Genomic DNA, 56740 nt, shown 5'->3' on the forward strand with positions numbered 1-56740 from the left:
AAGGAGGCCCGGCCGTGACGATTGTCGACAACGCCGTCTACGTTGATGGCCGCCGGACAGCGGATCCGGAAGGACTCGACGAGACCTACTTCCTGCTGCGCCAGCGCGAAGGCATGGCGTGGATCGGCCTGTACCGGCCGGACGCCGAGGAGCTCCGTTCGGTGGCCGGCGAATTCGGCCTCAGCGCGCTCGCCGTCGAAGACGCCCTCACCGGCCATCAGCGGGCGAAACTGGACTATTACAGCGAGATCCTTTTCGTGGTGCTGCGTCCCGCCCGCTACCTCGACGCCGAAGAGAAGGTGGACTTCGGTGAGATCCATATCTGCATCGGCCCGGACTTCGTGATCACGGTGCGCCATGCGGAATCGCCGGACCTCCACAAAGTGCGCCAGCGCATGGAATCACAGCCGGAGTTCCTCGCGCTTGGCCCCGATGCCGTGCTGTACGCCATCCTGGACCAGGTGGTGGATGAGTACGAACCCGTGGCGGCGGGGCTGGAAAACGATATCGACGAAATCGAGGACGGCCTTTTCGGCGGCGACCCCGAAGTGTCCCGGCGGATCTACGAGCTGTCCCGCCAGGTCATCATGTTCCAACGCGCCACGGGGCCGCTCACGGGAATCCTGCAGACCCTCGCCGCGGGCACCCCGGACCATTCCCTCGCCCCGGAACTCGTGGATCCGCTCCGGGACGTCCTGGACCACGCCCTGCGCCTGGCCGAACGGATCAACTCCTTCCGCGCCCTGCTGCAGAACGCCCTCATGGTCAGCGCCACCGTGGTGGCCCAGCGCCAGAACGACGAGATGCGACGCCTCACCGAATCGAGCTTCGCCCAGAACGAGCAGGTCAAGCGCATCTCGTCCTGGGCGGCGATCCTCTTCGCACCGACCCTGGTTGGCACCATCTACGGCATGAACTTCCGCGTCATGCCCGAGCTCGACTGGCTTTGGGGCTACCCCATGGCGTTGGGCCTGATGGTCGGCATGGGCCTGGTGCTGTATTGGACGTTCAAGCACAACAAGTGGATCTAAGCCACCCCTACGCGCCGGGTGCCGTGCTCAAAGGGCAGGAGCGGGGCGGACTTCCGGCGGATCTACTCCTCTTGGTCGGCCGTGGCTCCGGAGCCCGTCATGCCACGTCCGCGGCGTAGCTCAGCCCGATCTGGCGCCGGATTTCATCCATGGCGGCCATGATCGCGACAGTTTCCTCCGGCGGCAGGATAGTGCCTGCCGTTTCGCCGGCTGTGACCAGCCGCTCCAGTTCGGCCGCCTGGAACTGCATGCCGCGGCTCTTCACAGGCTGCTCGAAGCGTTCCACCACGCTGCCGTCCACGGCAAACACCGTGAAGGGCACGGGGTTGTACCAGGTGTGCTCGACATCGATCCAGCCCTCGGTCCCGATCACGAGGGCCCGGTTGGCGCTCGCCGCATCCAGTTCGCAGTCCACCAAAGCCTGCGCACCGCCGTCGTACTCAAATATTGCGGCAGTCTGGCGGTCCACGCCTGTGGCAGTCATTGAGGCGCTCGCGTGGATCCGGGACGGGGTGCCAAGGATGTCGAACGCGAAGGACATGGGGTAGATGCCAAGGTCCAGAAGGGCGCCGCCGCCCAGCGCGGGGTCGTTCAGCCGGTGGGCCGGGTCCTTGGGCAGGCTCTGGTTGTGGCAGGCCACTACTTTCCGGACCTGGCCGATGGTGCCCGACTCGATGATTTCGCGGAGGCGGACCATGTGCGGCAGGAACCGGGTCCACATGGCCTCCAGCGCCACCAGCCCCTTGGACGCGGCCAGGTCGACAATCTCCTGCGCCTCGCGGGCATTCATCGTGAACGACTTCTCCACCAGCACGTGCTTTCCGGCGTTGAGGGCCAGCACGGCATTCGCGTGGTGCATGGGGTGCGGCGTGGCAACGTAAATGACATCAACGTCCGGGTCGGCGACGAGCTCCTCGTAGCTGCCGTGGGCGTTCGGCACACCGTGCTGTCCGGCGAAGGCCTTGCCCGAGTCCAGGGAACGCGACCCCACGGCCTGCACCGTGAAGCCGTTCTCAAGGAGGTCCTGGGTTTGCAGGCCTGCGATGAAACCCGTTCCAAGGATTCCCCAGCGGATTCTTCCATCAGAAAGCGACACGTGTTCAGTCCTCTGTTTGGGTAGCGATCGGGTAGGCCACGAACGCGAAGCGCTCCGAGCCGGGCGACCAGCTGTTGACGTTGAGCGTACCTTGGCCGCCGAACAGCGGCCATGTGTGCAGCGGGGTCTTCCAGTCATCCGTGGAGACAAGTACGACGGCGACCGGCAGGTCCGCGGGGTGGCCCTGGGTTCCGGCGGGGAACCGGATGTAGCTGGCCAGGCGGCCGTCGGGGGAGAGGTGCGGGAACCAGTCCACCGTGTCGCTTTCGAGGAGCCGTCCGAATCCGGTCCCGTCAACCCGGATCCGGGCCAGCTGGGCATGCCCCCGGTTCGTGCTGAACGATTCGGTGTTCAGGTAGAGCCACTCGCCGTCCGGCGAGTACTCCGGGCCGTCGCAGTGGCCGGATCCGACGTCGACGGTGGCGGCAGCCCCGCCGTCGGAGGCTATGGTCAGCAGGCGGCCGGGCCGGGCGAAGTCTCCGCCCGCGATCCCGACGTACGCAAGTTCCCTCCCGTCAGGGCTCACGCCGTGCAGGAAATGGAAGGAGCCGTCGTCCTTGGTGATGCGTTTGGCCGTCCCGCCGGACAACGGGGCCCGGTAGATGTGGCCGTCGTTGGCTGACAGGAAGATGGTTTCACCGTCGGGGGCCAGGACGTGGTCGTTGTTCAGCTCTGGGATGCCGCTGAGCGGGATCCGGGCGAGATCGCCGGAGGCAGTGTCCAAACGCCACAGCTTCCCGTCACCGTTGAGCACCAGCGCAGACCCGTCCAGGGTCCAGTTGGGTGCTTCAAGCAGGACGTGGCCGGTACTGTACAGCAGCGTCGATTCGCCGGTCACTGACGCGATCCACACCTCGCTGCGCTGGCCGGTTTGCAGGGTGCGGATCACGAGGGTCCTTCCTTAGTCTTTAGGTGCTGAACGCGGCGTCCCGGCCGACGGGCAATGACTGCTCGGCGGCCGGGACCGGCGGTTCCTAAAGGGTGGCGCTTTCCGGCGCCCGGTCCTCGGGGAGGGGAGCCGACGACGGCGCGTCAAGGGTGGCGCTTTCCGGTGCCCAGTCCTCGGGGAGGGGAGCCGACGACGGTGCGGAACTGGCGACGTCGACGAACATGCCTGAGTCGATGGACTCCGAGATAGCGATCATCGTGTCCAGGACGTGGAACGCAAGCTCTCCCGTGGCGCGGTGCGGCACCCCGGCACGGATCGAACGGGCCATGTCCAGCACGCCCATGCCCCGTCCGTTGGCCGGGCCGGTGGTCGGAACGACCGTCCAGTCCTCCTCGCCGGGGCGGATGATCTTGAGTTCGCCGTCGAAGTTGTTCGGGTCCGGCACCAGCAGGCTGCCTTCGGTGCCGGAGATCTCCACGTAGCCGAAATTCATGTAGGCCGACTGGAAACTGAAGGTGCTGTGTGAGGTGGCACCTTCCTCGAACTGGATCAGTGCACTCACATGCGTGGGCACCTCGACCTGGAATTCCTCGCCTTCCTTGGGGCCGGTGTGGACCTTGCGGACCTCCCAGGCCTTGGAGCCCATGGCGGCGACGCGGCGGGCACTGCCGAACGCCTGGACCAGGGCGGTGACGTAGTACGGGCCCATGTCGAAGAGCGGCCCTGCGCCCTCCTGGAACAGGAACGACGGGTTCGGGTGCCACAGGTCCGGTCCCGGGTACTGCATCACGGTCTGGGCGGACAGCGGGCGGCCGATATCGCCGCGCTGGATCGCCCGGATCGCAGTCTGCAGTCCCGCGCCCAGGAAGGTGTCCGGTGCGCAGCCGACGCGCAGCCCGGCGGCTTCGGCTTCGGCCAGCAGCTGCCGGCCGCTCCCGCGGTCCAGGGCCACGGGCTTTTCGCTCCACACGTGCTTGCCGGCGCGGATGGCCTGCCGGCCGACCTCCGCGTGGGCCGCCGGGATGGTCAGGTTGACGATGATCTCGACGTCGGGGTGCTCCAAGGCGAGTTCCGGCGTGCCGTGCAGCTCCACGCCGTACTCCTCCGCGCGGGCCTTGGCGGCCTCGGGGAACATGTCCGTAATGGCGATGACCTTGAGGTCCGGGAACTTCGTCAGGTTGTCCAGGTATTGGGTGCTGATGTTTCCGGCGCCGATAAGGGCGACGCCGACCTTGCCGGTGTTCATTTGGCGGCCGCCTCGGTGTCTGCGGCGTCGACGGCGGTGTCGCCGGCCGTCAGGTAGGCAAAGGACGCCGCGATGCCTTCGAAGATGTCGCCACCGTAGGCGTCGAATTCGATGACTCCGACTTCGAGCGCGGACGGTGCCTTGATGATGCTCCGGATGTCCAGTTCGCCCTCGCCGGCCGGACGCTGGGTGGCGGTGACCTTGCCCAGCTCCTCGACGTCGAAGCGGTCGCCCGGGAACTGGGTGATGGGGCCGTCCTTGACGTGGATGGCCACCACCCGGTCGCCGAACTTCTTCAGGTACTCGACCGGGTCCTTGCCGCCGGCAGCCACCCAGTAGGTGTCCACCTCGAGGACGACCCCGGGGTCGAGCAGCCCGGCGAAGAACTCCAACGCTGTCACGCCGTTGATGGTGGAGGCCACCTCCCAGTAATGGTTGTGGTAGCCCACGCGGAGGCCGTACTCAGCCCCCTTCTTCGCGGCGGCGTTAACCCGCTCGGCGATGGAACGGACGCTTTCTGCCGTCTGCCATTCCTCGGGCAGCGTGAAGGGATCGATCACAGTGCCGATGCCCAGCCGCTTGGCGGCGGTGAAGATCTCGTCCTGGTCCGAAGACAGGAGGGGGGCGTGGCCGGTAGGCGCGCTGAGGCCGGCCGCCTTGAGACCCTCCTCGAGGGCGTCGACCGTGGCGGCGAAGTTGTAGGGCTCCACCTGGGTGAGGCCGATCCCGGCGAGGCGCTCAAGGGTGCCGTTCAGGTCGGCTTCCACCGCATCGCGGACGGAGTAGAGCTGGACCGAAAGACTCATTTGTTTCTCTCTTCTTGTCTGTCCCGGCCAGGAGGCCAGGTGTGGTTTTCAGGTTGTTCGTCCAGGTCAGCGGCCGGCGAGGGAGCCGCCGATGCCGCCGACGCTGAAGTACTTGTTGAGGGCCGCGAAGACGAAGATCGGTGGAATCATCATGACCACGGCAAGGGCCATGACGGAACCCCAGTCGGTGGCGTTCTGCTGGAAGAAGGACTGAACGCCCACCGGCAGGGTGAAGATCTCGTTGGAGCGGAGGAAGACGATGGCCACCAGGTAGTCGTTCCAGGCGAGCAGGAAGGCGAAGATCGCCGTGGAGAGCACGCCCGGGAGGCTGTTGCGCAGCACTACCTTGAGGAACGAGCCGAACACGGAGCACCCGTCGATCCACGATGCTTCCTTGAGGCTGACCGGGATGGAGTCGAAGTAGGCGGCCATCATCCAGGTGGCCACGGACATGGTCGAGGCGACGTAGACGATCGTGATGCCCAGCAGGTTGTCCACCAGCCCGAGGTTCGCGAACAGGATGAAGAGCGGCACCACGGAGGTGATGATGGGCAGCGACTGCATGACGAACAGCAGCAGCGAATAACCGGAAACGGCCTTCGATTTGCCGCGCGAGAGGACGTACCCGGCGGGGGCCGCGACGGCGACGGAGACGGCCACCGTCGCCAGGGTCACCACGAGGCTGTTGCCGAGCCAGGCCGAAGCGAGTGTTTTCTCGAAGACGCCGCTGAAGTTCTCCAGGGTCAGGCCCGTCGTCGAGCTCGCGGAGGCGGGCAGGATCGAGAGGACCACGACGGCGCCGATCGGGACCAGCACGACGGCGGTGACCGCCAGGATGAGCGCGAACCGCCACCAGCGGCCGCGCATCCCTGCTTCGGAGACCGGACGGCGCTTGCGTCCGTTCGCGGGGAACTGGCCGGCACCGACCGGGGGTGCCGCGTGGGTGTGCAGGACGGTGCTCATTCGACGCTCGACTTTCGGATCTGGCGGTAGAGGAGGGCTGAGACGATCACGAGCGTGATGGTCATGAGGAACGCGACAGCGACGCCGGGCCCGGTCTGGAAGTCCTGGAAGACCTTGCGGTAGGCGTAGACCACCAGCGAGGTGGTGGCGTCGACGGGTCCGCCGCCGGTGAGCAGGTAGATGGTGGGGAAGTCGTTGACGCAGAAGATCGTCATGAGGATCCACGAGATGTAGGTGGAGCGGGCGGTCAGCGGCAGGGTGATGCCGGTGAACTGCTGCCAGCGGCTGGCGCCGTCCATGCTGGCTGCTTCGTAGACGGTGTTGTCCACGGAGGTCAGGGCGCCGGCGCTCATCATCATCATGAACGGGAAGCTGACCCAGACCTTGAACAGGCACACGGTGATGGCGGCCAGGGTCGGATCGGCCAGGAACAGCGGGGTTTCCAGGCCGAGGGCCGTGAACACCTTGTTCGTCGGGCTGTCCGGGGAGGCCACGAGCCAGTTCCAGGCGGTGGAGGAGACAACGATCGGCACCACCCAGGGGAGCAGGAGCAGCACCTTGAACAGTCCGCCGGCCGGGATGCGGGTCCTCAGCAGCAGGGCCAGGCCGAGGCCTACGGACCAGGAGCCGAAGACGCCCACGATCGTGAAGACGATGGTGAACTGGACGGCCTTCCAGAACGCTTCAGAGCCCAGGACCGAGGTGAAGTTGTCGACGCCGACGAAGTTGCCGGCGTCGATAAGGGACCCATCGTGGGTGGCCTGGACCCCGGCATAGATCAGCGGGTAGCCGTTGATCAGCAGGAGGAGCAGCACGGAGGGCAGGATCAGCCAGAAATAGGTCCGGCTGGTCTGGCCGTGCAGCTTGCTCGCGCGGTTCAGGCTTGGACGGCCTGGTGACGGGCGGCCCGAACCGCCGGGGGCCACCCCGCGGCGGGCCCGGGCAAGACCCGAATTTACGGTAGTCATCGCAGTGCCTTCCGCGTCAGGACTTCACGACCTGCTTGAGGCCGGATTCAAAGGCCTTCAGCGCGGTCTTGGCATCGCCCTTGCCGGTCAGGACAGTCTGGGCGAACTGCGTCAGGGCCTGGCCGCCGTCGAGCACGGCGGTGTTCGCGGTGAGCTTGGTGCTGCGGGACGCGAACGTCTTGGCAATGGGCTGCCAGTCCTTGACGATCTTGACGTTGTTGGCGTCCGCGGTGAACTCGGGGATCTCGGTGATGGACTTGAAGACGGGCAGGGCGTTCATGAGCTTCTGCTGCCAGAGGTCCTTGAGCTTGCCGAGGTAGTAGACAAGGAAGGCCTCGGAAGCCTCCTGGTTGGGAGTGTTTTTGTACATCATGATGTTGTTCGGGAACACCAGGGTGGCCTTGTCGCCGTGCGGACCGGCAATCGGGTCGGCCACAAGGAGGTCGCCGCTGGTGTCGCCGACGCGATTGGTGAGGCCGAAGACGTGGGGGCCGTACGCTGCCTTGCTCTTGTTTTTCCACTGGGCATCGTGGTTGTCCTGGTTGTAGCTGACCCCGGCCGGGTCGATGATTCCGTTGGAGTAGAGCTCGTACATGAACTCGATCGCCTCCACGTTGCGCTCGTTCATGACGTCGACCTGGCCGTTTTCGTCCCAGACGCCGCCGCCGTTGTTGACCATCATCTGGATGACGGCGTGGTTGCCGAGGAAGTTGCCGGCTCCGGCGCCGGTCATGAAGCCCACCGAGCCGATCTTCTTCAGTGCTTTGCCGGCCTCCAAGAGCCCGTTCCAATCCGTGGGGACCGCGACGCCGGCCTTGTCGAACAGGGACTTGCGGTACCAGTTGACGCGCATGTCCAGCTGCCACGGGACGGCGATGTAGCCCTTGTCCGACTTGAAGGGGTCAATGACGCCGGGCAGGAAATCGTCGAACTGGCCGTTCTTCCTGAGGGCGTCGATGACCTTGTCCGCGTAGGCGATGGCACCCTGCTGTTCGAACTGGAACGCCTGGAAACCGCCACCGGTGGAAACCGCGGGGCCGGTCTTGGACGCGATGGCCGAGGAGAAGGTCTGGTAGAAGTTGTTCCACTGGATGGTCTGGTAGCTGGCCTTCAGGCTCGATCCGCTGGGTGCATAGCCTTCGGTGATCTTCTTGGCGGCATCGTTGTAGGCCGGCGTGCCCCACGGCATGTCCCAGAACTTGATGGCGTCACCGCCTCCGGTCTTGGACGCCGAGCCGCCCCCGCAGGCGGCCAGCAGCGGCACCGAGGCGGCCGCGGCGGTCAGGCCGAGGAAACCGCGACGGGAAAAGGGACGGTTCCGTTCCGTCATTGCATTCATGTTCTTCTCCTTTCGGGACCGATTGCTACAGCGCAGGGTCGGTCCGGCCCGTTGAGGGCTGTTGGTTGAGGTGATGCGATTCGTGGGGATGGGAGCAGGAGCTCAGCCGAGCTGAGCGAGTTGCGCCGTCAGCCGGGCGAACCCGGCAAGATCGGAAGGCGCGGTACCGGCGTCGAGGTGTTCCTTGAGCCGGCGCCACGTGGCGCGGTGTGCAGATTCGTACAGTGTCGGCAAGAGGATCTCGCCCTGCGGGCCGGTGACCTTGACCGTTGCCGGCCACGCTGCCAAGGGTTCGGGAAGCGCGACGCTGACCCCGCCGTCGTCGGTCAACATGCTGATGCTGACGCCGGCGGGACGTGCCCTGCTCAGGACGCCCTGCAGCGCCACCGGCGCACCGTTGGCGAGCCGCCCGGACACCGTGTAGCCGTGCGTCCCGCTGGACACGACACGAAGGTTTTCCAGACTCCCGGTCAAGCGCACGACGGCGGCAAGGTGCTCGGCGAGCAACTCACCGGAGCCTGTGCCCGCCGGAGCCGTGGCGACTGAGTCGAGCAGGGCGGCACGTCCGGCCATGGTGCGGACTGCGTCCTCGGCGCCTGCGACGGCCGGGTGGGAGGCCCAGCGCTCGTCGAGGACGATGGCGCTGCCGCTGGCTTCCACAGCCTCCAGGAGGTTACCGACGCTTTCCGCTGCCGGGTTCACCACGACGATGCCGCGGGCGCCGCCGTCGATCGCCTTGACCGCCTCCTGCGGCCAGCCCGGCAGTCCCGCGATGACGCGGACGACGGCTGCGGACCCGGCCTCTGCTGGGCCGAACGACGCAGGAAGGGACGCGACGGCCAAGTCGACAGCCCCCGCTTCCCGGGCTTCCGGCGTCGCGTGGATGGTGTACTGCGGGCTCATGCGTGAGCTCCTTCGCGGGCGGCCTGCTGGAGGTTTTGATCCGCGTAACGGCAGGCCACGGTGGCTTCGGCGATGTCCAGTGCAAACGTGAGGTCGTCAATCAGGGTCTGCGCCGAGGGCGGCTGCTTGGTTCCTGTTGCGAGGGCGGCCACTTCCCGCCACTCGCCCTCGTAGCCGTTGTGGGCGAACGGGCCGTGCACAGTTGTTTCTCCGGCGCGGCTGAAAGTCGCGGTGGCCGAACCTGCCTGGACGTAGGAAGGTGTGAAGTCGATCCGGAGCGCGGCGTCGTCGGAGAAGGCTTCGAAGCTCCATTCCGGCTTCCACGTGTTGTTCATGGCCGCCCGCAACTCGATGGTCCGCGTTGGCGTGCGGAGCGAAATGACGTAGCCGAACGGGCGGACGATGCGGGCCTCAAGCACTTCCACCTCGGCGAAGTCCGGGGTGAAGCGGCGGACCAGGGGAAGGTCATGGATGGCCAGCCCCATGATGCCCCCGCGCAGCATGGCCATGATGACCTCGGCGTCCGAGTAGTCGGGAGTGCCGGCGGCCGGGCGGGTGATGATCTCCGTGGCGAAGTCCTCGAAGCGGGCATTGGGCGGCAGGACAATGGAGGAGCGGATGGTGTGTGCGGTTTCGGGGAGCTCGCCCCAGTTGGCAACGGCAGCCAACCAGCCCGGATCGAAGGTGTGCATGGCGCCGACGATGATCGGCACGCCCGTTTCCCGGCTGACCGCCGAGATCTGCGCGGCTTCATCCGCGTTCCAGGCGAACGGCTTTTCGCAGAGCACGGCCTTCTTGCCGGCCCGGCACGCGGCGATGACCTGTTCCGCGTGGAACTGGTGCGGGCTGCAGATGGCGACAACGTCAACCTCGGGGTCTCCCAGGAGTGCTTCGATGCTGGTGCTGTAGGTGGCGCCGACGCGAGCGGCGACGGACCCAGCCACGGCGGCGTCGACGTCCATGATGTGGCGGACGGTCAGGAGATCGCCGAGGCGGGCGAGTGATGGCAGGTGGATTGCCTGGGTAACGGGGCCGGCGCCGAGAATGCCGACTCCGAGGGTTCCTTCTGCAGCGTGGTTGGCGGTCAAGCTCCACCTCCTTGTGTGCAAAATCTATGCGCTTCAATCGCCGGGCAGTACTAATCAAAGCGTGTAGATGTGATCTTGGCAACACCTTTCGTCAAGAAAGTGGCAAAAGTTTGAACTTTGCTGTCATTAATCGCCGGGGCTACGGCTAGCCCTGGTGAAGGCCCGTGGTGGTCCCCGGGCCGTGGGAGAGCTGCGGGGTCGGTGGAGCGTTCCCGCGACCCCGCAGCTCTTCGGCGAGTTCAGCGGGAACTTCCGGCCACCGCAGGACGAGCCTTACTCTCGCGTGAGGCGGCGTGGGTGCTATGCGGCGCGGCAGCCGCAGCTCTCGCGGATCATCAGCTTGACGGGCAACTGCCGCTTGACCGGCTCCTTGCCCGGCACGGCCACCTGGTCGATCAGGATCGAGGCGCCGGTGCGGCCCAGCTCCACGAGCGGCTGGCGGACCGTGGTCAGGGCGGGGCGGTTCACAAGGCCGGCCACCAGTCCGTCGAAACCGGTGACGGCGATCTGCCCGGGCACGCTGATGCCCGCCGCTGCCAAGGCGTCCATGTAGGCCAGGGCTTCTTCGTCGGTGGAGCAGGCCAGTGCCTGGGGGAGCGTTCCCTCGGACACCATGCCGGCCACGGTGTCCCGGGCGAAGGCGGCGAGCTGGCCGGGAGGAGCGGTGTCCACGGTGCGGAGGGCGAGCCCGGCGGCCTTCATGGCGCGCGAATACCCGCTGAAGCGGTGCTCCTTGTCCGGGAAACCGAGGGGGCCCACAAAGGCGATGTCCGTCAGCCCATGCACGCCGATGAGGTGTTCGGTGAGCGATGCCAGGCCGCCCTCGTTGTCCACCGAGACGCCGTGCAGGCCGTTGTTGTTGATCGGGATGGACAGTTCCACCACGGGGATGCGCTTGGAGATCCGGAGGAGGATGTCGTCCGGCAGGGTGTTGGGGAAGACGGCGAGGCCGTCCACGCGCCCCGCGATCCCGGCAATGTCCGCCTCGCTGGACGTGGACTTGGTGTCGCCGACCATCAAGACGTAGCCGCGGCGCCAGCATTCCATCTCCACCCCGCGCTGGACCTCGTCGTGGTACAGCGGGAACATCCGGAAGTCCTCGTTGGCCTCGTCGCCGAAGGGCGTATCCGCGTCCGCCGTCACGCCACTGTTCCGGGCGTAGTAATCGAAAGAGAACAGGCCGATGGCGCCGGTCTTGCCACGGGCAAGTCCGCGGGCGCTCGCGCTGGGAAGATAGCCAAGCGCCCGTGCCGCGTCCTCCACGGCTTCCCGGGTGGACGGCCGGACCTTGTGCGGCTGGCTGAAGGTGAAGGACACCGTGGCAATGGAAACGCCTGCCCGTGCGGCAACGTCATAGACCGTGGGGCGCTTGGCCACGAATGTTCCTCCCGATGAAAACCCTAGGTTCCAAGCATTCCACGAATGGCGGAGGATGCGCCTAGCCGCAGCCGCAGCTTTCGCTCAGCACAAGTTCAACGGGCAACTCCCGGGAGACTGTTTCCCCGCCCCGGTTCGAGATCTGGTCGATGAGGATCTCGGCAGCGGCCCGGCCCAAGGCGATCATGGGCTGGCGGACCGTGGTCAGGGCGGGCCGGCTCATGCGGCCCGCCGCGAGGCCGTCGAAGCCCGTGACGGCCACATCCTCCGGAACCGACAGGCCGGCCCGTTTCAGTGCGTCGACTAACAAGAGGGCTTCGGCGTCATTCGAGCAGACAAAGGCGTCCGGCAGGCTTCCGGCGTCCTGGAGCCACCGGATTGCTTCGTCGCTTTCGCGGGCGGGGTCGGGAAGGGGGTCCTTCAGCCTGCCCTCGGGATCCCGGCCGGGTGCGGCGAGGGATTCCGCTTTCAGGCCGGCCTCCTGCATGGCCTCTGAGTACCCGGAGAAACGGTGCTCCCGGTCCGGCGAGCCGGCGGGGCCGACGAAAGTGATGGACGTGTGCCCGTGGTGGCGGATCAGATGGCGGGTGAGTTCCCGCGTGCCGAACGCGTTCTCGACAAAGACGCAGTGCTGTCCTGTTTCCATGGCGGGAACGGCGAGTTCCACGACGGGGATCCGCGACGCGATCCGCTTGAGGATTTCCGTGCTGAAGGTATTGGGAAAAACGGCGAGCCCATCCACCCGGCCGGCGATCTCGTTGATGTCGGCCTCGGATGCTTTGCCCCGCCCTTCGCCGATCATCAGCACATAACCGCGACGGCGGCACTCCATTTCCACGCCGCGCTGCACCTCGTCGTGGTAGAGCGGAAACAAGCGGAAGTCTTCGTTGGACTTGTCGGAAAAGACGCCTTCGGCCAGGAGGGCGCTGTCATCCTGGCGCAGGCTGGCGGCACCGGTTCCGGCACGTCCGAAGTAATCGTAGGAATAGAGCCCGATGGCACCGGTCCGTCCGCTGGCAAGGCCGCGGGCATTGGCGCTTGGCACGTAGCCAAGGTCGCGGGCCGCTGCCGTCACAAGCGTGCGCGTTGCCTCGCTCACCCGGTGCGGCTGGCGGAAGGTGAATGACACCGTAGCGATCGACACGGACGCGCGCCGTGCGACGTCGTAGATGGTCGGGCGCTTGGCCACGAATACGTCCTTCCCGATGACAACCCTGCGGCCCAAGCATCCCATGCACCCGGGACGGAGCTGCAAAATAATGGCAGGCGCGTCCCGGGCAGGTGCTACTGCTGGAACGCGGCGTCGAAGCTGGTCTGCGAGGCCGGGAAGTCGAACTTCTTCAAGGCGGCCAGGGCTTCGGGGGCACCGTGGAGGCGGTCCATGCCGGCGTCTTCCCACTCGATGGAGATGGGGCCGTTGTAGCCGATGGCGGTGAGGGCGCGGAAGGAGGCTTCCCAAGGCACGTCGCCGCGGCCCGCGGAGACGAAGTCCCAGCCCCGGCGCGGATCGCCCCAGGCAAGGTGCGAACCCATGACCGTGTTGCGGCCCGTGGGGCGCAGCTTCGTGTCCTTGCAGTCCACGTGGTAGATGCGGTCCTTGAAATCCCAGATGAAGGAGACGGGATCGACGCCCTGCCACATCATGTGCGAGGGGTCCCAGTTCAGGCCGAAAGCCTCGCGGTGGCCGATGGCTTCGAGGGTGCGCACGGTGGTCCAGTAGTCGTAGGCGATTTCGGACGGATGGACCTCATGGGCGAAGCGAACACCGCATTCATCGAAGACGTCCAGGATGGGGTTCCAGCGGTCGGCGAAGTCCTGGTATCCGGCGTCGATCACCTTTTCCGGGACGGGTGGGAACATGGCCACGTACTGCCAGATCGAGGAGCCGGTGAAGCCGACAACGGTGTCCACGCCGAGCGCCTTGGCGAGCCGGGCGGTGTGCTTCATTTCCTCCGCGGCGCGCTGGCGCACGCCTTCGGGATCGCCGTCGCCCCATACCTTGGGCCCGACGATCGCCTGGTGGCGGAAGTCGATGGGGTCATCGCAGACGGCCTGGCCCTTGAGATGGTTGGAGATGGCCCAGACCTTGAGGTTGTACTTCTCCAGCAGTTCCAGCTTGGACTCGACGTAGCCGGGTTCGTCCCAGCGCCAGGCGTCCAGGTGGTCCCCGGAGACGGCGATTTCCAGGCCGTCGTAGCCCCAGCCGGAGGCGAGCTTGACGACTTCTTCGAGGGGCAGGTCGGCCCACTGGCCGGTGAAGAGGGTGTACGGACGGGGCATGTCAGGCTCCTTCGGGAATGGTGTGCAGGGTGACCAGCGAACTCTTGGCGTTGGCGGATTCTTCGATGGCGGCGAGCACTTGCTGGACGGCCAGGCCCTCTTCGAACGAGGGCGAGGGCGCCTCGCCGGTGCTGATGGCGGTGAGGAAGTCGCGGATCTGGTGGGTGAAGGTGTGTTCCCAGCCGATGATGTGGCCCTGCGGCCACCAGGCGGCCAGGTAGGGGTGAACGGGTTCGTTGACGAGGATGCGGCGGAACCCTTGTTCGCGGATGGGCGCGGTGGCGTCCAGGAAGCCGAGTTCGTTCAGCGCCTCGAGGTCGAAGAGGATGGTGCCCTTGTCGCCGTAGATTTCGAGCTTGAGCGAGTTCTTCTGGCCGGTGGCGACGCGGGAGACTTCCACGGAGGCGATGGCCCCGGAGCCCAGGCCCAGGGTGGCCCAGGCGGCGTCGTCGACCGTGACGTCTTCGGGACCATTTGCGCCGGGGCGGGTGGTGACGAAGGTGTGCAGCCGGCCGGACACTTCGGTGACGGTGTCGCCGAGGAGGTAGAGGACCTGGTCGATGGCGTGGGAGGCGATGTCGCCCAGGGCCCCGGAGCCGGCGGTGTCCTTGCGTAGACGCCACGTCATGGGGCTGGTCTTATCGCTGAGCCAGTCCTGCAGGTAGGCCGCGCGGACGTGCCGGACGGTGCCGAGCCGGCCCTCGGCGATGAGTTCGCGGGCGAGGGCCAGGGCCGGGACCCGGCGGTAGTTGAAACCGATCATCGACTGCACCCCGCGGGCGCGGGCGGCGGACGCGGCCTCGGTCATGGCGCGGGCCTCGCCGAGGGTGTTGGCCAGGGGTTTTTCCACGAGGACGTGCTTGCCCGCGGCGAGGGCTGCGATGGCGATTTCGGCGTGCATCCAGCCCGGGGCGCAGATGTCCACGACGTCGATGTCGTCGCGTTCGATCACTGCCCGCCAGTCGGTGGCGGACTCGGCCCAGCCGTACTTCGCGGCGGCTACTGCCACCTGCGCCGCGTCCCGGCCGACGAGCACTTTCTGCTCGAAGGCAGGCACCTCGAAGAAACTGGCCACGTTGCGCCACGCATTGGAGTGGGCCTTGCCCATGAAGGCGTAGCCGATGGCCGCGATGCCGAGCGGCCGCTTCGAGGCCGGCGTTGTGGCAGGGGCGGACGGGTCCGGAGTAGTCATGTGGGAATCCCCTCGATGGATGGCGTTTTAGTCGAACTTACGGTCACTTTTGCCTTGAGTCAATCAAAAGTTTGGATATCAAGCATCCGAAGCCGCGCCTTCCTCTGCCCATTGTGCTATTCCTTAACCATGGTGACCACTACCCAACGCCAGGAGCGGCCCAGTGCCGAGGCCGGAGTCCTCGCGCGCGCAGGGGACCTTTTTCAACTGCTTCGGGACGGTAAGGCGCGCACCCGCGCCGAACTTGCTGAACAGACCGGGCTGGCGCGCACCACAGTCGCGGCGCGGATCGACGCGCTGACCGCCCTCGGGCTGGTGGGTCCGGCCGGCGAGGCGGCCTCGTCGGGCGGCAGGCCGCCGTCGAAATTTGCCTTCAATGCCGGCGTGCGGCTGGTGCTTGCCGCCGACGTCGGAGCGAGCCATGCCGCGGTAGCCGTCACCGACCTGAACGCCGAGGTTCTTGCCCGGCATTCCGAAGCGCTCGACGTCGCCGAAGGACCGGAGAAGGTCCTCGGCTGGATCCTCGAGAACGGCCGCAAGCTGCTCGAGGGCATCGGCCGCAGCGAGGCGGACATCGCAGGCGTCGGCATCGGGGTTCCCGGCCCGGTGGAACACGGCAGCGGCAGGCCCGTGAAGCCGCCCATCATGCCGGGCTGGGACGGCTTCGACGTCGTGGGCTACATCCGCAAGGAAATTGACGCCGAAGTGCTCGTGGACAACGACGTCAACATCATGGCGCTTGGCGAGCGGTACGCGCACTGGGGTGGCTACGACGACCTGCTCTTCGTCAAGCTCGCCACCGGTGTGGGCGCCGGAATCATCAGCAGCGGCCAGCTGCAGCGTGGCGCCGACGGCACGTCGGGCGACCTCGGCCACGTGCGGGTCCCCGGTGGCGAAGGTGTCCTTTGCCGCTGCGGCAACACGGGCTGCCTTGAAGCCCTCGCGGCGGGACCTGCCCTGGTGGCAAAGCTCGCGGCCCAGGGCGTCCAGGTTTCCTCCGGTTCGGAGATCGTGGACCTTGCCGCGCAGGGAAACGTCCAGGCCATCCACGCGCTGCGGCAGGCCGGACGCGACGTGGGGGAGGTGCTGGCGATCTGCGTCAACATGCTCAATCCCTCCGTGATCGTGGTGGGCGGCAGCCTCTCCCGCGCCGGGGACCAGCTCCTGGCCGGGATCCGTGAGACGGTCTACGGCCGCTCCCTGCCCCTGGCGACGTCCCGCCTGCGCATCGAGCAGTCCAAGGCCGGTCCGGAAGCCGCCATCCTCGGCGCGAGCCGCATGGTGATCGACCATGTCCTCTCTCCGGCCGTAGTGGAGTCCGCTGTGGCGGCGGCCGCCAGGTCATAGCGCCAGGCGGCAAAGACCGGCTCTGAAAAGCGCCTGCGGCACTCTGCCGCGGGTGCTTTTTTGTGCCCTGGGGGCAGCGCGGAAAAGGTGATGGAACTGTGAAGCGCTTTAGTCATTGACAGCCGTTTCATGGCCGGGGAATCTGTCTTATGACTCATCGCGCCCAATCTTTTGCATAAAATGTGGCAGAAGTTGCCGCGACGACCTTCGGTTTGAAAGGACTTCCATGAAGGTATTCATCAGCGCCGGACGCCGCCGTCTGGCCCTCAACGCAGCGGCAGCCGTGATGGCCGGCTCCATGCTGGCCGCGTGCGGCGGCGGAGCATCATCGCAGAACAACGGGGTGGCCGCAGCGGATCCGGCTGCAGGCAAGGACGCCACCGGCAGCATCAACATCTGCGGCGGCAAGGACGCCTCCGGTATCTACAAGGGCACGGCGGAAGCATTCACCAAGGCGCACGGGAAGGTCATGGCCAAGTACACCGAGATCGGCGCCACCACGGATGAAGCCCGCACGCAGGCCGTGCAGCGGCTCGAGGGCAAGTCCGACGAATGCGACATCTTCCTGACCGACGTCATCTGGACCTCCGAATTCGCCTCCCAGGGCTGGCTGGTGGACCAGAGCAAGCTCGTCGAAGCGAACAAGGACCACCTCATCCCCTCCACGGTGGAAACCACCAAGTACGAGGACAAGTACTGGGCCTCGCCGTTCTTCACCAACGCCGGACTCATCTACTACCAGAAGGACAAGGTGGCGAAGCCGGAAACCTGGCAGCAGCTCTACGCCGAGGCGGCAAAGGCTCCCGGCAACAGCTTTGTCTACCAGGGCAAGCAGTATGAGGGCCTCACCGTGAACTTCCTGGAGATGCTCTACAGCGCCGGCGGCGAGGTCCTGGACAGCAACGGCGAGGTGAAGATCGATTCGCCGCAGACCCGCGAAGTCCTCGACTTCATGGTCAAGGGCCTGAAGGACGGCTCGGCCGACCGCGCCGTCCTGACGTACAACGAGGACCCTGCCCGCCTGGCCTACGAATCCGGCAACGACGGCTACCAGCGCAACTGGCCGCATGTGTACCGGCTGCTCAACGAAACGAAGCTGAAGGGTACCTTCGGCGTCGCCCCGCTTCCCACGTGGGAAGGCGGCAAGGCGTCCGGCGTCCTGGGCGGCTGGAACCTGGCCATCTCCGCTCACTCCAAGAACCAGGCCGGCGCCGTGGCCTTCATCGACTTCGCCACCACCCCCGAGTGGCAGAAGCACGTGGCCATGGACTTCTCCCAGGCCCCGGTGAACGAGGCCGCCTACTCGGATGCCGCGGTCGTGGCGAAGATGCCGTTCGCCAAGGAGCTCCTGGCTTCGGTCAAGGGGGCTAAGCCGCGTCCCATCTCTCCCGTTTATCCGCAGATCTCCCAAGCGATTTACAAGAACGTCTATGCGGTCCTCTCGGGCACTGCCTCCACTGAGGACGCAGTGAAGAGCATGGCCGAGGAAATCACGGCAGCGAAGAAGAGCTTCTGACCATGTCCATCAAGTCCCTTTCACCCGGTCGCGGCGTGAGCACGCGCGACCGGGCGGAGCGGCGGCTCGCCGTCCGGATGACCGCGCCGTCCCTGATCCTGATGGCACTGGTGGCGGCGGTTCCCATCGGCTACGCCGTGTGGCTGTCGCTCAACCAATACAGTGTCCGCACCGCGGGCCTGTCCCGCTTTGTCGGCCTGGAGAACTACACCACCGCCCTGGCCAGCCCGGACTGGTGGGCCGCATTCGGCCAGACATTTCTCTTCGCCGGGCTCTCGGTCTCCCTGGAACTTGTCCTGGGAACGGCGATGGCCCTCCTGCTCAACCTTGCCTTCAAGGGCCGGGCCCTCCTGCGGACCGTGGTGCTCCTGCCCTACGCGATTATCACGGTGGTCTCCGCGATTACCTGGCAGACGATGTTCCAGCCCAATCTTGGCCTGGTCACGAATGTCCTTTCCGCCCTCGGCCTGCCGGGCGGGGACGTCGTCTGGCTCGGCGAGCACGGCTATGCGATGGCTGTCATCGTCCTGGCCGATGTCTGGAAGACCACTCCCTTCGCGGCCCTCATCATCCTGGCCGGGCTGCAGGTCATCCCTGCCGAGACCTATGAGGCAGCGGAGCTCGACGGCGCCGGCAAGTGGCAGACTTTCCTGCACATCACCCTGCCCCTCCTGCGCCCGGCAATCGTCCTCGCCGCGATCTTCCGCACCATGGACGCACTGCGCGTCTTCGACCTGCCGTTCGTCCTCACCCGTGGAGCGAACGGCACCGAATCCATGTCCATGCTCGCCTACACCCAGCTGCGCGAGAACCGCCTGGTGGGTGAAGGATCCGCACTTTCCATCCTGACCTTCCTCACCGTGATGGTCGTGTCGGTCATCTATATCCGCTTCGCCGGCGGCAACATCCGCGACGTTGCCAAGGAGGAACAATGAGCACGCTGACCACACAGCGGCCGACGACGGCGGACCCCGCCACCCGCCGTCGGGCACCGAAGCGCCGCCTCCGCGGCGAAGCGAAACTGCACCCGCTGGCGTGGGTGTTCGTCGTAGCGGTCATGGGCTTCTCGCTCATACCGTTCTACTGGCTGGTCAACACGTCCTTGAAAAAGGGCGCCAGCCTCTCCAAGGGCGAGCTGTTCCCCGGCGAGCCGAGCTTCGGGAACTACCTTGCGGTCTTTCAGAACGCCGAATTCCTCGTGGCACTGCGGAACTCGGTGATCATCGCCGTCGTGACCACCACCGTGGCGCTCGTATTCGCCTCATGTGCGGCGTATGCCCTGGCCCGGCTCAAGATGCGGCGCAAGGCCATGATCCTGACCCTCATCCTTTCGGTGACCACGTTCCCCGCCATCGCCATCGCGGCTCCGATGTTTTCCATCTGGCGCGAGATCGGCCTCTACGACACGCTCCTGGGCCTGATCATCCCGAAGCTGACCTTTGCGCTGCCGCTGGCGATCTACATGCTGACCTCCTTCTTCAAGGAGATTCCGCGCGAACTGGAGGAATCGGCATACATGGACGGGGCCTCGCCCTTCACCGCCTTCCGCAAGGTCATCCTTCCGCTGGCGGTACCGGGGCTGGCCACCGCAGCCATCCTTGTGTTCATCTCGGTATGGAACGAATTCCTGCTTGCAGTCACACTGACCACCTCGCCCGAGGCCCGGCCGGTGCCCGTGGCGATTGCCTTCTTCAGCGGCACCAGCGAATTCGACCAGCCGCTGGGGACCATCAGTGCGGCCTCCGTGATCATCACGGTCCCGCTGGTGATCCTTGTGCTCCTCTGCCAGAAGAGGATCGTGTCAGGAATGACCGCAGGCGCCGTCAAGGGCTGACCTTCTCCGAAATACCAACGCAACAAGCCAAACAACAGGAAAGAACAGGAAACCCGTGAGCACTGAGCACGCTACGCCCGCAAACCTCAAGGTAGGGGTCGTCGGCATTGGTTGGGCCGGCCAGCAGCACCTCGAGGCCTACAGCAGGATCGGCGGCGTCGAGATCGTGGCCGCCGCCGGCATGGAAACCGAACTCCTCGCCGAGGTGGAGGAAAAGTACAGCATTCCGCACGTTTTTGCCCGGTGGGAAGACATGCTTGGGCTCGACGGGCTCGACGCCATCAGCGTGGCCGTCCCCACCTTCCTGCACGCGCCCATCGCGGTCGCCGCCCTGGAGAAGGGCATTCACGTCCTGAGCGAGAAGCCGATCGCGCGCAACGGCGTTGAGGGCCAGGCGATGGTGGACGCGGCCCGCAAGGCAGGGCGCGTGCTGGACGTCGCCTTCAACCACCGCCGCCGGGGCGACATCCAGGCGCTCAAGTCCGTGATCGACCAGGGCGAGCTCGGCCGGCCGTACTACGCCAAGGCCGCGTGGCTGCGCCGCCAGGGCATCCCCACGCTGGGCAGCTGGTTCACCAACCCGGAACTCGCCGGCGGCGGTCCCCTCGCGGACATTGGCGTGCATGTCCTGGACTACGCCCTGCACCTGCTGGGCGAACCGAAGGTGCTGGCCGTGTCCGCGTCCACGCACTCCGAACTGGGTCCGCGCGGCCTGGGTGGCAACGCCCGGTACACCGCAATGGCCTCCTCCAACAAGTTCGAGGTAGAGGACTTCTCCTCGGCATTCCTGCGCCTGGAAGGCGGCGCCACCCTGGTCATCGAGGCGGGCTGGGCCAGCTACAGGAAACCGGATGACGAGATCAACTTCCTCGTCTACGGCACCGACGGCGGTGCGGAACTCACGGTTGCCGGCAACCCGTCTCCGGAACGCGGCGAACTGCACGTCTTCAAGGACAGCGGCGAAGAAAACGCCGACTACGCTCCAGAAGTGGGCAGCAACGGCATGCACCAACAGGTGGTGGAGGACTTCGTGGCAGCGGTCCGCGCCGGGGAAGCGGAGTGGGGCCGGCACGACGGCTCGCTGGCCCTGAACCGTGCGCTGATCATCGACACCTGCTACCAGTCCGCACTCGAAGGCCGGGAGGTACGTCTCTGATGGCCGACCGCAAACTGAACATCGTCGTCTGGAACGAAGGCGTCCACGAGGCCAACAACCACCCGGCAACGATGGCCGAAATGTATCCGGAAGGCATGCACGGGGCCATCGCGGGCGGCCTGCGCACCTTCTACCCGGATGCGGACATCACGACGGCGACCCTCGCCGACCCGGAGCACGGACTGTCCGAGGAGGTGCTCGCCCGGACCGACGTGCTCCTGTGGTGGGGCCACATCGCCCACGGCGACGTCAGCGACGAGGCGGTGGAGCGGGTGCAGCGCCACGTGCTGGGCGGCATGGGCCTGGTGGTGCTGCACTCCGGGCACTTCGCGAAGATCTTCACCCGGCTGCTGGGCACCACCTGTTCCCTGAAATGGCGCAACGACGGCGAACGCGAGCTCGTCTGGACGGTCAAGCCTTCGCACCCGATCGCCGCCGGCGTCGAAAGCCCCATCGTCATCCCCCAACAGGAGATGTACGGCGAACTCTTCGACATTCCGGAGCCCGACGACCTGATCTTTATCAGTTCCTTCGAAGGCGGCGAGGTGTTCCGCTCCGGGGTGACCTTTTCGCGCGGCAAGGGCCGGATCTTCTACTTCAGCCCCGGTGACCAGGAATACCCGGTGTACCACCAGCCGCAGATCCAGAAGGTCATCGCCAACGGCGTGGGCTGGGTGGCGCAGCCCGAACAGTTCCGGGAGGCCCCGGAGGTGTCCAACCCGCAGCGCGGCTGGTACCTCGGCCCGGATCACTGAATCATCCGAGTGATCCTGGACAGCGTGATTTTCGACAACGGCGCCCCGGTTTTCGCAAGCGGGGCGCCGTTGCCGTGATAGCAAGAAGGGTGATCAAAAAATGACCGGCCTGTTGTCACGCCTTCCGCGCAGCTGGGTGGTCCTGGCCTGCATCGCCTTGATCTCCCTGTGCATGCGCGGACCGATCGTTTCCGTCGCCCCGGTGCTGGACACCATGCAGGCAGAACTCGGCTTCCCGCCGGTGGTGCTCGGCCTGCTGACCAGCATCCCGGTGCTGTGCTTCTCCCTTGCCTCGCCGGCCGCCGCCGTGGCCGGCCGGCGGTTCGGCGCCGAGTTCGCCGTCACCCTCACCCTTCTCGGTGTGCTGGCAGGGGTGGTGTTGCGCTCGGCCGGGCCGCCCGCCGTCGTGCTCCTGGGAACGGTGCTGATCGGCCTGGCGATCACGGTGGGAAACATCTGCGTCCCGCTGATCATCCGGCGCGACGTCTCGCCCCGGCGCCAGGGCACCGCAATGGGTCTGTACTCGGCGTTCCTGAACGTGGGCGCCTTCCTGACCTCGGTGGTCACGGCGCCGCTCGCGGAGCTGATGGGGTGGCGGCTGGCGCTGGCCGCCGTCGGGATCTTCGCCTTGGCGGCGACGGCGGCCTGGGCCCTGGCGTTCGGACCGCGGCGCGCGTTTGTCCCGGTTCCGCTGCCGGCGGCTCCCGTGGCAGCGGCCGCCCCGGTGACCGGCGCCTTCTGGATTACAGCCGGGCTCACCGCCGGCTTCGCCGGCCAGGCCTTCTCCTACTATGGCGTCACCACCTGGCTGCCGAGTTTCCTGGGCGACGCCCTCGGCATGACCGCTACCCAAGCGGGCGCCGGCGCCTCGATCTTCCAGGTCCTGGCGATTGTCGGCTCGCTGGGGGTGCCGCTGCTCGCCAAGCACTGGAGCCCGACGGCGGTGGCGGTCACCGTGAGTGCGCTGTGGGCGACGATTCCCGTGGGCCTGTTGCTGGCGCCGTCGCTGTGGTGGCTGTGGTGTGCCGGGGCCGGGATCGCGCAGGGCGGTGGCTTCACGATCATCTTCTCCGCCCTGATCAGGGTGGCCAAGGACATGGCGACCGCGGGCAGGATGTCGGCCTTGGTGCAGGGCGTGGGCTACCTCTTCGCGGCCGTGGCACCCAGCGCGGTGGGCTTCGTGCACGAACGGGCCGGCAACTGGACCCCGCCCCTGCTGGTGATCCTGGGCTCGGTGCTGACCTTCGCCGTTTGCACCACGCTCTCGGTGCGCCATGCGGGCAAGCACCGCTGAGCCTCTTCATCCTTAACAACGGGGAGCGCTTAACAATGGGGAGCGCGAACTGGCAGCAGATGCCCTTTGAATCGAGTTCAGGGGTCATCTGCTGCCAGTTCGCGCTGGAGGAAAGGGGCGGTCCGCCGCCGGGCTGCTTCCCCGGCCTTCGGGGTCACTTGTTGCGAAGAGTGCAGGCAGCCCGGCTGGCGGAAATTTTCTAGGCGGCGATCAGTTCTTCCTGGCTGGCTTCTTCTTTGGCTTCGGTGAGGAAGCGGGCGTAGGCCGGGATGGTCAGGAAGGTGGGGAAGTCCTCGGCGAGGGTGACTTCTTCGAAGATGCTGCGGGCGTCGGTGAAGCGGTCGCCGTCGAAGCGTTCCAGCCGGGCGAACTCCTCATCCAGCATGTCCTCCACCCATTCGCGGGTGATGATGTCGCCGTGTTCGGTGATGGCGTGGGAGTGGATCCATTGCCAGAGCTGGGAGCGGGAGATTTCCGCGGTGGCGGCGTCTTCCATGAGGTTGTGGATGGCCACGGCACCGTTGCCGCGCAGCCACGATTCGATGTAGCGGATCCCCACCTCGATGTTGATGCGGACACCCTGCTCGGTGATGTTTCCCTCGGTGGTGGAAATGTCGATCAGCGCGCGGTCGTCGGGTGTCACGTCCTCGCGGGAGCGGTCCAGCTGGTTCTGACGCTCGCCGAGGACGGCGTCGAACACTTCGCGGCAGACCGGCACCAGGTCCGGGTGGGCGACCCAGGAGCCGTCGAAACCGTCGTTGGCTTCGCGGGTCTTGTCCGCGCGGACCTTCTCGAAGGAGGCCGTGTTGGCGGCCTTGTCCTTGCGGTTGGGCACGGCGGCGGCCATGCCGCCGATCGCCATGGCGCCGCGGCGGTGGCAGGCGCGCACCAGTTGTTCGGTGTAGGAGCGCATGAAGGGCTGGGTCATGCTGACCTGGCCGCGGTCCGGGAGGACGAAGCGCGGGCCGCGGGTCCGGAAGTTCTTGATCAGCGAGAAGATGTAGTCCCAGCGGCCGGCGTTCAGGCCTGCGGCGTGGTCGCGCAGTTCGTAGAGGATTTCCTCCATCTCGAACGCGGCCGTGATGGTCTCGATCAGCACGGTGGCGCGGATGGTGCCCTGCGGGATGCCGAGCAGGTCCTGGGCCAGGACGAAGATGTCGTTCCACAGCCGGGCTTCGAGGTGGTTCTCGATCTTCGGCAGGTAGAAGTATGGTCCGCGGCCTTGGGCGAGCAGGCGCCGGGCGTTGTGGAAGAAGAACAGGCCGAAGTCCACGATGCCGCCGGCGATCGGCTTGCCGTCGATCAGCATGTGCTTCTCCGGCAGGTGCCAGCCACGCGGACGGACCACGATGGTGGGCAGCTCCTGGTTATCCCGCAGCCGGTATTCCTTGCCTTCCGGGGAGGTGAAGTCGATGCGGCGCTCCAGCGCGTCGGTCAGGTTGAGCTGGCCCTGGATGACGTTGCGCCACGTGGGGGTGGAGGAGTCCTCCATGTCCGCCAGCCACACCTTGGCGCCAGAGTTCAGCGCGTTGATGGTCATCTTCCGGTCCACGGGCCCGGTGATTTCCACCCGGCGGTCCTCCAGGCCCGGGGCCGGGGGAGCGACCCGCCAGTTCGGGTCGTTGCGGACGCTCTCGGTTTCGGGCAGGAACCGCGGATCCTGGCCCGAAGCGATCTGGGCCCGGCGCGTGTGGCGGGCCTGCATCAGCTCCTGGCGCCGTTCCGACGTCGCCCGGTGCAGCTTCGCGACGAAATCCAGGGCGTCCGGAGTAAGCACCTCGGTCTGCCGGCAGATCGGCTGCGCGGTCAGGGTGATGCCGTTGATGGTGAAGCTGTCGGTGAAGCTGTTCATGTCGATCTCTCCTCTGAGAAGCAAATGTTCGACGGCGGCCTGCTTGGCTTGGGTGCCGGAACTCCGGTCACTTTGCGTGCCGGATCTCTGCTCACCTTCGGCCTGCGGACCGGCATTGCTCTGCCTGCTATTCCCCACGCCCCGGTATCGACCTCGCTGAGCGAGGACGATACCGGGACGCAGGGCCCCTTTTACGCAGGCTGCCGCAATACCGGCCTCTCCGGCCTAGTGCGTCAGGCAACTTCCGTACGCCGGGCAAAAGTGATCCGGAAGCGTGCGTAAAAGGGGCCCTGTCTCCGTCCTCGGCCGAGCTTTGCGAGGCCACAGGACGGGGATGGGGATTAGCACGCGGAGGATCGCTTTTCCCGGCACCCAAGGTGAGGGGAACCGGTCCGCAGGCCGGCGGTGAGCAGGTGCCCAACCGGCCGTCGTCGAGCGGTAAGTGTTAGTGGAACTGGCCTTCTTCGGTGGATCCCACCAGGGCCAGGGTGGACGCGTTCGGGTTGAGCGCGGTGGCGATGTCGTCGAAGTAGCCGGTGCCGACTTCGCGCTGGTGCTTGGTTGCGGTGTAGCCGCGGGATTCGGAGGCGAATTCCTTTTCCTGGAGTTCGACGTAGGCGCTCATGCCTTCACGGGCGTAGCCGTGGGCGAGGTCGAACATCGAGTAGTTCAGGGCGTGGAATCCGGCCAGGGTGATGAACTGGAAGGTGAAGCCCATGGCGCCGAGTTCGCGCTGGAACTTCGCGATGGTGGCGTCGTCGAGGTGCTTGCGCCAGTTGAAGGACGGCGAGCAGTTGTAGGAGAGCATCTGGTCCGGGAACTCGGACTTGACGGCTTCGGCGAACTTACGGGCCAGTTCCAGGTCCGGGGTGCCGGTCTCCATCCAGATGAGGTCGGAGTACGGGGCGTAGGCCTTGGCGCGGGCGATGCAGGGTTCGATGCCGTTGCGGACCTTGTAGAAGCCTTCGGCCGTACGAACCGGCTGTCCTCCCTCACGGAGGATGAACTCGCGGTCGCGTTCGTCGACGTCGGAGGTGATCAGGGTGGCCGCCTCGGCGTCGGTGCGGGCGATGACGACGGTGGGGGTGCCGGCGACGTCGGCAGCCAGGCGGGCCGCGTTCAGCGTGCGGATGTGCTGCTGGGTGGGGATGAGGACCTTGCCGCCCAGGTGGCCGCACTTCTTTTCGGAGGCCAACTGGTCTTCCCAGTGAACGCCCGCGGCGCCGGCGGCGATCATGGACTTCATGAGTTCGTAGGCGTTGAGCGGACCGCCGAAGCCGGCCTCGGCGTCGGCGACGATCGGGACCAGCCAGTCCTCGACGGTCTTGATGCCCTCGGCGAATTCGATCTGGTCGGCACGCAGCAAGGCGTTGTTGATGCGGCGGACCACCTGGGGGACCGAGTTCGCCGGGTACAGCGACTGGTCCGGGTAGGTGTGGCCGGAGAGGTTGGCATCTGCGGCAACCTGCCAGCCCGACAGGTAGATGGCGCGCAGTCCGGCCTTGACCTGCTGCACCGCCTGGTTGCCGGTGAGGGCGCCGAGGGCGTTGGTGTAGCCGCCGTGGGGGGCCTCTTCGGTGAGCTGCTTCCACAGCTTCTCGGAACCGCGGCGGGCCAGGGTGTGCTCTTCGGAGACCCGGCCTCGGAGGCGCACGACGTCGGCGGCCGGGTAATCACGGGTGACGCCTTCCCAGCGCGGGTTGGCAGCCCATTCAAGTTCCAGCGCTGCAGCCTGCTCGCCTGCTGTTTCCTGAGCGGAACGTTCTGCTGGTTCAAACGATGCGGTCATTGCATGTCTCCTTGGTGGTGCCGGGGCCGGCCCCCGCTGCGTCGTTGCTGCGTCAGCCGGCTGACCCGGGAGCTGTATTCCTCTTCGTGAGAACTACTTTTCTGCACTTTCAAGTGGGTCGCTAGGGGAAAACTATGGAAAGAAATACAGTTCTTCGCGTATTCTCAAGAAATGTCGCCTGTGAGCTGGAACCGCGAAGTCGCATCGCCGCCCTCGTCCGCTGCGTCCCCCGAACTGGACGTCATCAGCCTCGGCCGCCGTGTGCGGCATCTGCGCAAGCAGGCCGGCCTGACGCTCGATGACTTGAGTGCCGCCGTCGGGACCGCCCCCAGCCAGCTGAGCCTGATCGAGAACGGCAAGCGCGAACCCAAACTCGGCCTCCTCCAGGGCCTGGCCGGGGCGCTCAACGTGAGCATCGACCAACTCCTCGGAGCCGAGCCGCCCAGCCGCCGCGCAGCCCTGGAAATCGAACTGGAGCGCTACCAGCGCGGACCCCTCTACGAGTCGCTCAAGCTGCCGAAGATCCGCGTCAGCTCGCGGCTTCCGCTTGACGTGCTCGAGGCGCAGGTGGGACTGCTGCAGGAGCTCGAACGCAAGATGAACGAGCAGGTGGCGACGCCGGAGGAAGCCCGCCGCGCGAACGGTGAGTTGCGTGCCATGATGCGTGAGCGCGGGAACTACTTCCCGGAGTACGAGGCCGAGGCACAGAAGGTGCTGCGGCAGGTCGGTTACAGCGGCGGGCCGTTGAGCCAGCACGTTATTGCCGACATCGCGGAGAAGCTCGGATTCACCTTGCACCATGTGGGCGATCTGCCGCATTCCACCCGTTCCGTGACGGATTTGAAGAACCGCAGAATTTACCTGACGCAGAACCAGCGGCAGGATCACGACCCGCGTTCGGTGCTCCTGCAGGCCCTGGGACACTACGTGCTAGGCCACGAGACCCCGCGCAACTACGGTGATTTCCTGGCCCAGCGCGTGGCCACCAACTATTTCGCCGCGGCCCTGCTGCTGCCGGAACAGGCCACCGTTGAATTCCTGCAAAAGGCCAAGGCGGCCAAGGAAATCGCGGTGGAGGACATCCGGGACGCGTTTGCGGTGTCGTACGAGACGGCCGCGCACCGGTTCACGAACCTTGCCACGAAGCACCTGGGCATCACCACGCACTTCCAGAAGACCCACCAGAGCGGGATCATCTACAAGGCCTACGAGAACGACGGGGTGAACTTCCCGCAGGACCACACCGGCGCCATCGAGGGCCAGCCTTCGTGCAAAGCCTGGACCTCGCGTGCCGTGTTCGACGTGCCGGACAAGTTCAGCGCCTACTCCCAGTACACCGACACGCCGTCGGGCACCTACTGGTGCACCGCGCGCACGGAGCGGTCGGCGTCGGGCCAGTTCTCGCTGTCCATCGGCGTGCCGTACCAGCATGTGAAATGGTTCCGCGGGAGGGAGACGACGGCGCGCGCCACGTCGACCTGCCCGGATCCGGCCTGTTGCAAACGGCCGCCGGCCGCGCTTGCGTCCGAATGGGCGGGCAACGCCTGGCCCTCGGCCCGCGCCCACTCGCACCTGCTCGCCGCGATGCCGCCCGGGGCGTTCCCGGGCGTGGATGAGACCGAGGTGTACGCCTTCCTGCAGGCCCACTCGGGGTAGCTTTCTCCGCGCCCGAAGATTCGTGCGAACTGGCAGTTGTCGCCCTTAAATCCGCGAAAACAGGGCATTATCTGCCAGTTCGCGCAAGTCAAGCAAGGCCAAGCCCTCTTTTGTACGGCGGCCTCTTCTTTCACATAGGATGCCGTGTGCCCTCCGGGCGCTGCACTCCCTGAAGAAAGAAGTACCCATGCCAGCCGAGACCCAAGGCGCAAAAACCCACGGACCCAAGAAGCTCCGTTCCAGGCACGTCACCATGATCACCCTCGGTGGCATCATCGGTTCCAGCCTCTTCGTGGGCTCCGCCAACGTGATCCACGCGGTGGGCCCTGCAGCCGTGATCTCCTACCTGATCGGCGGCCTGCTGGTCTTCCTCGCCATGCGCATGCTGGGCGAAATGGCAGCGGCACGTCCCGCCGTCGGCTCCTTCATGGAGTACGCCCGCGTCGGCCTGGGCGACTGGGCCGGCTACTTCGTGGGCTGGCTGTACTGGTACTTCTGGGTGGGCGTGATCGCCTACGAGGCCGTGGTGGGCGGGTCCATCCTGCACGGCTGGGTCCCCTCGATTCCGCAGTGGATCTTCTCGGTGCTGCTGCTCCTGGTCTTCACCGGCGCCAACCTGGTGTCCCTGCGCTCCTTCGGTGAAACCGAGTTCTGGCTGGCCAGCATCAAGGTGGCCGCGATCGTGGTCTTCCTGGGGGTGGGCGTGCTCTTCGCCCTCGGCCTGTGGCCCAACGCCCGGTTTGCCGTCCCGAACCTGTGGGAGCACGGCGGCTTCATGCCCGAGGGCTTCGGCGCCGTGATCGGCGGCGTGGCGATCGTGATCTTCTCCTACTTCGGCACCGAAATCGCCGTCATGGCCGCTTCCGAATCCGAGGACCCGGCCAAGGGCGTCCGGCAGGCCACCAGCACCGTGATCTGGCGGATCCTGATCTTCTTCGTGGGCGCGGTCCTGCTTATTGTCACCATCGTCCCGTGGAACCAGCTGCCCGATCCCAAGGAGAAGGCACCCTTCGCCTACCTCTTCAGCCTCTACGGCCTGCCCGGTGCCGACGTCGTGATGAGCGCCGTGATCCTTACCGCCGTGTGCTCGGTGCTGAACTCCGGCCTGTACTCGGCGGCCCGCATGTTCTCCTCCATCGCCGGGCAGGGCTACGCGCCGAAGATCATCGCCCGCAAGTCTTCCACCGGTATTCCGGTAGTGGCCGTTATCGCCTCCACGCTGGGCGGATACGCCGCCGTCGTCATCAACTTCACGGCGCCGGATTCGGGCATCTTCGACTTCATCATGAACTCCGCCGGACTGGTGGCGCTGTTCGTCTACGCGTTCATCGCCCTGACCCAGCTGCGCACCCGGGCACGCATGACCCCGGAGGAAACCGCGTCCCTGAAGCTGCGCATGTGGCTGCACCCCTGGCTGGGGATCCTGGTGATCGCCGCCGTCGCCGGCATCGTGGTGGTCATGCTGTTCTCCAGCGACTCCGGCCGCACCCAGGTGTGGACCTCGCTGGTCTCCGTGGCGGTGCTCGCCGCGTTCTGGCCGCTGGTGAACAACAAGCTCAAGGCCCGCCGCGCGGCGGCCGAAGACGACCAGGAAGCGGTAGTCGCCTCGAAGTAACGGCGCCTGGGTGACGTATGCGGAATCGAAAGCGAAGCGAGCCGCAAACGTGACCGGCTCTCCATGGCCTCGTCGCGTGGTGGCTGCTTGACTGAAAGCAGTCACCACCGCGGGAGGGCAGCCATGAAGACCAGGAATCTTGCCCGGATAGTCGCATGGGGGACCGCCATTGTGTTGACCGCCTGCGCGCCGCAGCCTGCACCCCACGCGGCCCCGGCTCTCCTGAAGGCCGACGTCGAACGGGTTGCGGCCAGCATTTCGGCGTACCCGAAGCAGCTGGCGGCCTACCGCACCTCGGCCCTCAAGCTCGGAACGACGCTGCTCGCCGACGGCGGCGAGGAAGCCAACGGGAACGTCATCTCCTCGCCCGGGAGCCTGCTCATCGCCCTGTCGATGCTGCGCGCCGGCGCGTCCGGGGCGAGCGCCGCCGAAATGGACAAAGTGCTCAGCCTCCCCGCCGCTGCGCGCGACGAATCCATGAACGCGCTGCTCGCCACGCTCGAAAAGTACGACGGCGACCCCGCCTCGGTGGACGAGGACAACCCGCCGCGCAAACCGGTCATGCACGTTGCCAACGGCCTCTTCATCCACAAGGACACGCCCACCGGCCAGGCCTACCTGGACACCCTGGCCAGGCACTATGGCACCGGCGTATACCCCGTGGACTTCCGGAACGCCGCGGTGACCGAGCCAGCCATCGACGCCTGGGTGGATAAGAACACCGGCGGCCGGATCAAGAAGGCCCCGGTGAAATTCGACCCGAAGGACACCTTCAGCCTGCTGAACGCCGTGTACCTCGCCGCGGCCTGGAACGTGCCGTTCGACCCCGGGAACACCCGGGACCGGGCCTTCACCACGGCAGCCGGCGAAGTGCTCAACGTGCCCACCATGGACGGCACCGTGAGCGTGGCCTACGCGCAGGGCAAGGGCTGGCAGGCCGTCGAGCTGCCCTACGCGGAAGGTTTCACCATGCGGCTCGTGCTCCCGGACAGGCTTTCGACGGGGCAGGCTGCGGTCCCTTCAGACACCCTCGACGCCGGGACACTCGCCCGGGTGGCAGAGGCACTCGGGCGGGCGTCGCCGTCGCCCGTTGAGATCAAGCTGCCCAAGTGGGACCACAAGAGCAAGTTCGACCTCAAGAAGATGCTCATCCGGATGGGCTTGAAAGAGACCTTCAGCACCACCACCGACTTCAACGCCATCCAGCCGGGGATGTTCCTCACCGCGGCGGCGCAGGCCGCCAACATCACGGTGGCCGAGAAGGGCACCGTTGCCGCTGCCGTCACGCAGATCAACGCCCGGGACAGTGCTGCCATGCCGCCCCCGCAGAGCATCTCCTTTGACCGCCCGTTCCACTACGAGATCGTGCACGTGGAGACGGGCCTGCCCCTGTTCATGGGCCAGGTGGCAGACCCGCGGTAAGCAGGCCGGTCGGGTGCCGGCGGGGATTAGAGGGCGCCGCCCTGCCAGAGGGCATCGAACGGTGCGTTCGAGGACACCCGGGCCTCGATGCCCGCGGTCACGAAAGCCTTCGCAGTCTTCGCCGCCTCCAGCGGCGTGGCGGTTGCCTAGGTCCAGTAGCTCGGGGCGATCGTCCAGATGTACGCAAGCATCGCCAAGTATCCGATTCCACACGTCCAGGCGTAAGGCCACCTTGTTCGTTCTTGATCGGCCAACGGCTTAGCGTGGTGCCCACCCGCATTCGCGAATCTGGCTCGGAGGCCCGCTGGTTGGAGCCGGAACAGCAAGAGGGACCCGACGATCAGAACCGCGGCCAAGTAGGCAAAGACCGGTGTCCCTGCAAAATGCGTCAGGGGAGGCAATATGAGGGCTGTGAGGAGAGCCAGGCCATTGAACGCCACGTTGATTCGTTCCAGAACCTTGATCACTTGCGGCAGCTCCGTACGCAGTTGAATGCATCTTAGGCCGGGTTGGCGAAGCTGGGGACCCCTCCGACCTGCGGGTTCGCGACCCAGCCACCTACCCGTGCAGCGTCCGGTACGCCCGTTCCGCCGCGGGGTGCAGGGGGATGCCCGCCGTGTTGATCAGGGTGTCCGGGCTGAGGAACTGCACCCCGGCACTGGTCTGGGGAACAAGGTCGCCGGCTCGCGTGACCAGCAGTTCCACGGTCCGCTCCACGGTGCGGTCGTCCAGGTCCCGCCGGCAGAGCAGCAGGTTGGCTACGCCCACGGTCCACACCGCGGGGGCGCCGTCGTAGCTGTTCTCCGGGATGAGGACGCGGTCGTAGAAGGGGCCGAACCGTGCGCGCATCGGGCGGATCATCCCCGACAGCTCGAGGAACGAGAGCCCGAGGTCCTTGTTCAGCGCCGCGATCGCGGCCGTGGGCACGCCACCGGACCAGAACAGCGCATCCACCGTCCCCGCCCGCAGAGCGGCCAGGCCCGTGTTCAACCCCAGGCTCTGTTCCCGGGGCGGATGCTTCGAGAACGCTTCCCGCCCGGCGCCTGCCCCGAACGTTTCCAGGATCCGGCGCGCCGTCAGGGACGTCCCGGAGCGGGACTCGCCTGTGCCGACCGTCCTCCCGGCGAGTTCGCCGAGACTGCGGATCCCGCTGTCCTCGCGGACGATGCAGTGCACATAGTTTTCGTAGACCTTCCCGACGGCGGCCATCGCCGCTGATGTGTCGGTTGCCGGAACCGCCTCGGCCGCGGCGTCGGCCAGCGCAATCGCGAACGTCGCCTTGCCTGCCCTGAGCAGTTCCAGGTTTTCCAGGCTGCCTCCGGTGGTCAGCGGTTCGGCCTTCCCGGCCACGCCTTCCCGCTGCAGGGCGCCGGCCAGCAGGGTGGCGAACTCGAGGTAGAAGCCGCCGCTTTCGCCGCCGGCAACCGTGATGCTTTGTGGTCCGCCCGCCGGGGTGCACGACGCAATTACGGGCAGCGCCACGCCCGCGAGCCCGGCGGTGAGGCCCGCCCGCAGCGCAGAAGCCAGTACGGTCCGGCGGGACACGTCCGTTCTTGGCTCAGTCATCGCCGGCTCCCGGGAACTCCAGCCGTGCCCGCAGCCCGCCGCCGGGGTTCTCCTCCAGCACCAGGCGCCCGCCGTTGGCTTTCGCCAACCGGTCGACGATCGTCATGCCGAGCCCGGTGCCGCGGATCGCCCGGTGCTCCGGCGACCGCCAGAAACGCGAGGTGGCAGCGGCCCGGTCTTCGGCGCGCAGGCCGGGGCCGCCGTCGGACACTTCGATGGAAACGGAACCGTCCCGCCCGCGGAGGGCCACCATCACGGTGGTGCCGGGGGCGTACTTGATGGCGTTGGCGAGGAGCTCGTCCACCATGTGCGCCAACTCGGCAGGCTTGCAGCGCAGGCGCGGTGCCGGCCTGCTGTTCAATTCGGGGCTGGTTTCCAAGACGAGGACGACGCCGGCCGCTTCCGCCGCGGGCCGCGCCCGGTCCGTCTCCTCCTGGAGCACCGTGAAGGGATCGGTGTCCGGGACCTCCGCGTCCGGCGCCGCCGGCCCGCCGCTCTGCTGCTCCGACGCCCGGTGTTCGGCGGACGCGAGCCGCAGCACGCCGTCGAGGATTTCCTCCACCCGTTCCAGCTCGGCGGTGACGTCCGCCGCGGCGGCTTGCTCCTCTGCTGAGCGGAGCCTGAGCTGGAGGAGGTCCAGCCGCAGCCGCAGGGCACCCACGGGATTCCGGAGCTGGTGGGAGGTGTCGGCGATGAGCAGGCGCTGCGACTCCATGCTTTCGCTCACGGCCTGCGCCATCCGGCTGAAGCTGCGGCTCAGCTCCCTTAGCTCCGGCGGGCCGGCCTCGGGCAGCCGCGCGGTCCTGCCGCGGGCGGCAAGTTCCTGCGCGGCCGAGTTCAGCCGGTGCACCGGGCGCAACACCCACGCCGTCACGCGCGCGGCGCCGAGCAGGAGCAGCAGCCAGAGCACCACAGCGCCGAGGCCCACCAGCAGGTACCGTTCGCGCAGTTGCTGCCGGGCGGCGTCGAGCTTCACCTCCAGCACCGCTTCGCCGAGCACCTGGCTGGCCGGCCCGAAGGACCGGGAAATATACGCTGCCCCGGAGCCGAACGCCTGCACGGGCGGCAGGGTGGTGTTGCTGAGGTTCAGGCTGGCCTGCCCGACGGCGCTGCGCACTTCCGGCCGCTCGTCGTCGAGGCTGCCGGACCGCAGCGTCCCGGATGGCAGGCGGATGAGGACACCTTCGCCGTACAGGGCGGAGTACCGGTCCATGTCGCCCTGAAGCTGGCCGGAATCGCCGTCGAGGGCGGCGTCGTAGGCGAGCTGGGCGAAGCGGTTGAGTGCCGACACCCGGTTGATCTGCACCTCCTGGGCCAGTTCCCGGCTGGCGGAGCTCAGGATCGCCGCGGCCACCACCACCACCAGCAGCGCGGCCAGCACCCCCAGGGTGCCTAAAACCCGTAGCCTCACGCCGGTTCCGCTTCGATGCGGTAACCCACGCCCCGGACGTTGATGATGAAACCGGGCAGGCCCAGCTTCGAACGCAGCCCCGTGAGGTGGACGTCCAGTGCGCGGGACGAGGCGAGGAACGCGTCACCCCAGAGGGCGTCGAGGATCTGCTCGCGGGTCACCACCGAGCCGGCGTTCCGGGCGAGCAGCGCCAGCAGCTCGAACTCCGTGGCGGTCAGCTGCAGTTCGCGGGAGCCGACGACGGCGACGCGGCGGTCGAGGTCGACGTCGAGTTCGCCGATCACGAGGGAGTGTGGACGGTTGCCGGCCGCTTTGGCGACCCGCCGGGTGACGGCTTCGATGCGGGCGAGGAGTTCAACGAGCTTCACGGGTTTCACGAGGTAGTCGTCGGCGCCCGAGCGGAGACCCAGGACTACGCTGCGTTCGTCGTCGCGGGCCGTGAGGATCAGGATGGGGGAGTCCGTCACCTGGCGGAGTTTGCGCAGCAGCTCGAGGCCGTCGATGTCCGGAAGGCCCAGGTCCATGAGGATCACTTCGTAGTCCCGGTGGACCAGGAGGGCGTCGGCGCCGCGGGCCACCCGATGCGGTTTGTGCCCGGCGGAGACGACGGCCGCGACAAGTGCCGATGCCATCGCATCGTCGTCTTCGACGATCAGCACGCGCATTGCCTAGTCCTCCGCTGTTCGGTTCCTCGGCTGTCCGGTTCCCGCGGATTCGGCCGCAGGGTGGTCCGTTTGGACCTTACCGCCTTCGCGGTTCTTTTGCTGCCGGTCTTGCTTCCGGGCTGCTTTCGGGCTGCTTCGGGTCTTACTGAGGGACGACGCCTTTCCGGGCGGCGGCCGATTCCTAAGGAAGTGTTAGGAAATGCCTTCCGGCGTGGATGTGCCCGGAATCACGAACTAGTTTGGCGGGTGGACTTATGCAGTAAACGGTTGCCGATGGCGGCGCCACGCAAGGAAGGTTCATCGATGAGCACTCAGCACACAGCGCCCCCAAACGGATCGGCGCAGGACGGATCGGCGCAGGACGGATCGGCACAGACCGAGTCAGCCCAGACGCGCCGGGCCGTGGGCAACATCCTCAAGGGCTCCGCAGGCAACCTGGTGGAGTGGTACGACCTGTACGTCTACACGGTCTTCGCCGCCTACTTCCAGGCCCATTTCTTCAACTCCAAGGACGAACTGCAGGCCGGCCTCGAAGCGATGGCCGTCTTCTCGACGTCGTTCCTCATGCGCCCGCTCGGCAGCTGGTTCTTCGGCCGCTACGCCGACCGCAAGGGCCGCAAGGCCGCGTTGACCCTCAGCGTGACCATGATGTCGATCGGGTCCTTCGGCATCGCGATCCTGCCCACCACCCAGGAAATCGGCATCTGGGCTCTGGTCCTGCTGATCTTCATCCGGGTGCTGCAGGGCTTCTCGGTGGGCGGCGAATACGGCACGAGCGCCACGTACATGTCCGAAGCCGCGACCGCCAAGCGCCGTGGCTTCTTCTCCAGCTTCCAGTACGTCACCCTGGTGGGCGGCCAGATGCTGGCCCTGCTGGTGCTGGTCATCCTGCAGAACACCATGGGCAAGGAGGCCCTGACCGGCTGGGGCTGGCGCATTCCGTTCGCAATTGGCGGCGTGGCAGCCCTGGTGGTCCTTTGGCTCCGCCGCTCCATGGAGGAGACGGTTTCGGCTGACCAGATCCGTGCCGCCCACGTCCGCGTGGAAGGCGAACCCCAGCCGGGCACCATGAAGCTGCTGTTGACCAAGCACTGGAAGCCGTTGCTGGTCTGCGTCGGCCTCACCATGGGCGGCACGATGGCCTTCTACACCTACACCAACTTCATCCTGAAGTTCATGAACGATACTTCCGGGATCGCCAAGACGGACACTTCGGTGATCAACTTCTGGGCACTGTTCATTTTCATGCTGCTGCAGCCCGTGTACGGGCTGATCTCGGACAAGATCGGCCGCAAGCCGTTGCTCGTGTGGTTCGGCGTGACCGGCGTCCTCTTCACTTGGCCGCTGCTTTCCACCCTGGCCGGCACCAAGGATCCCTTCACGGCGTTCCTGCTGATGATGGGCGGGCTGCTGATCGTGGGCGGCTACACCTCCATCAACGCCCTGGTGAAGGCCGAACTCTTCCCGGCGTCCATCCGTGCCCTCGGCGTCGGCCTGGGATACGCGATTGCCAACTCCCTCTTCGGCGGCACGGTTCCGCTGATCGGGGCCGCGTTCCAGAAGGCCGGCCGCGAGGACCTCTTCTTCACCTACGTGACAGTGGCGATCTTCCTGTCCCTGCTGGTCTACGTCTTCGCCCTGAAGAACAAGAAGGCCACGCACCTGGATACCGAGCAGGGCGACGCCTTCGAAAAGAAGGAACTCGTCGACGCCGCGTAAGTCCCTTCCCAACGCTCGCAAGCTCGCGTCGGGGCCCTCGGGACGACGCCGCGTAAGTCCCTCCCCAACGCTCGCAAGCTCGCGTCGGGGCCCTCGGGACGACGCTTAGCGCGTGCTTGAGGACTCCCTGCTGTGAGGCGCGCTTTGCGTCCCTTGCTGCCGCGGAAGGACGTAAAGCGGGCCTCGCACGTTAGCCTGGGGGACGTCCAGTGCTAATACAGCGGGGCGCCGTGTAGCTGCCCGGTGCCTGCGCGAACCACGACGAAACGGATGCACCCTTGACCACGCCTTCCGGCAGCCCTGCCCTTAGCGACCGTGCCCTGAAAGCCGCTCCGCGGTTCGCCTCGACCGGTTCCCCCTACTTCGCGATCTTCCTGGCCGTCATGGCCGTGGTGCTGATCCTGTCCAACATCGGCGCCTCCAAGGGCGTGGTGCTCGGCCCGATCGTCACTGACGGCGGCTTCTTCCTGTTCCCGCTGGCCTACATCCTGGGCGACGTGGTGAGCGAGGTCTACGGCTTCAAGGCAGCGCGGAAAGCGATCGTCACCACGTTCGCGCTCTCCGCCTTCGCTTCGCTCTGCTACTGGGTCATCATCGCGCTTCCCGGCTTCGGCGACGAGTACGGCAACGCCAAGCAGGCTGCCATCGAGGGCGCACTCGGCCCGGTGCCGTTGATCGTGCTTGCGTCGCTCCTGGGCTTCTTCGCAGGCCAGACCATCAACTCCTGGATCCTCGTGAAGATGAAGGAACGCAGCGGCGAAAAGTCCCTGTGGGCACGGCTCATGGGGTCCTCGGGCGCCGGCGAATTCGTGGACACGCTGATCTTCTGCAGCATCGCGGCCTCCGTGATCGGCATCGCCGACTTCGGGACCTTCGTCAACTACGTGGTGGTGGGTTTTGTCTACAAGACCGCCGTCGAGTTCCTCTTCGTGCCCGTCACCTCGCTGGTGATCGGCTGGGTGAAGAAGCGCGAACCGAGCTACGGGGCATAGAGGCGATTCACGCCGGCCCTGGACTCCTTGGCCCTCCGGTACAGACGGCGGTGCCGCCTACTGGCATGGACCGGGCTCACCGGCGCCAAGTCTCTTTCATGCGTGGCTGCTTCAGAGGGCGAGTTGGCGCAGGTGGCATTGATGAGCCAGCTCCGCGGCTTCGTCAAGGTCGTCCGTGACCTTCAGCAGACGGATGTCATCGGGGGCGATGAACCCTTGGTCCTGGAGACGCTTCTGCATCCACGACATGAGCCCTGACCAGTGGCCGGTGCCGATCAGAACCACAGGGAACTCGTGGATTTTTCCGGTCTGGAGGAGCGTCAGGGCTTCAAAGAGCTCATCCAACGTGCCGAAGCCGCCGGGGAGGACGACGAAGGCCGAGGAGTATTTGACGAACATGATTTTCCGGGCGAAGAAATAGCGGAAAGTCATGGACAGGTTCAGGTAAGGGTTGAGCGGCTGTTCCAGCGGCAGCTCAATGCCAAGGCCGACAGAGAGGCCGCCTGCTTCTGTCGCGCCGCGGTTGGCAGCCTCCATCAGGCCGGGCCCTCCGCCGGTGATGACGGCGAAGCCGGTTTCGGCAAAGCGGGACCCCAACTGGCGGGCGGTCAAGTAGAGCGGGTCTACCGGCGTCGGCCGTGAAGATCCGAAGACGGCGACTGCCTTCCCCACCCGGCCCGAGAGCAAGCGGAATCCGGCGTCAATTTCGGTCCTGATCCGCTCCATCCGGGCGGCATCTTCGGCCGGGTCGGCCAGTACGGCGAGGAGCTCTTCATCGGTCATTTTCATGGGAACGCGGCTCCGGAGCGTGCATGCGGCAGTGCTGGTCGTGCTCACCGGGTTCTTCTGCAGTGAGTCTGCCGTCTTCAATGGTGACGACCCGCTTGGCTGCGACGCGCAGGCGCTGGTCGTGGCTGACGATGATGACAGCCCTGTTTTCGATGCAGGCCGTCTGGCACAGGAGGAGGGTGACGTCCCGGCCGGTCTTCCCGTCGAGGTTTGCGGTCGGTTCATCGGCGAGGATCAACCGGGGCTCGTTCGCGAGGGACCGTGCGATAGCTACCCGCTGTTTCTCGCCGCCGGAGAGGTCCCTCGGAAGACTGCGCAGACGATGTCCGAGCTGGAGTTGTTCCAGGGCCGCGCGTGCCTTCATCCGTGCCTGTTTCCTGCCCGCGCCCGCGGCGATCAGGGGCATCATGACGTTTTCCTCCGCAGTCAGGGCCGAGAGCAGATTGAAGGTCTGGAAAACGAATCCGAACTCGCGCAGGCGCATGGCCGACAACTGGGAAGGGCCGAGGTCCGCCGTGTCCCGTCCGGCGATGAGGATCCGTCCCCCGGTGGGACGCATGAGGGTTCCGATCATGGACAACAACGTTGTCTTTCCGGATCCGGACGGACCCATCACCAGCACAATGTCCCCCGCATCGACAGTGAGGGATACGTGCTCCACGGCGGCGACCGCCGTGTGGCCGGTTCCGAAGGTCTTGCTCACGTCCTGGACAGCGACAACGCTCATGATCGGAACACCTCGGCCGGGTCGATACGGGCCAGGCGCCGGACCGGCAGCAGCGAGGACACCACGGCCATGGCCACGGTGACGGCGAAAATCCAGCCGGCATCCCACCAGCGGATTTCCGTGATGAACTCCGGCACGTAGCTTCCGGCGGCCGCGCTGACGGCCAGGGCCAGGCCGGCACCGAGGAGATAGCCGAGAACCGCTGCGGTGATCGCCTGTTCCACGACGACGGCGTAGAGCTGCAGGTTTGTCACCCCGATGGCCTTCAGGACCCCGTATTCCCGGGCCTTTTCGATAGTCGAGGTGAAGATGGTCAGGCCGATGACGGTCATGCCCACGGCGATGCCGATCAGCAGCAGCACCAGGATGATGGGCAGGAACGTGTCCCTGACGATGTTCGTGTTGTTTTCCACGAACCTGTCCTTGGTGATGGCGTCCACCGCAGGGTCGGCCTCGATCCGTTCAGCGACGTCGCCCGCGTTGCTGCCGGCCTTGACGGTCACGAGGAAGAAATTGGTTGCACCGGGAAGCTGGAGAATGCTCTCTGCGTCCTCTTTGGTGGTGAACGCGAAGGAGAAGCTGAGGATGTATCCGCCTTCCGAATAGCCAGCCACCTTCAGGGTGCGGCCCGCAAGCGGGATGCTGTCGCCGATGCGCAGGTTTTCGCTGCGCGCCACCACCCGGTCGATGATGATCTCGCCCTTGCCGGGCACGGGCTTTCCTTCCACGACCCGGGCGGGTGCCCCGACGTTGTTTTCCGTGTCATCGGCGATGACATAGAGATTGATGTCCCTGCCGTTGTGTTCGAAAGCGACCCTGCGGCCGCTGAACGGCTTTGCGGCAGCGACGCCGTCTACGGTGGCGATGCGCTCGCCGACGGTCAGCGGAAGCACCGAGGGTGTATGGAACATATCGGTGGCGCCCGTCTGGGTGATCCAGTAATCGGCCGGAACGGTGCGGATATACTCGCCGATCTTATTGCTCCAGCCCTGATACAGGCCCTGGATGCTCATGATCAGCAGAACGCTGAAGGCGACCCCGCCAACGCTGATCAGGAGCCGGGTCTTCTCTTGGACCAGGTTCTTCAAGGCCAAGAACAGCATGCCCCTTTGCCTCCGCCCGCTCCGGATCCGCGGCCGTTCCCGCAGCCGCTAGGGCTGCCCGGTCCCGGCGTGCCGGCGTCGGCCCAGGCGCGGAAAGAACCCGGGCACCTGCCGGCAATAGGCTGCATAGCTTTCGCCGAATTCGGTAGCCATCATGCGTTCCTCGCTGCGGGCCAGGCGCAGATAGACGACGACGAGGACCGGGAACATCAGCAGCGTCAGCAGCGTGGGCCACTGCAGCAGGAACCCGGCCATGATGACCAGGAAGCCAAGGTACTGGGGATGCCTCACTATGGCGTACGGTCCGGCGACTGCTAACCGGTGGTCGCGCTGTGCTGCGAAGAGGACCTGCCAGGCACGGTACAGCAGGATGAAACCCGCTGCGATCAGCACACTGCTCAGCAGGTGCAGCGGGCTCAGATGCGGATCCCCCTGCCAGCCCGTCAGGTCCTGCCACAAATGTCCGGAATTATGAGTCAACAGGTCCACTCCCGGGATGACGCTGCCCAGCCACCCGGACAGGAGGTAGATCGTCAGCGGGAAGCCGTACATCTCGGTGAAAAGCGCCACGATGAACGCCGAAAACCCGCCCAGTGCCCGCCAGTCCAGCCGTGTCCTGGGCCGGACAAAGCTGAAGGCGAAAATGATGAACACCGCCGAATTGATGATTACCAGCCACCACAGGTTGTAGCCGTAGTCAGTGGACATGTCCGCTCCCTCCCGGGTGAGTTGGCGGCACGGAACCGCCCGAACGGCCCTGCCCGCCGTGTCCGGCGTGGCCTCCGTGACCGCGATGCATGAACACGTGCATGCCCATCATCAAAACGACCCAGAGGTAAGGCGAAGCGTCGAGGATGTGAACCCAGTGACTGCTGACAAGGTAGATGGCTGCGGCGCCAATGACGGCGACAAGCAGGGTTTGGGTCCAAGGCCAGCCGGACCCGGCCGGGCGCGGTTGCCGGTGCGTCGTGCGGTTTGGAATGCTGGCCACACCCAGAGTGTTGCTCAGCACCGTGCGGGCCGGTAGGGGCTAACGGCCTTGCTCAGAATGCAGTCCGGACCCACTGAAGCTGCGGTCCCGGCCGGCTAGGAGTAGTACCGGCCCAGGGTCTCGGCCTTGAACTCGAAGAAGTCGCCGGATTCGATGGCGCCGCGGGCGTCGTCCACCATTCTCACCACGAAGCGTTCGTTGTGGATGGAGATCAGGGTGGCCGAGAGCATCTCCTTGGCCTTGTACAGGTGGTGGATGTAGGCCCGGGAGTAGTTCAGGCAGGTGTAGCAGTCGCAGCCCTCCTGCAGTGGCCCGAAGTCGGCCTTGTACTTCGCACCCGAGAGGTTGAAGCGGCCGTCCGCGGTGTAGAACGCCGAGTTGCGGGCCACCCGGGTGGGGGAGACACAGTCGAAAGTGTCCGCGCCGTTTTCGATCGCCGTGAAGATGTCGTCCGGCTCCGAAATGCCCAGCAGGTGCCGCGGTTTGTTTTCGGGCAGTTCCTCGTTGCACCAGCGCACGATCGTTCCCAGGTTTTCCTTCTCCAGCGCCCCGCCGATCCCGTAGCCGTCGAACTCCATCGCCCCGAGGTCCCGGCAGGCCTTGCGGCGAAGGTCCTCGTACTGCGCCCCCTGGATGACTCCGAACAGGGCCTGGTACGGCTTCCCCTCCCGGGAAAGGGTAAGCCGCCGGTGCTCCGTGACGCAGCGTTCGGCCCAGCGGCGGGTGCGTTCGAGGGACTCCTCCTGGTAGGCACGGGAATTCTGCAGGGTGGTCAGCTCGTCGAAGGCGAACATGATGTCCGCGCCGATCTGGTGCTGCACCTGCATGGAGATCTCGGGCGAGAAACGGTGCCGGTCCCCGTTCAGGTGCGACTTGAACCAGACGCCCTCCTCGTCCACATGGGCCAGGCGTTCCTTGCCGGGCGCCACGGCATCGTCCGGTATGGCCGCGTCCGCGGCAGACACAGTCTTCATATCGATGACCTTCTTGAAGCCCGAGCCCAGGCTCATCACCTGGAATCCGCCCGAGTCCGTGAAAGTGGGCCCGTCCCAGTTCATGAACGCGCCGAGCCCGCCGGCGGCGTCGAGGATATCAGGGCCGGGCTGCAGGTACAGGTGGTAGGCGTTGGCCAGCACGGCCTGCGCGCCGAAGCCCCGGATGGACTCCGGCAGCACGGCCTTCACCGTGGCTTTGGTCCCGACGGCGATGAACGCGGGCGTCTGGATGGTCCCGTGCGGCGTGGTGATGGTTCCGGTGCGGCCGAGGAATTCGCCGCCGTTGCCCTCCCGCTGTTCCGGTGCCGGGGCACAGCTTTCGGAGAGGCGAGTCCCCACCGAAAACGAGAACTCAGCCTGGCGTCCCGCAAATGGAGCGACCAAGGATGTGGCAGGGGTATCAGGCAGGACGGAATCGGCTGGCACCGTTACAGTCTGCCAGCCGATCGCTGGGAAGTGTCAGTGCGCCGGCACCTCTGTGGGGTAGTTCTCAGCCTTCCAGTTGTCCCAATGGGAGCGGACCGCGTCCAGCTGGTGCGCACCGAGGTCGTAAGTGGACGCAATGACCATCGCGCCGCCGTCGGGCCTCTTCTCCGGGATCGCCTGCTGTTCGGCCACGATCAGCAGCCCCTCGCCGTGCTCGGCGTAGTTGTGCACGGTGACGCCTACTTGGTGCCGGGTACGGAACCAGACCTTGCCGAAGATCGCCTCGCCCGTGGGCAGGGTCAGTTCGTACTCTTCGCCCGGTGCCGGAAGATCGTTCAGGCCCAGCTTTTCAATGGCCGATCCGCCGCCAGGGAGGTTGACCACGTGGGTACGCCGGTGCCCGTGCGGGTGCCGCTCCAATGCGAAGCGCAGCTGGTGCAGGAATGTCAGCCAACCCTGGGTGATGTCCTCGTCGAAATCGGCCCATTCGGAATCGTGGTCCAGCGCGGCCCGGGTGACCCGTACCTCGGTGCCGCCGGTGACCGGGTGCAGCTCGAATTCGTCGCCGCCGTTCACCGTGAGGCTCGTGTGGTCCGGGCCCTCGACTACCTGGGAACTGAAGTAGATCTGGTTGATTTCATCGCTGAGTTCGTCGCTTTCCCAGCCGTGCCACTGGGCTACCCGCGACGGTTCGCGCAGCATGGTCCAAACTTGCTGCGCGTCGGCATTTACTACAACGCTCAGATTGTTCGTCATGGCCCCGAATCTACTCTCCATCCGGTGGCGGCAAAAGCCTTGACAACGCTAGGCGCGGACCGCCTCGAGCTCGTTGGCCAGGCGGTGGTCCAGTTCGCTGATCCGCAGGGTCTCCGAACCGCCGTGGGCGCGCAGGAAGAGCAGCGATTCGAAGCGCAGCAGCCGCCATTCGCGTTCGGCGTCGCGGTTGCCGTTGTCGATGGAGCGGAAGATTTCCTTGTCGTACAGGTTCGGTTCGTTGAGCGCCCGCTGGCGAACCCGCGCGGCGATCCGGGCCCGGAACGGGTCGGTCTCCAGGGAGTCCGGGGCCTGGAGCATCTGGGCGTAGGCCTCGGCACGCGCTTCCTGCCCGAGTTCCCGGCAGATGAAGCTGGACAGAGCCAAGGCACGCTCCACCGAGGCCCAGCGGTCCCTGTTGCCGTCGAAGGGCAGCACATTCAGCAGGTCGGCGACGGCAAGGGCATTGTCCGGGTCGCGGAGCTGGATGAAGAGGTCGTGTGCGAGGTCGCTGATGTCCCGCAGGCAGCTGCCCGACTTCGTGTTCACGCCCTTGACCAGGCGTTCGCTCAGCACGGCGACGCCGTTCCGCCCCGGATGCGCCTCCGCCGCGGCGGCGATCACGGCCTCCGGTGTGCCGGACGGTGCGGGGATGAGGGCGAGCTGGGCCGCCGTCGGGGCGTTCATCGACGGGGGAGCGGCAGGAAGCGGAGGGACGACGACGGCGGGTGCGGACTCCGCGGGAAGCTCACCGGCGGGCGCGTCGTCGCCGGAATCCCGGTCACCGGCGTCGGGCGAGTTACCGGCGGGCCCGTTGACAGCGCTACGGGGTTCGCCCACCGGGACGGCGGAGCCGAAGGCGATACGGACGCTACCGCCCTCGGACGTGGTCGCGATGACGAGGGCCGGCACGCCGAAGTCGTCGTGTTCGAGCTCGATGCCGGTGATCTCCTCCGCGGGGCCGTTGCCCGGGAGGTAGAGGTAGTCGCCGGTTTGCAGGGCCCCAGCCTGCTTTTCACGGTATTGCTGATCGGCCGGGCTGTGGGTCATCGCCAAAAATCCTTTGCTTGGGGTCCGCCCACCAGTCTATAGAACGGGCACCCCCGGGCGCGGGAGGCATTCCGGCCATGTGGAAAGCCGTGGAAGTCCCGGGCTTCGGCTACAGGCCGACCCCGGCGAAAGCGAGGGCCTGACGGACCAGGTTGCCGCGGCCGCCGTCGAACTCCTGCTGGACCTCTTCGCTGAGCACTTCCTCCGGGGTCATCCAGGTCAGTTCGAGCGCGTCCTGGCGCGGATCGCATTCGCCGGTCACCGGGATCACGTAGACCAAGGACACGGCGTGCTGGCGGTCGTCCGTGAACCCGGTCTGGGAAGGGGCCGGGAAGTACTCGGCCACGGTGAACGGCACGGGGCTGATGGGCAGCTGCGGGAAGGCCAGCGGGCCCAGGTCCTTTTCGATGTGGCGCAGCAGCGCGGCCCGGATGGTCTCCCGGTACAGTACGCGGCCGGAGACGAGGTAGCGCACCATGTTGCCGTCGGCATCGCCCTGCAGGAGCGTGCCCACCTCGTTGACGAAGCCCAAGGGATCCAGCCGGACCGGGACCGCCTCGACATACACCATGGGGAGGCGTCCGCGGGCCTCGAACAGGTCCTCGGGGGACAGCCAGCCGGGGTTGGGGTCGGGGGTGCGCAGGTTCATGGTTAATTTCTACCGTATCCGCCGCCCGGCGGGCCGTGTTTGTCCACGGGCCCTGCCCAAACGGCGGGGTTTACGACGGGCAGGATTCAGCGACAGGGTTCAGACCTGGGTGGACAGTTCGTGCCGGGTGAGGGTCAGGTACGCCTTTCCTTCTTCGACGCGGCTGATGCTGTCCGCGGCCGCGTACGTGTCGCCGGCCAGGAAACCGCGGGAATCGATCTTGATGTAGCCGGAATGGAACAGCCTCCGCGCCATCAGTTCGGGGACTTTCGGTTCCCGGCCGAAGACGGAGTTCAGCCCGAGAGTGAGCAAGTCCGGCTCGGAACTGACGACGGCTTCTTCGAATATCTCCGCCTTTTCGTTGGGCGGAACGACTTCCTCAACCCGGCCGATGATTTCCCCCGAGCCGTCAACCACCGGCATCCCCTTCGAAATGGAATCCAGTATGCCCACGATGTCCTCCTCTGCTGCCCGCATGGCATCCTTCGCCATGGCTGCCACGGGCGCCACAGGGATCCGGACGTGCCGCACCGTGGACATTTTCATTACGTCACCGTCGCGCCGGATGGTCAAGGGGTGGTTTCGGCGCCCGGCCCGACGCCGTACCATCAGTAGCGTCGCAGGTTTCCAGGAATGGAGGAACACATGCAGCTGGGCGCTTTCTCGATCAGCCTCAATGTCAGGGACATCCATGCCTCGGCCGGGTTCTACGAGAAACTTGGCTTCGTCCGTTTCGGTGGCGACATCACCCAGAACCGGCTGATCCTCAGGAACGGCCAGACCGTGATCGGCCTCTTCCAGGGCATGCTCGAGAAGAACTCCCTGACCTTCAATCCTGGGTGGAGCCAGGACGCGCAGGCGCTCGACAGTTTCACCGACGTGCGCGAGCTCCAGCGCACCCTCAAGGCCCGGGGCGTCGAGTTCGTCGCGGAAGCGGACGAGGGCACCACAGGTCCTGCGAGCTTCATCGTCCTGGACCCCGACGGCAACCCGATCCTCGTCGACCAGCACGTGTGAGCTGACTTCCGGGGCCGTGGGAAAAGTCCCTGCTGATCCTGCGCTGGGCAGGCGCTTCCTTACCGGCTGGATCTTCTGGGTCACCCTGGGGGAGTCAGTGGGCTTCCTCGCGCCCGCCGGAGTCCAGCTCCTGGCCGGCGCCGCTTGGCCGGAGGCTCTCACTCCACTTCTCATCCTGGCGGGTTTCTGTGAGGGCGCCGTCCTGGGCTGGTTCCAGGCGCGGGTTCTGCGCCCCCGTCTCCCGGGGTTGGTGACGGGGCGCTGGGCGCTCCTGACAGGGACGGCGGGAGCCCTCGCGTGGGCGCTCGGCCTGCTGCCCTCCTCTACCACCGCCTGGCAATCGTGGGCCCTGCCGTCGCAGCTCGCCGCCGGAGCCGTCCTTGGCCTCCTGCTGCTGTGCTCCCTTGGCCTCGCCCAGTGGATCGAACTCCGCCGCCACCTGCCGGCAGCCTGGGCATGGATCCCGGGAAGCGCCGCGGCTTGGTGCGCCGGACTGGCCGTCTTCTTCGCCGTATCCACCCCGCTCTGGGAGCCTGGCCAGGACCCGTGGCTTGTCGCCGCGATCGGAATCCTGGGCGGCGTCGGCATGGCAGTAACGATGGCAATCGTCAGCGGACTCGTGATGGCCCGGCTGCTCGCACGGACCACAAGGGGTGGAGGTCCTCCTGGCCGCTAGATGGCCTTGCCGGGGGCATGCGACATCGTGGCGGGCCTGGCAGCCGCGGCGGCATACGCAATCCGGTTCCAGCAAGCACGGCGCCGGGCCCCTGATCAGCGTATGCCTGCGCCGCAAGCCTTACCGTTGCTACCAAACCGGGACTACCGCGCCCGCATGGACTGGGCCACCCCGGAGCCAGGGTAGGGAGGGCGGTGGGGACTAGGCGCTCGGAGCCTCCCGGACGGCGAACTCGCCGCCGTCCGGCGTCGCGACCAGCAGCGCGCCGCCGTCATCCCGGACGACAACGCCCGCTGAGACGAGCCGCTCCCGTAAACCGTCCAAGCCGCCGTCGTACTCGAATTCGAGGCCGCCGCCCGCCGCTTGGCCACCGGAGCGCACGGCCAGGATCCCGCCGTTCTTCGTGCTGAAGTCCGCCCCGTCCGGGGTTTCCCGGCGGGGCCGGGCACCGATATTGCGCATTTCCTCGGCGGCCCGTTCGACGCCGGGCGTCAGCCAGACCCCGACGACGGCCAGCGCCGTATCGGCGTCCGCGCACACGGCGCCGTGGGCGGCTTTGTCCGCGACGAAGCTGAAGCCGTCCTCTGCCGTGACCTGCACGGCGGTGCCGTGCGGGGTGTCGATGACCTCGGCCCGGGTGCCGTCGGCCACGGTGCGCCGGGCGAACTCCGCCGGGTCGCCGATCTCGACGCTGAACACGGTGGTGCCGTCCTCCACCGACCCCGCCGCGACGCGCTGCAGGGCGAGGCGGCCGGAGCCGGCGTCGAACTCGCGCCGGCCGCTGTCGTCCACGGTCTTGATCATGCCGAGCGCCCCCAGCAGGGGCTCCCAGGCCTCGGGGCGGGATGTGAAGTGGAGGGGGCGGACACGCAGCATGGCCCCAGCCTACGCCGCCCGGATGTCGGCGGCCGGAGGCAGAATGGGCACATGGCCGTTGAACTCGAAGAACTGCTGGTCAAGGATGCCGCGGAATGGCGGGCCTGGCTGGAGGCAAACCACAGCACCAGCCCGGGCGTCTGGTTGGTGCTGCACAAGAAGGGCGGCAACGTCACCGAGCTCGACTACGACGCCGCCCTGGACGAGGCCCTCTGCTTCGGCTGGATCGACGGGCAGGCGAAGCGGCGCGACGCCGAAAGCATGCTCCAGCGCATGACCCGCCGCGGCCCGCGCAGCCCCTGGTCGGAACGGAACACCGGCCACATCGCCCGTCTGGAAGCCGCCGGGAAGATGCACGACGCCGGCAGGGCCGCCGTCGACGCCGCCAAGGCCGACGGCCGCTGGGACCAGGCCTACGCGGGGGCTGCGGGGGCGGAGCTGCCGGACGACCTCGCCGCCGCGATCGCCGCCGTCCCGGAAGCGCAGGCCATGTTCGAGGTCCTCACCTCGGGGAACCGCTTCGCCCTGATCTACCGGACCACCTCCGTCAAACGCGCCGAGACCCGGGCCCGCAAGATCGCCGGTTTCGTGGAGATGCTGGCCCGGCACGAGGCGCCGTACCCGCAGAAGAAGATGCCGGACACTCCGCCTCGGTCTTAGCCATGCCGTTCAGCGGGTCAGGCTGGCTGCCGCCTCGAGCGCCATCCAGGCCTGCAGTTGCGTGGAAAGTTCGACGGCGGAGCCTGGCGGGTACGTTTGGCCTGCCGGCCGCAGGGGGTTGCTGGAGAAGACATGGATTCCTGGCGCCGTTTCCGTGCGCCCGTTCCAGAAGGCTGCCGCAGTTTCCAGCACCATGGCCCGGGCGGCGTCCTTGGCGTGCTGCGGGAGCCGGGCGTCGGCCGCGGCAAGCGCCAGATAACGGAGCAGGATCCCGGTGAAGAGTCCGCCGTCGCCGTCGCCATGGCAGCTCAGGACCGTGGTTTGTTCAGGCGTGGTTCCGTTGAGGGTCAGTCGCCGGGCGACCGCTTCGATGAGTGCAACCGCCCTTCGCAGGTTCTCCTCGCCGCCGAGTTCCAGCATTGCGCCGAGCACCGGGCCCTGGTTATAGGTATAGATGTCGGTCACGAGCACGGTGTCCGCGCCGTGGATCCGCAGGCCGTCCTGGTACAGTCCCGCTTCCGGGTCGAGGAGCCTGGCGTTGAGCCAGTCCAGCAGGCCCTGCGCCTGCCCGCGCCCGCCGGTGCGGGCGTAGTACAGAGCGACGGGGGCCGTGGCCGGGGTGTTCTTGAAGTCCCGCGCGGTGTTCCAGAACGTGCCTCCGCCCAGGTCCCCGGTGGAGGCGGAATCGAACTGCCGGGTGAGGTTTTCGCGGACCTTCGCGTTGCGCCGGCGTCCCGGTTTCCCGGTGGCTGCGGCAAGGTGGTCCAAGCGCAGGGTGGCCAGGGCGAGCCAGGCCATGTCATCGAAATAGTCGTTCTCGAAACGGAGGCGATTCCGCAGCCAAATGGCGGTGAGCAGCCGCGATGCCAGACAGCCGGCGCTCGGGCGGGAGGCGCCGTCGAACCTCACACCCGTGGCGAGCTCGCGGCGGCCGGTGTCCACCAGGCAGTCCACATAATGCGCCTGCCACCAGTAGTTCCACGGCTGCAGGAAGGCCTGGAGGCCGTTGTGGGGCCGGAACGAGGCGCCGAGGTGCGTGCCCGGCAGGAAGAAGAGCCGCTTGCCGAAGGCCCGCGTGACCGAGCAGGCGGCGGCGTCCGCGCGGGCTGCCAGGTCCGGTGTTTCTGCGGTGGCCATGGTCCCAAGCGTAGCCAGTCATCCGCCCCGGGCTGCGCAATCGATGTGATTCAGTTAACATGCATTAACGCAATGGCTTGCATCGAGGAGGATGGATGGACATCAGGGGCGCTGTGGCGTTGGTCACCGGCGGCGCATCGGGACTGGGAGCGGCGACGGCCCGAAGGCTGTTCGACGCCGGAGCTTCCGTGGTGCTGCTCGACCTTCCGTCGTCGTCGGGCGAGGCTTTCGCCGCGGAACTCAACGCCTCCGGCCCGGCGTCCCACGCGGTGTTCGTCCCCGCGGACGTCACCGATGAAGTGCAGGTGCAGGCCGCCGTCGACGCCGCCACGGCGCTCGGCCCGCTGCGGATCGTCGTGAACTGCGCCGGCGTCGCCACCCCGGGCAAGGTGCTCGGCCGCGACGGCGTGCTGCCGCTGGAAAACTTCACCAAGGTCATCCAGATCAACCTCGTGGGCACCTTCAATGTCATCCGATTGGCCGCGGCAGCCATGGCCGCTACCGAGCCCGTGTCCACCGAGCTCGGCGGATTGGAGCGCGGCGTCATCATCAACACCGCCTCCGTGGCCGCATTCGACGGCCAGATCGGCCAGCCCGCCTACGCCGCATCCAAGGGCGCCGTGGCCGCGATGACCCTCCCGGTGGCGCGGGAACTGGCGCGCTCCCTGATCCGGGTCATGGCCATTGCCCCGGGCATCTTCGAGACACCCATGCTCGCCGGGCTGCCGCAGGACGCCCAGGACTCCCTGGGCCAGCAGGTACCGCACCCAGCACGGCTTGGCCGCCCCGCGGAATACGCCAACTTGGTGGCGCACATCGTGGAGAACGCCATGCTCAACGGCGAAACCATACGGTTGGATGGCGCGATCCGGATGGCGCCGAAATGAACCCGGACAGCCCGGACGCCGCGGCGTTGTCCGATTCCCCGCCCGCTTCCCTGCCTTCGGCGGACTTCTTCGACTTCGAGTCGCTGCTCAGCGTCCAGGAGCAGCGCAAACTCCAGGAAGTGCGCGAGTTCCTGGCCAGCGAGGTGGCTCCGTACGCCAAGGACTGGTGGGACAAGGCCGAGTTCCCCTCGCAGCTGCTGCCCAAGCTCGGCGGTCTCCGGCTCAGCACCCCCACCCACCGCGGCTACAGCAACCTCTTCGCCGGCCTGGTGATCGCCGAGATGACCCGGGTGGACACCTCGATCGCCACCTTCTTCATGGTCCACCACGACCTCTTCGTGGAGTCGCTTTTCGAATTCGGCTCCAAGGAGCAGCAGGACCGCTACCTCGACGACGCCTCCAACCTCCGCACCACCGGCGCCTTCGCGCTGACCGAACCGGAGCACGGATCGGATGTGGCCGGCGGCCTGCAGACCACCGCCCGCCGGGTTGCCGGCGATCCTTCCGGAACCACCGACGACGGCGGCGACCACTGGGTGCTGAACGGCGCCAAGCGCTGGATCGGGAACGGGACGTTCTGCGACCACATGCTGGTCTGGGCCCTCGACGAGGCCGAACTCGAGGCCGGCCGCAAGGTGATCCGCGCCTTCATCGTCGACGGCAATCTGCCCGGGGTGACGCGCAGCAGGATCGAAAACAAGATCGCGTTGCGGACCGTGCAGAACGCCAACATCACCTTCAAGGACGTGCGGGTCGCCGAGTCGGACCGCTTCGCAGGGATCAGCACCTTCGAGGACACCAATTACCTGCTGCGCGGTTCACGCCTCATGGTGGCCTGGCAGGCCGTGGGGCAGCAGCTTGCCGCGTTCGACGTCGCCCGGCAGTATGCGCTGGAACGCCTCCAGTTCGGCCGTCCGCTGGCGAAGTTCCAGCTGATCCAGCAGCAGCTGGTGGACATGCTCGGCAACGCGGTGGCCAGCATGGGCATGATGGCAAGGATCGCCCAACTCCAGGAAGACGCCTACGTTGACGCGAAGGGGGAACGGCACGGCGGAGCGAGCATGGCGCAGGTGGCGTTGGCGAAGTCCTACTGCAGCGCCCGGATGCGCGAGACTGTGGCGATGGGCCGGTCCATCCTGGGCGGCAACGGTATCGTCACCGACTACCGCATGGCCAAGATCTTCGCCGACGCCGAGGCCATCTACACGTACGAGGGTTCCTTCGAGATCAACTCGCTGATCGTGGGCCGCAACGTCACCGGGGTGTCGGCAATTGTGTGAGGCGCCGGGGCGCGTTAGGTGTGCCGGGGCGCGAAGGTCTCCACGACGGCCACCACGCCGAAGGTGCCCAGCACGGTTCCGGTGACGCGGTCGATCCAGCGCCGGAACTGTGCACCCTGCAGCCATTTCCGGAAGAACTGGGCCGCCGAGATGATCGCCGCGAACCACACCACGGCCTCAAGGTTGCTCACTACGGAGAGCAACAGGCCCATCCAGACAGCGGGCACTCCGGGGACCAGGAACTGCGGGATCACGGCGATGCAGAACATGCCGTACTTCGGGTTGAGCAGGTTGGACACGAAACCCTTCAGCCAGGTCCGGTGCAGCGGTTCCAGGCTCAGGTGCGGCAAGACACTCGCCGGGAGGTCCGCGTCGGACGTCTTCAGGGAGGCGCGCCAGAGCCCGACACCCAGCCACAACATGTACGCGGCGCCGCCCAGCCGCAGCACGTCATAGGCCACGGTGGAGACGGTGAGGAGCGCGGAGACACCCGTGGCCGCGGCAGCACCCCAGACGAACGCGCCGGAGATCATTCCGAACGCCGCCATGTACGCGTGACGGCGGCCATGGGCGATCGAATACCGCAGCACCAGCGCGGTGTCCGTTCCCGGAATGACGGTGATGAGCGCGGCGATCGCCGCGAAGCCGAGAAGGGATTCCTGAAGGGTCACCTTCCAAGGATAAAGGGGCTAGATGATGCGTCCCGCCGGGAGCTTTTCGCCCGCTTCCACAGCGACGTCGATCGAGTTTCCGGCCACCGGCATGGGGCAGGTTCCATAGGGCGTGAAGGCGCTGGGGTAGTTGATGGCGCGGTTGAAATCGAGCACCACTGAACCGTCCGGCCGCGGGCGCGGCACGAAGACCTTGCGCCATTCGTCCGTGGTGTTGCCGTTCGTTTCGTCGTGGAAGGTCACGTTGAGGGCACCCAGCTTTTCCTCCTCGGCGTGCAGGCGGACCTCGTGCGGCAGGCCCGGCACCCGGAACACGATCTCGCCCACCGAACGATGCATACCGTCCACCAGCGGATTCGCCGTGCCGATCGGCACATCCACCGGTTCCGGGTAGGCCTCGAAGCGGCCCGTGACCACCCAGTCCGGGTTGTAGTCGAAGGTGGGGACCGCGTCGAACTCCGTCAGCACGGGCGAGGAGTCATCCCGGGTGCGGATGGCGTACTTGTCCGCGCGCATGGCCAGTTCCACCACCACCTGGGTGCCGTCCGCCCCGCCGTACTGCACCCACATGAGGGATTCCTCGTCCTGCAGGACCGCCGTGATCGTCCCATCCACCGGCTCGCCGGTTTCGACGAGCGTGAGGCCGTCGGCAGCGCTTGCGGTGAGGGTCGCCGTCTTTCCGTCGGTTGACCAGAGTCCCGGGGCGAGTTCGACGGCGGACGGCTCGGACTCGAGCCACTGGAAGGAGGTGAGGGTCAGCCAGCCGTGCGGGCTTGCGAGGGCGGCGTTGCGGCTGCTGCGGAACCGCTGCCACCGTTCGAGCTGGGCGTTGGTGGCGGGTGCTGTGGCGGTCATGGTTCCTCCGGTTGCTGGGCTGGCTGCTGCCTACAACCCCGCACCGGGCGGCGGCATTCCCGCCAGGGGCGGAGGCTGTGGTGCCGCGGTTCGCCCCGGCGTACGCTCGCTTCATGGGGATTGATGCGGTGGTGACTGTGCTGGTCTGCGTGGGTGTGGTGTTCGCGGCGATCTGGGCCGGCACCGCGATGGTCTCGCGCGGCGGCATGGCGAAGGGCGCCACCGGCACGTTAGGGAGTGTGCTGGGCATGATCGATCCGGCCACCGGTGCGCCGACGAAAGTCGAGGCCGCGGCCGCACGGGAGGAAATGAAACAACAACGGCACGAGGTCTATTCGGAAGGTCCGGGCGGGCACGGTGTGGACCTCATCGGCGGAAAGGTGACGCTGCCGGAACCCGATAGCAAGCTGCCTTAGGGAGAAACATTGCGGCAGGCGCAGGCCCTGCGGGTAGGATTTTCTGGACCCAGTAATCCGGCTCACAGTATCCAGCGCAGTGTACGGGCCACCACCATGTCCAGAGGTTGTTTTTCTTATGGTTGACACTGCACATTCAAGCGCCGATCTCGCCGCGGAACTCCGGGCGGACGTCCGCCGGGTTTCCACGCTCCTCGGCGAATCGCTGGTCCGCCAACACGGGCCGGAGCTGCTGGCCCTCGTGGAGCAGGTCCGCCTGCTCACCAAGGAATCCAAGGAAGCCGCCCGCGGCGGTGCCGACGCCACCGGCCCTTGGAGTGCGCACGACGTCGTCGCCCAGGTCCGCGAACTGCTCGCCTCCCTGCCGCTGGACGAAGCCACCGAACTGGTCCGCGCCTTCGCCTTCTACTTCCACCTGGCCAACGCCGCCGAGCAGGTCCACCGTGTCCGCGGGCTGCGCACCCGGAAGGAAAAGGACGGCTGGCTGGCCCAGGCGGTGGCCGACATCGCCGGCGAGGCCGGGCCCGGTGTCCTCCAGGACGTGGTCAACGGCCTGGACGTGCGGCCCATCTTCACCGCCCACCCCACCGAAGCCTCGCGCCGCTCGGTGCTGGACAAGATCCGCAAGCTTTCGGACGTGCTGGCCGAGCCCACGGAGGAAGGCACCTCCGCCCGCCGCCGCCAGGACCGCCAGCTCGCCGAAATCATCGACCAGATGTGGCAGACCGACGAACTGCGCCAGGTCCGCCCCACCCCGGTGGATGAGGCACGCAACGCGATCTACTACCTCAACAGCATCCTCGGCGACGCCATGCCGGAAATGCTCACGGACCTCTCCGAACTGCTTGCTGAGCACGGCGTCACCCTGCCCGCGCAGGGCGCCCCGCTGCGTTTCGGTTCCTGGATCGGCGGCGACCGCGACGGCAACCCGAACGTCACGGCGGCCGTCACCCGCGAAATCCTGCAGTTGCAGAACCAGCACGCCGTCCGCCTCAGCATCTCCCTCGTGGACGAGCTCATCTCCGTGCTGTCCAACTCCACCGCGCTGGTGGGTGCTGAACAGGAGCTCCTGGACTCGATCGCCGTCGACCTCAAGAACCTTCCCGGCCTGGACAAGCGCGTCCTGGAACTCAACGCCCAGGAGCCGTACCGCCTCAAGCTGACCTGCATCAAGGCCAAGCTGATCAACACCGGCCGGCGGGTGGCCTCCGGCAGCTACCACGAGCCCGGCCGCGACTACGCCACCACCGCCGAGATGCTCAGCGAACTCGAGCTGCTGGAGACCTCCCTGCGGAAGCACTCGGCGTCGCTCGTGGCCGACGGCGCTCTGGCGCGCGCCCGCCGCACGCTCGCCTCCTTCGGCCTGCACCTGGCCACCCTCGACATCCGCGAGCACGCTGACCACCACCACGACGCCGTCGGGCAGCTCATCGACCGGCTCGGCACCGAAGGCCCCTACGCGGAGCTCAGCCGGGAGGAGCGCTTCAAGCGCCTGAGCATCGAACTGGCGTCCCGCCGCCCGCTCTCCGGCCACCCGATTAAGCTCGACGGCGCCGCGGACGGCACGTACGACGTCTTCCGCAGCATCCGCCATGCCTTGCAGACCTACGGCCCGGACGTCGTCGAGACCTACATCATCTCCATGACCCGCGGCGCGGACGACGTGCTTGCGGCCGCAGTGCTGGCCCGCGAAGCCGGCCTGGTTGACCTGTTCGGTGCCGCCCCGCACGCGAAAATCGGCTTCGCCCCGCTGCTGGAAACGGTGGAGGAGCTGCGGGCCTCGGCCGAAATCGTGGACCAGCTGCTCTCCGACCCCTCCTACCGCGAACTGGTGCGCCTGCGCGGGAACGTGCAGGAAATCATGCTGGGCTACTCGGACTCCAACAAGGAATCCGGCGTGATTACCAGCCAGTGGGAAATCCACAAGACCCAGCGCAAGCTGCGCGACGTCGCCGCCAAGCACGGTGTGAGCGTCAGGCTGTTCCACGGCCGCGGCGGTTCCGTGGGCCGTGGCGGCGGACCTACCTACGACGCCATCATGGCCCAGCCCAACGGCGTCCTCGAAGGCGCCATCAAGTTCACCGAACAGGGCGAAGTCATCTCGGACAAGTACTCGCTGCCGGAACTGGCGCGGGAGAACCTCGAACTGTCGCTGGCAGCCGTGATGCAGGGTTCCGCGCTGCACCGCACCCCGCGCACCTCAGAAGACCAGCGTGAACGCTACGGCGAGGTCATGGAGACCATCTCCGACGCCGCCTTCGAGCGCTACCGCTCCCTGATCGACGACCCCGATCTGCCGGCCTACTTCATGGCCTCGACGCCGGTGGAGCAGCTCGGCTCGCTGAACATCGGCTCCCGCCCGTCCAAGCGCCCTGACTCCGGCGCCGGGCTGGGCGGCCTGCGCGCCATCCCGTGGGTGTTCGGCTGGACCCAGTCCCGTCAGATCGTGCCGGGCTGGTTCGGCGTGGGCTCCGGCCTGAAGGCCGCACGCGACGCCGGCCGAAGCGCCGAGCTCGTCGAGATGATGGACCGCTGGCACTTCTTCCGCTCCGTGATCTCGAACGTTGAGATGACGCTGGCCAAGACGGACATGGACATCGCGGGCCACTACGTCTCCTCCCTGGTCCCGGCGGAGCTGCATCACCTGTTCAAGGCCATCCGGGCCGAGTACGAGCTCACCGTGGCCGAGGTGGAGCGCCTCACCGGCGAGTCCGAACTGCTCGAAGCCCAGCCGACGCTCAAGCGCTCCCTGGAAATCCGTGACCAGTACCTGGACCCCATCAGCTACCTGCAGGTGGAACTGCTGCGCCGCGTCCGCGAGGCCTCCATCTCCGGGGCCGAGATCGACGAACGGCTGCAGCGCGCCATGCTCATCACCGTCAACGGCGTCGCTGCGGGGCTGCGGAACACGGGGTAAGTTCGTGGGGCCGGACGCGGCCCTTCCCGGTCGCTTAGACACGGCCGAAAGGCATCACTGCGGTCGCTGAGCGACCTACGTGACGCGTTCGACCGCGA

The 56740-nt window shown here is 66.7% G+C and carries 52 protein-coding genes and 1 pseudogene; 20 read left to right on the forward strand and 33 right to left on the reverse strand.

Annotation, left to right across the window (positions count from 1 at the left end; genetic code table 11):
• Positions 1–14: 14 nt before the first annotated feature.
• A complete protein-coding gene (locus tag DWV11_RS13615) occupies positions 15–1031 on the forward strand; it encodes a magnesium and cobalt transport protein CorA (RefSeq protein WP_115789457.1) in 1017 nt (338 codons plus the stop codon).
• A gap of 97 nt (positions 1032–1128) precedes the next feature.
• On the opposite strand, the gene DWV11_RS13620 is transcribed toward DWV11_RS13615, so the two are convergent.
• From DWV11_RS13620 to DWV11_RS13680, 13 genes are all read right to left on the reverse strand, one after another.
• Positions 1129–2127 carry a Gfo/Idh/MocA family protein gene (locus DWV11_RS13620; RefSeq protein WP_115789458.1) on the reverse strand — a complete coding sequence of 333 codons (999 nt, stop codon included), beginning with the start codon at positions 2125–2127 and terminating at the stop codon, positions 1129–1131.
• Positions 2128–2131: 4 nt separating this feature from the next.
• A complete protein-coding gene (locus tag DWV11_RS13625) occupies positions 2132–3016 on the reverse strand; it encodes a TolB family protein (RefSeq protein WP_115789459.1) in 885 nt (294 codons plus the stop codon).
• An 85-nt stretch (positions 3017–3101) separates the two neighbouring features.
• Positions 3102–4262, reverse strand: coding sequence for a Gfo/Idh/MocA family protein (locus DWV11_RS13630; protein ID WP_115789460.1), 1161 nt, complete (start codon positions 4260–4262; stop codon positions 3102–3104).
• Positions 4259–5068, reverse strand: a complete 810-nt coding sequence (locus DWV11_RS13635) for a sugar phosphate isomerase/epimerase family protein (RefSeq protein WP_115789461.1) — start codon at positions 5066–5068, stop codon at positions 4259–4261. Before DWV11_RS13635 ends, DWV11_RS13630 begins: the two co-directional genes overlap by 4 nt.
• Before the next feature lie 66 nt (positions 5069–5134).
• Positions 5135–6031: a carbohydrate ABC transporter permease gene (locus DWV11_RS13640; RefSeq protein WP_115789462.1), complete on the reverse strand. Its 897-nt coding sequence runs from the start codon at positions 6029–6031 to the stop codon at positions 5135–5137.
• Positions 6028–6999, reverse strand: coding sequence for a carbohydrate ABC transporter permease (locus DWV11_RS13645; RefSeq protein ID WP_115789463.1), 972 nt, complete (start codon positions 6997–6999; stop codon positions 6028–6030). The genes DWV11_RS13640 and DWV11_RS13645 overlap by 4 nt, the downstream gene beginning before the upstream one ends.
• Positions 7000–7015: 16 nt before the next feature.
• Positions 7016–8338 (reverse strand): ABC transporter substrate-binding protein, encoded by a 1323-nt coding sequence (locus DWV11_RS13650; protein WP_115789464.1) that lies wholly within the window; start codon positions 8336–8338, stop codon positions 7016–7018.
• A gap of 102 nt (positions 8339–8440) precedes the next feature.
• The gene (locus DWV11_RS13655; RefSeq protein WP_115789465.1) at positions 8441–9241 is read right to left on the reverse strand and encodes a hypothetical protein; all 801 of its coding nucleotides are present in this window, start codon (positions 9239–9241) and stop codon (positions 8441–8443) included.
• On the reverse strand, positions 9238–10329 hold the full coding sequence (locus DWV11_RS13660) for a Gfo/Idh/MocA family protein (RefSeq protein WP_115789466.1): 1092 nt from the start codon (positions 10327–10329) through the stop codon (positions 9238–9240). Before DWV11_RS13660 ends, DWV11_RS13655 begins: the two co-directional genes overlap by 4 nt.
• A gap of 300 nt (positions 10330–10629) precedes the next feature.
• A complete protein-coding gene (locus DWV11_RS13665) occupies positions 10630–11706 on the reverse strand; it encodes a LacI family DNA-binding transcriptional regulator (protein ID WP_115789467.1) in 1077 nt (358 codons plus the stop codon).
• A 61-nt stretch (positions 11707–11767) separates the two neighbouring features.
• The gene (locus DWV11_RS13670; protein ID WP_115789594.1) at positions 11768–12895 is read right to left on the reverse strand and encodes a LacI family DNA-binding transcriptional regulator; all 1128 of its coding nucleotides are present in this window, start codon (positions 12893–12895) and stop codon (positions 11768–11770) included.
• A gap of 95 nt (positions 12896–12990) precedes the next feature.
• Positions 12991–13986, reverse strand: a complete 996-nt coding sequence (locus DWV11_RS13675; RefSeq protein ID WP_115789468.1) for a sugar phosphate isomerase/epimerase family protein — start codon at positions 13984–13986, stop codon at positions 12991–12993.
• Position 13987: 1 nt separating this feature from the next.
• Positions 13988–15178: a Gfo/Idh/MocA family protein gene (locus DWV11_RS13680; protein WP_115789469.1), complete on the reverse strand. Its 1191-nt coding sequence runs from the start codon at positions 15176–15178 to the stop codon at positions 13988–13990.
• Positions 15179–15307: 129 nt separating this feature from the next.
• On the opposite strand from DWV11_RS13680, the gene DWV11_RS13685 reads away from it, so the two are divergent.
• From DWV11_RS13685 to DWV11_RS13715, 7 genes are all read left to right on the forward strand, one after another.
• On the forward strand, positions 15308–16525 hold the full coding sequence (locus DWV11_RS13685; protein WP_115789595.1) for an ROK family transcriptional regulator: 1218 nt from the start codon (positions 15308–15310) through the stop codon (positions 16523–16525).
• A 226-nt stretch (positions 16526–16751) separates the two neighbouring features.
• Positions 16752–18041, forward strand: a complete 1290-nt coding sequence (locus DWV11_RS13690) for an ABC transporter substrate-binding protein (RefSeq protein ID WP_115789470.1) — start codon at positions 16752–16754, stop codon at positions 18039–18041.
• A gap of 2 nt (positions 18042–18043) precedes the next feature.
• Positions 18044–18976: a carbohydrate ABC transporter permease gene (locus DWV11_RS13695; RefSeq protein WP_115789471.1), complete on the forward strand. Its 933-nt coding sequence runs from the start codon at positions 18044–18046 to the stop codon at positions 18974–18976.
• Positions 18973–19875 carry a carbohydrate ABC transporter permease gene (locus DWV11_RS13700; protein ID WP_115789472.1) on the forward strand — a complete coding sequence of 301 codons (903 nt, stop codon included), beginning with the start codon at positions 18973–18975 and terminating at the stop codon, positions 19873–19875. The genes DWV11_RS13695 and DWV11_RS13700 overlap by 4 nt, the downstream gene beginning before the upstream one ends.
• Positions 19876–19930: 55 nt before the next feature.
• Entirely contained in the window at positions 19931–21031 is a 1101-nt protein-coding gene (locus DWV11_RS13705) for a Gfo/Idh/MocA family protein (protein WP_115789473.1), read from the forward strand.
• Positions 21031–21786 (forward strand): ThuA domain-containing protein, encoded by a 756-nt coding sequence (locus DWV11_RS13710; RefSeq protein ID WP_115789474.1) that lies wholly within the window; start codon positions 21031–21033, stop codon positions 21784–21786. Before DWV11_RS13705 ends, DWV11_RS13710 begins: the two co-directional genes overlap by 1 nt.
• Positions 21787–21886: 100 nt before the next feature.
• Positions 21887–23080, forward strand: coding sequence for an MFS transporter (locus DWV11_RS13715; protein ID WP_115789475.1), 1194 nt, complete (start codon positions 21887–21889; stop codon positions 23078–23080).
• 199 nt (positions 23081–23279) lie between these two features.
• Here DWV11_RS13715 and aceB read toward each other — a convergent pair whose 3' ends face one another.
• Both aceB and aceA read right to left on the reverse strand, forming a co-directional pair.
• Positions 23280–24932 (reverse strand): malate synthase A, encoded by a 1653-nt coding sequence (gene aceB, locus DWV11_RS13720; protein ID WP_115789476.1) that lies wholly within the window; start codon positions 24930–24932, stop codon positions 23280–23282.
• Between the two features lie 445 nt (positions 24933–25377).
• The gene (gene aceA / locus DWV11_RS13725) at positions 25378–26721 is read right to left on the reverse strand and encodes an isocitrate lyase (RefSeq protein ID WP_115789477.1); all 1344 of its coding nucleotides are present in this window, start codon (positions 26719–26721) and stop codon (positions 25378–25380) included.
• A gap of 144 nt (positions 26722–26865) precedes the next feature.
• Here aceA and DWV11_RS13730 point away from each other — a divergent pair, with 144 nt between their 5' ends.
• The 3 genes from DWV11_RS13730 (at position 26866) to DWV11_RS13740 (ending at position 31414) form a co-directional block, all read left to right on the forward strand.
• Entirely contained in the window at positions 26866–28377 is a 1512-nt protein-coding gene (locus DWV11_RS13730) for a helix-turn-helix transcriptional regulator (protein ID WP_115789478.1), read from the forward strand.
• A gap of 187 nt (positions 28378–28564) precedes the next feature.
• On the forward strand, positions 28565–29992 hold the full coding sequence (locus DWV11_RS13735; RefSeq protein ID WP_115789479.1) for an amino acid permease: 1428 nt from the start codon (positions 28565–28567) through the stop codon (positions 29990–29992).
• A 123-nt stretch (positions 29993–30115) separates the two neighbouring features.
• Positions 30116–31414 (forward strand): serpin family protein, encoded by a 1299-nt coding sequence (locus DWV11_RS13740; protein ID WP_115789480.1) that lies wholly within the window; start codon positions 30116–30118, stop codon positions 31412–31414.
• 26 nt (positions 31415–31440) lie between these two features.
• Here DWV11_RS13740 and DWV11_RS20415 read toward each other — a convergent pair.
• The 4 genes and pseudogenes from DWV11_RS20415 to DWV11_RS13765 form a co-directional block, all read right to left on the reverse strand.
• A pseudogene (locus DWV11_RS20415) lies at positions 31441–31554 on the reverse strand (bifunctional hydroxymethylpyrimidine kinase/phosphomethylpyrimidine kinase); the annotation flags it as partial.
• Positions 31555–31972: 418 nt separating this feature from the next.
• Positions 31973–32980 carry a TAXI family TRAP transporter solute-binding subunit gene (locus DWV11_RS13755; protein WP_115789482.1) on the reverse strand — a complete coding sequence of 336 codons (1008 nt, stop codon included), beginning with the start codon at positions 32978–32980 and terminating at the stop codon, positions 31973–31975.
• Positions 32973–34391 (reverse strand): sensor histidine kinase, encoded by a 1419-nt coding sequence (locus DWV11_RS13760; RefSeq protein WP_115789483.1) that lies wholly within the window; start codon positions 34389–34391, stop codon positions 32973–32975. Before DWV11_RS13760 ends, DWV11_RS13755 begins: the two co-directional genes overlap by 8 nt.
• Positions 34388–35056, reverse strand: coding sequence for a response regulator transcription factor (locus DWV11_RS13765; protein ID WP_115789484.1), 669 nt, complete (start codon positions 35054–35056; stop codon positions 34388–34390). The genes DWV11_RS13760 and DWV11_RS13765 overlap by 4 nt, the downstream gene beginning before the upstream one ends.
• 303 nt (positions 35057–35359) lie before the next feature.
• Between DWV11_RS13765 and DWV11_RS13770 the strand changes: the two genes are divergently transcribed.
• On the forward strand, positions 35360–36775 hold the full coding sequence (locus DWV11_RS13770; protein WP_115789485.1) for an MFS transporter: 1416 nt from the start codon (positions 35360–35362) through the stop codon (positions 36773–36775).
• Positions 36776–37053: 278 nt separating this feature from the next.
• Positions 37054–37767: a queuosine precursor transporter gene (locus DWV11_RS13775; RefSeq protein ID WP_115789486.1), complete on the forward strand. Its 714-nt coding sequence runs from the start codon at positions 37054–37056 to the stop codon at positions 37765–37767.
• A gap of 111 nt (positions 37768–37878) precedes the next feature.
• Here the strand turns inward: DWV11_RS13775 and DWV11_RS13780 are convergent, their stop codons facing one another.
• The 10 genes from DWV11_RS13780 to DWV11_RS13825 all read right to left on the reverse strand — a co-directional run bounded on the left by DWV11_RS13780 (position 37879) and on the right by DWV11_RS13825 (position 45796).
• Positions 37879–38556 (reverse strand): LOG family protein, encoded by a 678-nt coding sequence (locus DWV11_RS13780; protein WP_115789487.1) that lies wholly within the window; start codon positions 38554–38556, stop codon positions 37879–37881.
• Positions 38540–39283, reverse strand: coding sequence for an ABC transporter ATP-binding protein (locus tag DWV11_RS20250; protein ID WP_115789488.1), 744 nt, complete (start codon positions 39281–39283; stop codon positions 38540–38542). The genes DWV11_RS13780 and DWV11_RS20250 overlap by 17 nt, the downstream gene beginning before the upstream one ends.
• Entirely contained in the window at positions 39280–40386 is a 1107-nt protein-coding gene (locus tag DWV11_RS13790) for an ABC transporter permease (RefSeq protein WP_115789489.1), read from the reverse strand. The genes DWV11_RS20250 and DWV11_RS13790 overlap by 4 nt, the downstream gene beginning before the upstream one ends.
• Before the next feature lie 48 nt (positions 40387–40434).
• A complete protein-coding gene (locus DWV11_RS13795; protein ID WP_115789490.1) occupies positions 40435–41094 on the reverse strand; it encodes a methyltransferase family protein in 660 nt (219 codons plus the stop codon).
• Positions 41084–41398: a DUF2933 domain-containing protein gene (locus DWV11_RS20670; RefSeq protein ID WP_115789491.1), complete on the reverse strand. Its 315-nt coding sequence runs from the start codon at positions 41396–41398 to the stop codon at positions 41084–41086. Before DWV11_RS20670 ends, DWV11_RS13795 begins: the two co-directional genes overlap by 11 nt.
• A gap of 74 nt (positions 41399–41472) precedes the next feature.
• Positions 41473–42798 carry a tRNA guanosine(34) transglycosylase Tgt gene (gene tgt, locus DWV11_RS13805; protein ID WP_425452063.1) on the reverse strand — a complete coding sequence of 442 codons (1326 nt, stop codon included), beginning with the start codon at positions 42796–42798 and terminating at the stop codon, positions 41473–41475.
• Positions 42799–42831: 33 nt separating this feature from the next.
• The gene (locus DWV11_RS13810; protein ID WP_115789492.1) at positions 42832–43554 is read right to left on the reverse strand and encodes an SRPBCC family protein; all 723 of its coding nucleotides are present in this window, start codon (positions 43552–43554) and stop codon (positions 42832–42834) included.
• A gap of 48 nt (positions 43555–43602) precedes the next feature.
• Complete coding sequence (locus DWV11_RS13815; RefSeq protein ID WP_115789493.1) at positions 43603–44601, reverse strand: DUF6707 family protein; 999 nt, start codon at positions 44599–44601, stop codon at positions 43603–43605.
• Positions 44602–44710: 109 nt separating this feature from the next.
• Positions 44711–45250, reverse strand: a complete 540-nt coding sequence (locus DWV11_RS13820; protein WP_115789494.1) for an NUDIX hydrolase family protein — start codon at positions 45248–45250, stop codon at positions 44711–44713.
• A 99-nt stretch (positions 45251–45349) separates the two neighbouring features.
• A complete protein-coding gene (locus DWV11_RS13825; protein ID WP_136017906.1) occupies positions 45350–45796 on the reverse strand; it encodes a hypothetical protein in 447 nt (148 codons plus the stop codon).
• A gap of 87 nt (positions 45797–45883) precedes the next feature.
• Between DWV11_RS13825 and DWV11_RS13830 the strand changes: the two genes are divergently transcribed.
• Both DWV11_RS13830 and DWV11_RS13835 read left to right on the forward strand, forming a co-directional pair.
• The gene (locus tag DWV11_RS13830; protein ID WP_245953641.1) at positions 45884–46267 is read left to right on the forward strand and encodes a VOC family protein; all 384 of its coding nucleotides are present in this window, start codon (positions 45884–45886) and stop codon (positions 46265–46267) included.
• Between the two features lie 16 nt (positions 46268–46283).
• Positions 46284–46943 (forward strand): hypothetical protein, encoded by a 660-nt coding sequence (locus tag DWV11_RS13835; RefSeq protein ID WP_210725753.1) that lies wholly within the window; start codon positions 46284–46286, stop codon positions 46941–46943.
• A gap of 201 nt (positions 46944–47144) precedes the next feature.
• Here DWV11_RS13835 and DWV11_RS13840 read toward each other — a convergent pair whose 3' ends face one another.
• Positions 47145–47819: a VOC family protein gene (locus tag DWV11_RS13840; RefSeq protein ID WP_115789497.1), complete on the reverse strand. Its 675-nt coding sequence runs from the start codon at positions 47817–47819 to the stop codon at positions 47145–47147.
• A 51-nt stretch (positions 47820–47870) separates the two neighbouring features.
• On the opposite strand from DWV11_RS13840, the gene DWV11_RS13845 reads away from it, so the two are divergent.
• Positions 47871–48479: a YdeI/OmpD-associated family protein gene (locus DWV11_RS13845; RefSeq protein ID WP_115789498.1), complete on the forward strand. Its 609-nt coding sequence runs from the start codon at positions 47871–47873 to the stop codon at positions 48477–48479.
• 9 nt (positions 48480–48488) lie between these two features.
• Here DWV11_RS13845 and DWV11_RS13850 read toward each other — a convergent pair whose 3' ends face one another.
• Complete coding sequence (locus DWV11_RS13850; protein ID WP_115789499.1) at positions 48489–49616, reverse strand: glycoside hydrolase family 76 protein; 1128 nt, start codon at positions 49614–49616, stop codon at positions 48489–48491.
• Positions 49617–49711: 95 nt separating this feature from the next.
• On the opposite strand from DWV11_RS13850, the gene DWV11_RS13855 reads away from it, so the two are divergent.
• Complete coding sequence (locus tag DWV11_RS13855) at positions 49712–50503, forward strand: SDR family NAD(P)-dependent oxidoreductase (RefSeq protein ID WP_115789500.1); 792 nt, start codon at positions 49712–49714, stop codon at positions 50501–50503.
• Complete coding sequence (locus DWV11_RS13860; protein WP_115789501.1) at positions 50500–51783, forward strand: acyl-CoA dehydrogenase family protein; 1284 nt, start codon at positions 50500–50502, stop codon at positions 51781–51783. Before DWV11_RS13855 ends, DWV11_RS13860 begins: the two co-directional genes overlap by 4 nt.
• A gap of 14 nt (positions 51784–51797) precedes the next feature.
• Here the strand turns inward: DWV11_RS13860 and DWV11_RS13865 are convergent, their stop codons facing one another.
• Both DWV11_RS13865 and DWV11_RS13870 read right to left on the reverse strand, forming a co-directional pair.
• Positions 51798–52454 (reverse strand): LysE family translocator, encoded by a 657-nt coding sequence (locus tag DWV11_RS13865; protein WP_115789502.1) that lies wholly within the window; start codon positions 52452–52454, stop codon positions 51798–51800.
• 18 nt (positions 52455–52472) lie between these two features.
• A complete protein-coding gene (locus tag DWV11_RS13870) occupies positions 52473–53309 on the reverse strand; it encodes a DUF1684 domain-containing protein (protein ID WP_115789503.1) in 837 nt (278 codons plus the stop codon).
• 113 nt (positions 53310–53422) lie between these two features.
• On the opposite strand from DWV11_RS13870, the gene DWV11_RS13875 reads away from it, so the two are divergent.
• Together DWV11_RS13875 and ppc are read left to right on the forward strand one after the other, a co-directional pair.
• Positions 53423–53725 (forward strand): hypothetical protein, encoded by a 303-nt coding sequence (locus DWV11_RS13875; RefSeq protein ID WP_136017907.1) that lies wholly within the window; start codon positions 53423–53425, stop codon positions 53723–53725.
• Between the two features lie 118 nt (positions 53726–53843).
• A complete protein-coding gene (ppc, locus tag DWV11_RS13880; RefSeq protein ID WP_115789505.1) occupies positions 53844–56642 on the forward strand; it encodes a phosphoenolpyruvate carboxylase in 2799 nt (932 codons plus the stop codon).
• Positions 56643–56740: the final 98 nt, after the last annotated feature.

It is taken from the genome of Arthrobacter silvisoli (assembly GCF_003369445.1).
Taxonomy (GTDB): domain Bacteria; phylum Actinomycetota; class Actinomycetes; order Actinomycetales; family Micrococcaceae; genus Arthrobacter; species Arthrobacter silvisoli.

Bases quoted from the DNA above. Each gene is read 5' to 3' on its own strand.
- DWV11_RS13630 (WP_115789460.1), bottom strand. From the start codon at position 4,262: ATGAACACCGGCAAGGTCGGCGTCGCCCTTATCGGCGCCGGAAACATC.
- DWV11_RS13635 (WP_115789461.1), bottom strand. From the start codon at position 5,068: ATGAGTCTTTCGGTCCAGCTCTACTCCGTCCGCGATGCGGTGGAAGCC.
- DWV11_RS13640 (WP_115789462.1), bottom strand. From the start codon at position 6,031: ATGAGCACCGTCCTGCACACCCACGCGGCACCCCCGGTCGGTGCCGGC.
- DWV11_RS13645 (WP_115789463.1), bottom strand. From the start codon at position 6,999: ATGACTACCGTAAATTCGGGTCTTGCCCGGGCCCGCCGCGGGGTGGCC.
- DWV11_RS13650 (WP_115789464.1), bottom strand. From the start codon at position 8,338: ATGAATGCAATGACGGAACGGAACCGTCCCTTTTCCCGTCGCGGTTTC.
- DWV11_RS13655 (WP_115789465.1), bottom strand. From the start codon at position 9,241: ATGAGCCCGCAGTACACCATCCACGCGACGCCGGAAGCCCGGGAAGCG.
- DWV11_RS13675 (WP_115789468.1), bottom strand. From the start codon at position 13,986: ATGCCCCGTCCGTACACCCTCTTCACCGGCCAGTGGGCCGACCTGCCC.
- DWV11_RS13680 (WP_115789469.1), bottom strand. From the start codon at position 15,178: ATGACTACTCCGGACCCGTCCGCCCCTGCCACAACGCCGGCCTCGAAG.
- DWV11_RS13685 (WP_115789595.1), top strand. From the start codon at position 15,308: ATGGTGACCACTACCCAACGCCAGGAGCGGCCCAGTGCCGAGGCCGGA.
- DWV11_RS13690 (WP_115789470.1), top strand. From the start codon at position 16,752: ATGAAGGTATTCATCAGCGCCGGACGCCGCCGTCTGGCCCTCAACGCA.
- DWV11_RS13695 (WP_115789471.1), top strand. From the start codon at position 18,044: ATGTCCATCAAGTCCCTTTCACCCGGTCGCGGCGTGAGCACGCGCGAC.
- DWV11_RS13700 (WP_115789472.1), top strand. From the start codon at position 18,973: ATGAGCACGCTGACCACACAGCGGCCGACGACGGCGGACCCCGCCACC.
- DWV11_RS13710 (WP_115789474.1), top strand. From the start codon at position 21,031: ATGGCCGACCGCAAACTGAACATCGTCGTCTGGAACGAAGGCGTCCAC.
- DWV11_RS13715 (WP_115789475.1), top strand. From the start codon at position 21,887: ATGACCGGCCTGTTGTCACGCCTTCCGCGCAGCTGGGTGGTCCTGGCC.
- aceB (WP_115789476.1), bottom strand. From the start codon at position 24,932: ATGAACAGCTTCACCGACAGCTTCACCATCAACGGCATCACCCTGACC.
- aceA (WP_115789477.1), bottom strand. From the start codon at position 26,721: ATGACCGCATCGTTTGAACCAGCAGAACGTTCCGCTCAGGAAACAGCA.
- DWV11_RS13735 (WP_115789479.1), top strand. From the start codon at position 28,565: ATGCCAGCCGAGACCCAAGGCGCAAAAACCCACGGACCCAAGAAGCTC.
- DWV11_RS13740 (WP_115789480.1), top strand. From the start codon at position 30,116: ATGAAGACCAGGAATCTTGCCCGGATAGTCGCATGGGGGACCGCCATT.
- DWV11_RS13755 (WP_115789482.1), bottom strand. From the start codon at position 32,980: ATGACTGAGCCAAGAACGGACGTGTCCCGCCGGACCGTACTGGCTTCT.
- DWV11_RS13765 (WP_115789484.1), bottom strand. From the start codon at position 35,056: ATGCGCGTGCTGATCGTCGAAGACGACGATGCGATGGCATCGGCACTT.
- DWV11_RS13770 (WP_115789485.1), top strand. From the start codon at position 35,360: ATGAGCACTCAGCACACAGCGCCCCCAAACGGATCGGCGCAGGACGGA.
- DWV11_RS13780 (WP_115789487.1), bottom strand. From the start codon at position 38,556: ATGAAAATGACCGATGAAGAGCTCCTCGCCGTACTGGCCGACCCGGCC.
- DWV11_RS20250 (WP_115789488.1), bottom strand. From the start codon at position 39,283: ATGAGCGTTGTCGCTGTCCAGGACGTGAGCAAGACCTTCGGAACCGGC.
- DWV11_RS13790 (WP_115789489.1), bottom strand. From the start codon at position 40,386: ATGCTGTTCTTGGCCTTGAAGAACCTGGTCCAAGAGAAGACCCGGCTC.
- DWV11_RS13795 (WP_115789490.1), bottom strand. From the start codon at position 41,094: ATGTCCACTGACTACGGCTACAACCTGTGGTGGCTGGTAATCATCAAT.
- DWV11_RS13810 (WP_115789492.1), bottom strand. From the start codon at position 43,554: ATGACGAACAATCTGAGCGTTGTAGTAAATGCCGACGCGCAGCAAGTT.
- DWV11_RS13815 (WP_115789493.1), bottom strand. From the start codon at position 44,601: ATGACCCACAGCCCGGCCGATCAGCAATACCGTGAAAAGCAGGCTGGG.
- DWV11_RS13820 (WP_115789494.1), bottom strand. From the start codon at position 45,250: ATGAACCTGCGCACCCCCGACCCCAACCCCGGCTGGCTGTCCCCCGAG.
- DWV11_RS13825 (WP_136017906.1), bottom strand. From the start codon at position 45,796: ATGAAAATGTCCACGGTGCGGCACGTCCGGATCCCTGTGGCGCCCGTG.
- DWV11_RS13830 (WP_245953641.1), top strand. From the start codon at position 45,884: ATGGAGGAACACATGCAGCTGGGCGCTTTCTCGATCAGCCTCAATGTC.
- DWV11_RS13840 (WP_115789497.1), bottom strand. From the start codon at position 47,819: ATGCTGCGTGTCCGCCCCCTCCACTTCACATCCCGCCCCGAGGCCTGG.
- DWV11_RS13845 (WP_115789498.1), top strand. From the start codon at position 47,871: ATGGCCGTTGAACTCGAAGAACTGCTGGTCAAGGATGCCGCGGAATGG.
- DWV11_RS13850 (WP_115789499.1), bottom strand. From the start codon at position 49,616: ATGGCCACCGCAGAAACACCGGACCTGGCAGCCCGCGCGGACGCCGCC.
- DWV11_RS13855 (WP_115789500.1), top strand. From the start codon at position 49,712: ATGGACATCAGGGGCGCTGTGGCGTTGGTCACCGGCGGCGCATCGGGA.
- DWV11_RS13860 (WP_115789501.1), top strand. From the start codon at position 50,500: ATGAACCCGGACAGCCCGGACGCCGCGGCGTTGTCCGATTCCCCGCCC.
- DWV11_RS13870 (WP_115789503.1), bottom strand. From the start codon at position 53,309: ATGACCGCCACAGCACCCGCCACCAACGCCCAGCTCGAACGGTGGCAG.
- DWV11_RS13875 (WP_136017907.1), top strand. From the start codon at position 53,423: ATGGGGATTGATGCGGTGGTGACTGTGCTGGTCTGCGTGGGTGTGGTG.
- ppc (WP_115789505.1), top strand. From the start codon at position 53,844: ATGGTTGACACTGCACATTCAAGCGCCGATCTCGCCGCGGAACTCCGG.